The 57,671-nt window shown below is 38.7% G+C and carries 49 protein-coding genes, 1 tRNA gene and 1 pseudogene (1 of these 51 running past the window's edge); 17 read left to right on the forward strand and 34 right to left on the reverse strand.

Annotated elements, in window-relative coordinates; all coding sequences use genetic code 11:
* The first annotated feature begins 168 nt into the window (after window positions 1-168).
* The 3 genes from RCZ04_RS09245 (at window position 169) to queA (ending at window position 3,323) form a co-directional block, all read left to right on the forward strand.
* Window positions 169-1,872: a bifunctional alpha/beta hydrolase/class I SAM-dependent methyltransferase gene (locus tag RCZ04_RS09245; RefSeq protein ID WP_460485754.1), complete on the forward strand. Its 1,704-nt coding sequence runs from the start codon at window positions 169-171 to the stop codon at window positions 1,870-1,872.
* Between the two features lie 106 nt (window positions 1,873-1,978).
* A tRNA-Pro gene (locus RCZ04_RS09250) sits at window positions 1,979-2,051 on the forward strand.
* Between the two features lie 222 nt (window positions 2,052-2,273).
* Entirely contained in the window at window positions 2,274-3,323 is a 1,050-nt protein-coding gene (gene queA, locus RCZ04_RS09255) for an S-adenosylmethionine:tRNA ribosyltransferase-isomerase (RefSeq protein ID WP_460485755.1), read from the forward strand.
* 331 nt (window positions 3,324-3,654) lie between these two features.
* Here the strand turns inward: queA and RCZ04_RS09260 are convergent.
* The 29 genes and pseudogenes from RCZ04_RS09260 to RCZ04_RS09400 form a co-directional block, all read right to left on the reverse strand.
* Window positions 3,655-4,316 (reverse strand): annotated as a pseudogene (locus tag RCZ04_RS09260) (SanA/YdcF family protein).
* A gap of 38 nt (window positions 4,317-4,354) precedes the next feature.
* Window positions 4,355-5,518, reverse strand: a complete 1,164-nt coding sequence (locus tag RCZ04_RS09265) for a sigma-54-dependent transcriptional regulator (RefSeq protein WP_203083715.1) — start codon at window positions 5,516-5,518, stop codon at window positions 4,355-4,357.
* A 138-nt stretch (window positions 5,519-5,656) separates the two neighbouring features.
* Entirely contained in the window at window positions 5,657-6,208 is a 552-nt protein-coding gene (locus RCZ04_RS09270) for a thioredoxin family protein (protein WP_460485756.1), read from the reverse strand.
* Window positions 6,209-6,238: 30 nt separating this feature from the next.
* On the reverse strand, window positions 6,239-7,240 hold the full coding sequence (lpxK, locus tag RCZ04_RS09275; protein ID WP_460485757.1) for a tetraacyldisaccharide 4'-kinase: 1,002 nt from the start codon (window positions 7,238-7,240) through the stop codon (window positions 6,239-6,241).
* 33 nt (window positions 7,241-7,273) lie between these two features.
* Window positions 7,274-8,941: an ATP-dependent nuclease gene (locus RCZ04_RS09280; protein WP_460485758.1), complete on the reverse strand. Its 1,668-nt coding sequence runs from the start codon at window positions 8,939-8,941 to the stop codon at window positions 7,274-7,276.
* A 3-nt stretch (window positions 8,942-8,944) separates the two neighbouring features.
* Complete coding sequence (locus tag RCZ04_RS09285) at window positions 8,945-10,279, reverse strand: restriction endonuclease subunit S (protein ID WP_460485759.1); 1,335 nt, start codon at window positions 10,277-10,279, stop codon at window positions 8,945-8,947.
* Window positions 10,266-12,542, reverse strand: coding sequence for an N-6 DNA methylase (locus tag RCZ04_RS09290; RefSeq protein ID WP_460485760.1), 2,277 nt, complete (start codon window positions 12,540-12,542; stop codon window positions 10,266-10,268). The genes RCZ04_RS09285 and RCZ04_RS09290 overlap by 14 nt, the downstream gene beginning before the upstream one ends.
* Before the next feature lie 9 nt (window positions 12,543-12,551).
* Window positions 12,552-13,229 (reverse strand): DUF2459 domain-containing protein, encoded by a 678-nt coding sequence (locus tag RCZ04_RS09295; RefSeq protein WP_460485761.1) that lies wholly within the window; start codon window positions 13,227-13,229, stop codon window positions 12,552-12,554.
* A 76-nt stretch (window positions 13,230-13,305) separates the two neighbouring features.
* The gene (locus RCZ04_RS09300) at window positions 13,306-14,319 is read right to left on the reverse strand and encodes a Rossmann-fold NAD(P)-binding domain-containing protein (RefSeq protein ID WP_460485762.1); all 1,014 of its coding nucleotides are present in this window, start codon (window positions 14,317-14,319) and stop codon (window positions 13,306-13,308) included.
* Window positions 14,319-14,849: a ferritin gene (locus RCZ04_RS09305; protein ID WP_460485763.1), complete on the reverse strand. Its 531-nt coding sequence runs from the start codon at window positions 14,847-14,849 to the stop codon at window positions 14,319-14,321. The genes RCZ04_RS09300 and RCZ04_RS09305 overlap by 1 nt, the downstream gene beginning before the upstream one ends.
* A 269-nt stretch (window positions 14,850-15,118) precedes the next feature.
* Window positions 15,119-15,979, reverse strand: coding sequence for a glycosyltransferase family 2 protein (locus tag RCZ04_RS09310; protein WP_460485764.1), 861 nt, complete (start codon window positions 15,977-15,979; stop codon window positions 15,119-15,121).
* Window positions 15,980-16,660: an ABC transporter ATP-binding protein gene (locus RCZ04_RS09315; RefSeq protein WP_460485765.1), complete on the reverse strand. Its 681-nt coding sequence runs from the start codon at window positions 16,658-16,660 to the stop codon at window positions 15,980-15,982.
* Window positions 16,657-17,247, reverse strand: coding sequence for a Maf family protein (locus RCZ04_RS09320; protein WP_460485766.1), 591 nt, complete (start codon window positions 17,245-17,247; stop codon window positions 16,657-16,659). The genes RCZ04_RS09315 and RCZ04_RS09320 overlap by 4 nt, the downstream gene beginning before the upstream one ends.
* A gap of 70 nt (window positions 17,248-17,317) precedes the next feature.
* Complete coding sequence (locus RCZ04_RS09325) at window positions 17,318-19,150, reverse strand: DUF349 domain-containing protein (protein WP_460485767.1); 1,833 nt, start codon at window positions 19,148-19,150, stop codon at window positions 17,318-17,320.
* Window positions 19,151-19,277: 127 nt separating this feature from the next.
* Entirely contained in the window at window positions 19,278-20,432 is a 1,155-nt protein-coding gene (locus RCZ04_RS09330) for a cysteine desulfurase family protein (RefSeq protein ID WP_460485768.1), read from the reverse strand.
* 21 nt (window positions 20,433-20,453) lie between these two features.
* On the reverse strand, window positions 20,454-20,717 hold the full coding sequence (locus tag RCZ04_RS09335) for a DUF6722 family protein (RefSeq protein WP_460485769.1): 264 nt from the start codon (window positions 20,715-20,717) through the stop codon (window positions 20,454-20,456).
* Window positions 20,718-20,754: 37 nt separating this feature from the next.
* Complete coding sequence (locus RCZ04_RS09340; protein ID WP_460485770.1) at window positions 20,755-22,614, reverse strand: SLC13 family permease; 1,860 nt, start codon at window positions 22,612-22,614, stop codon at window positions 20,755-20,757.
* A gap of 38 nt (window positions 22,615-22,652) precedes the next feature.
* On the reverse strand, window positions 22,653-23,147 hold the full coding sequence (locus RCZ04_RS09345) for a phosphoribosyltransferase family protein (protein WP_002676355.1): 495 nt from the start codon (window positions 23,145-23,147) through the stop codon (window positions 22,653-22,655).
* An 81-nt stretch (window positions 23,148-23,228) separates the two neighbouring features.
* The gene (locus tag RCZ04_RS09350; protein ID WP_460485771.1) at window positions 23,229-24,416 is read right to left on the reverse strand and encodes a leucine-rich repeat domain-containing protein; all 1,188 of its coding nucleotides are present in this window, start codon (window positions 24,414-24,416) and stop codon (window positions 23,229-23,231) included.
* A 333-nt stretch (window positions 24,417-24,749) separates the two neighbouring features.
* Window positions 24,750-26,618, reverse strand: a complete 1,869-nt coding sequence (yidC, locus tag RCZ04_RS09355) for a membrane protein insertase YidC (protein WP_460485772.1) — start codon at window positions 26,616-26,618, stop codon at window positions 24,750-24,752.
* Window positions 26,619-26,639: 21 nt separating this feature from the next.
* The gene (locus RCZ04_RS09360; protein ID WP_460485773.1) at window positions 26,640-28,259 is read right to left on the reverse strand and encodes a CTP synthase; all 1,620 of its coding nucleotides are present in this window, start codon (window positions 28,257-28,259) and stop codon (window positions 26,640-26,642) included.
* A gap of 889 nt (window positions 28,260-29,148) precedes the next feature.
* A complete protein-coding gene (locus tag RCZ04_RS09365) occupies window positions 29,149-30,885 on the reverse strand; it encodes a MutS-related protein (RefSeq protein WP_460485774.1) in 1,737 nt (578 codons plus the stop codon).
* A gap of 38 nt (window positions 30,886-30,923) precedes the next feature.
* Window positions 30,924-32,213: a rod shape-determining protein RodA gene (rodA, locus tag RCZ04_RS09370; protein ID WP_460485775.1), complete on the reverse strand. Its 1,290-nt coding sequence runs from the start codon at window positions 32,211-32,213 to the stop codon at window positions 30,924-30,926.
* Between the two features lie 17 nt (window positions 32,214-32,230).
* Window positions 32,231-32,473, reverse strand: coding sequence for a DUF6327 family protein (locus RCZ04_RS09375; RefSeq protein ID WP_460485776.1), 243 nt, complete (start codon window positions 32,471-32,473; stop codon window positions 32,231-32,233).
* Window positions 32,460-32,828 (reverse strand): phage holin family protein, encoded by a 369-nt coding sequence (locus RCZ04_RS09380; protein WP_460485777.1) that lies wholly within the window; start codon window positions 32,826-32,828, stop codon window positions 32,460-32,462. Before RCZ04_RS09380 ends, RCZ04_RS09375 begins: the two co-directional genes overlap by 14 nt.
* A gap of 6 nt (window positions 32,829-32,834) precedes the next feature.
* Entirely contained in the window at window positions 32,835-33,161 is a 327-nt protein-coding gene (locus tag RCZ04_RS09385) for a YtxH domain-containing protein (RefSeq protein ID WP_460485778.1), read from the reverse strand.
* A 111-nt stretch (window positions 33,162-33,272) separates the two neighbouring features.
* A complete protein-coding gene (locus RCZ04_RS09390) occupies window positions 33,273-33,500 on the reverse strand; it encodes a hypothetical protein (protein WP_012796932.1) in 228 nt (75 codons plus the stop codon).
* A gap of 2 nt (window positions 33,501-33,502) precedes the next feature.
* On the reverse strand, window positions 33,503-34,837 hold the full coding sequence (locus RCZ04_RS09395; RefSeq protein ID WP_460485779.1) for an MFS transporter: 1,335 nt from the start codon (window positions 34,835-34,837) through the stop codon (window positions 33,503-33,505).
* Window position 34,838: 1 nt separating this feature from the next.
* The gene (locus tag RCZ04_RS09400) at window positions 34,839-35,774 is read right to left on the reverse strand and encodes a DUF368 domain-containing protein (protein WP_460485780.1); all 936 of its coding nucleotides are present in this window, start codon (window positions 35,772-35,774) and stop codon (window positions 34,839-34,841) included.
* A 598-nt stretch (window positions 35,775-36,372) separates the two neighbouring features.
* On the opposite strand from RCZ04_RS09400, the gene RCZ04_RS09405 reads away from it, so the two are divergent.
* The 13 genes from RCZ04_RS09405 to RCZ04_RS09465 all read left to right on the forward strand — a co-directional run bounded on the left by RCZ04_RS09405 (window position 36,373) and on the right by RCZ04_RS09465 (window position 51,817).
* Complete coding sequence (locus RCZ04_RS09405) at window positions 36,373-37,431, forward strand: NAD(P)/FAD-dependent oxidoreductase (RefSeq protein ID WP_460485781.1); 1,059 nt, start codon at window positions 36,373-36,375, stop codon at window positions 37,429-37,431.
* 45 nt (window positions 37,432-37,476) lie between these two features.
* Entirely contained in the window at window positions 37,477-38,589 is a 1,113-nt protein-coding gene (locus tag RCZ04_RS09410) for a sugar-binding protein (RefSeq protein ID WP_460485782.1), read from the forward strand.
* Window positions 38,590-38,925: a 2Fe-2S iron-sulfur cluster-binding family protein gene (locus RCZ04_RS09415; RefSeq protein ID WP_460485783.1), complete on the forward strand. Its 336-nt coding sequence runs from the start codon at window positions 38,590-38,592 to the stop codon at window positions 38,923-38,925.
* An 84-nt stretch (window positions 38,926-39,009) separates the two neighbouring features.
* A complete protein-coding gene (locus RCZ04_RS09420) occupies window positions 39,010-41,937 on the forward strand; it encodes a M16 family metallopeptidase (protein ID WP_460485784.1) in 2,928 nt (975 codons plus the stop codon).
* 180 nt (window positions 41,938-42,117) lie between these two features.
* The gene (locus tag RCZ04_RS09425; protein WP_460485785.1) at window positions 42,118-42,744 is read left to right on the forward strand and encodes a hypothetical protein; all 627 of its coding nucleotides are present in this window, start codon (window positions 42,118-42,120) and stop codon (window positions 42,742-42,744) included.
* 2 nt (window positions 42,745-42,746) lie between these two features.
* Entirely contained in the window at window positions 42,747-43,499 is a 753-nt protein-coding gene (locus RCZ04_RS09430; protein WP_460485820.1) for a hypothetical protein, read from the forward strand.
* An 11-nt stretch (window positions 43,500-43,510) separates the two neighbouring features.
* Window positions 43,511-43,951: a YqhG/Tai3 family protein gene (locus tag RCZ04_RS09435; RefSeq protein ID WP_460485786.1), complete on the forward strand. Its 441-nt coding sequence runs from the start codon at window positions 43,511-43,513 to the stop codon at window positions 43,949-43,951.
* 50 nt (window positions 43,952-44,001) lie between these two features.
* Complete coding sequence (locus RCZ04_RS09440; RefSeq protein WP_460485787.1) at window positions 44,002-44,304, forward strand: winged helix-turn-helix domain-containing protein; 303 nt, start codon at window positions 44,002-44,004, stop codon at window positions 44,302-44,304.
* Window positions 44,305-44,527: 223 nt separating this feature from the next.
* The gene (gene creD, locus RCZ04_RS09445) at window positions 44,528-45,874 is read left to right on the forward strand and encodes a cell envelope integrity protein CreD (protein ID WP_460485788.1); all 1,347 of its coding nucleotides are present in this window, start codon (window positions 44,528-44,530) and stop codon (window positions 45,872-45,874) included.
* 818 nt (window positions 45,875-46,692) lie between these two features.
* Entirely contained in the window at window positions 46,693-47,049 is a 357-nt protein-coding gene (locus RCZ04_RS09450) for a 4Fe-4S dicluster domain-containing protein (protein ID WP_460485789.1), read from the forward strand.
* Window positions 47,050-47,101: 52 nt separating this feature from the next.
* Complete coding sequence (locus tag RCZ04_RS09455; protein WP_460485790.1) at window positions 47,102-48,355, forward strand: NAD(P)/FAD-dependent oxidoreductase; 1,254 nt, start codon at window positions 47,102-47,104, stop codon at window positions 48,353-48,355.
* Between the two features lie 90 nt (window positions 48,356-48,445).
* Complete coding sequence (locus RCZ04_RS09460) at window positions 48,446-50,449, forward strand: hypothetical protein (RefSeq protein WP_460485791.1); 2,004 nt, start codon at window positions 48,446-48,448, stop codon at window positions 50,447-50,449.
* 57 nt (window positions 50,450-50,506) lie between these two features.
* Window positions 50,507-51,817, forward strand: coding sequence for a phenylacetate--CoA ligase family protein (locus RCZ04_RS09465; RefSeq protein WP_460485792.1), 1,311 nt, complete (start codon window positions 50,507-50,509; stop codon window positions 51,815-51,817).
* Between the two features lie 46 nt (window positions 51,818-51,863).
* Here RCZ04_RS09465 and RCZ04_RS09470 read toward each other — a convergent pair whose 3' ends face one another.
* From RCZ04_RS09470 to RCZ04_RS09485, 4 genes are all read right to left on the reverse strand, one after another.
* Window positions 51,864-52,445 (reverse strand): hypothetical protein, encoded by a 582-nt coding sequence (locus RCZ04_RS09470; protein WP_460485793.1) that lies wholly within the window; start codon window positions 52,443-52,445, stop codon window positions 51,864-51,866.
* On the reverse strand, window positions 52,442-53,095 hold the full coding sequence (locus tag RCZ04_RS09475) for a hypothetical protein (protein WP_460485794.1): 654 nt from the start codon (window positions 53,093-53,095) through the stop codon (window positions 52,442-52,444). Before RCZ04_RS09475 ends, RCZ04_RS09470 begins: the two co-directional genes overlap by 4 nt.
* Before the next feature lie 75 nt (window positions 53,096-53,170).
* Window positions 53,171-53,614, reverse strand: coding sequence for an acyl-CoA thioesterase (locus RCZ04_RS09480; protein WP_460485795.1), 444 nt, complete (start codon window positions 53,612-53,614; stop codon window positions 53,171-53,173).
* A complete protein-coding gene (locus tag RCZ04_RS09485) occupies window positions 53,589-54,845 on the reverse strand; it encodes an ABC transporter permease (protein ID WP_460485796.1) in 1,257 nt (418 codons plus the stop codon). The genes RCZ04_RS09480 and RCZ04_RS09485 overlap by 26 nt, the downstream gene beginning before the upstream one ends.
* Window positions 54,846-55,001: 156 nt before the next feature.
* Here RCZ04_RS09485 and typA point away from each other — a divergent pair, with 156 nt between their 5' ends.
* Window positions 55,002-56,807 carry a GTP-binding protein TypA/BipA gene (gene typA, locus RCZ04_RS09490; protein WP_460485797.1) on the forward strand — a complete coding sequence of 602 codons (1,806 nt, stop codon included), beginning with the start codon at window positions 55,002-55,004 and terminating at the stop codon, window positions 56,805-56,807.
* 133 nt (window positions 56,808-56,940) lie between these two features.
* On the opposite strand, the gene rpsA is transcribed toward typA, so the two are convergent.
* Window positions 56,941-57,671, reverse strand: partial view of a 30S ribosomal protein S1 gene (rpsA, locus tag RCZ04_RS09495; protein ID WP_460485798.1) — the final stretch only. 1,030 nt of this gene lie beyond the right edge of the window; the window shows 731 of its 1,761 coding nt (coding positions 1,031-1,761); the start codon falls outside the window, past its right edge; the stop codon is at window positions 56,941-56,943.

A 57,671-nucleotide genomic window follows, 5' to 3' on the forward strand; every position in this document is an offset into this window, starting at 1 on the left:
AGTCCCGCTCCGAGTACGATCTTCAATCACTACTTACGAAGAGAGGTAGTGATTTTTTGTTGTTATATACTTCTTAAATATTAATTTTAACAATACAATTATTCATCGCTTTTATTGTTTTTATCATTAAAATGCGTACCTTTGCCTGCACAATAAAATAACAAAACAATGAATACAGGTTTTTTCAAGAGTTATCAAGGAGCAGAGCTATATTTCTACGAATGGAATTACAAGCCTCAACAAAAAACACTTATTGTAATACATCGCGGTCACGAGTACGGTGAGCGTTTGCAGGAATTTGCTACGCACCCGCTATTTGCGTCGTACAATATTTTTGCTTTTGATATGCGTGGACACGGACATACTAAAGCTGCGGTGTCGCCTGCTTTTATGGATTCGGTAAGAGATTTAGACGCTTTTGCTAAGTTTTTGCATCAAGAGTACGATGTGCGGGAAGAGGATATTTTTATGGTAGCCAACAGTATAGGAGGGGTAATTGTATCGGCTTGGGTACACGATTTTGCACCTCGTATTGCTGGAATGGCTCTTTTAGCTCCTGCTTTTGAAATTAACCTGATAGTACCTTTAGCAAAGCAAGCTATAAAATTGGCATTAAAAGTAAATCCTAAGCTTGTTGTAAAGAGCTATGTAAAGTCGAAAATGCTTACTCGCGACCCTGAGCAACAACGCGCCTACGATACCGATAGGTTTATCACGCGGTCTATCAATGGAAAGTTGCTTATAGATTTAGCGAATGCAGGTAAGCGTTTGGTAGAAGATGCAGCTGCTATTAATGTTCCTACGCTATTGCTTTCAGCTGAAAAAGATTTTGTGGTAATTAACAAACAGCAAAAGCAATTTTATGTAAATCTATCTTCTGAAATAAAAGAGTTTATTACTTTAGAGGGTTTCCACCACGGAATTCTATTTGAACAGGGCAGAGAAGAAGTGTATAAACTACTTGAGCAGTTTATCAGCAGAGCTTTTGAAACACCTGTTTTGCCTTACTCTTTACAACCAGATACTTTTACTCAGAAAGAGTACGAGACGATGCAATATGAACTCATACCTAATAGAGAAAGATACTACTACCAATTTCAGAAATGGGCACTTAGTAAATTGGGATACCTTAGTGGCGGAATGACAGTGGGCTTGGAGTATGGTTTTGACTCAGGAGCTTCAATGGACTACGTCTATAAAAATACTCCTCAAGGGAAATGGGCTATAGGGAAACTAATGGACAAGAGCTATCTCAATGCTATAGGGTGGCGAGGTGTTCGCATACGCAAAACACACTTGTTAGAGCAGGTAGATAAGGCGATACAAGCTCTGCAAGCAGAAGGAAAGAAAGTGAAGATATTAGACATCGCTGGTGGTGTAGGCAATTATTTATTTGATATCAAAGAGAGACATCCAGAGGTAGAGATTGTTATCAATGAGTTTTTGCTTGCTAATATAGAGAAAGGCGAACAAATCATCAAAGAAAAAGGTTTCCAAGATATACGATTTACGAATTACAGTTGTTTTGATGCCAATACCTACAATAAGTTAGACTATAGTCCTAATATTACTATCATATCTGGTATTTTTGAGCTTTTTGGCGACAATAAGTTAGCTAATGAGGCGGTAAAAGGAGTTGTTTCAATTTCAGAAAATGGTGGTTGTCTTATTTACACGGGGCAGCCGTGGCACCCACAGCTCAAAACAATAGCTTTCGTACTTAAAAGTCATCAGGAGAAAGATTGGGTAATGCGTCGCCGAAGTCAGCGAGAGTTAGATGGCATTTTTGCTCTCAATGGTGTAGAGAAGCAAAATATGTTGATAGACGATTTTGGTATCTTTACGGTTTCATTAGGGAGGATAGAGAAATAACACCTTTCAGTATATCAAACAAATAGCTATTGTTATAAAATATTTTGTTCTATTTATTTGGTAGTTTCTGTAAAAGGTAGTAGTTTTGCGCTCTGAAAATAAAAATCGGGATGTGGCGCAGTTGGTAGCGTACACGTATGGGGTGCGTGTGGTCGCTGGTTCGAGTCCAGTCATCCCGACTTTTTTTATTTTATACATAGCTATTTTACAAAGAAATAAATAAGGTTAATCTTCCTTTTTTGTGTCTCTATTTTATCCTTCTTTAGAGCCTTATTTCTTAAATGTACATCTGCAGTTAGATATTTATTTAATGATGGAGAGCAATACAGATTGTTTAATTCAACATAAGAGTTAAGACATCATTTATAGACCGATGTGATGATTATTATATTAGAAAATATATGAAACTTTCAAACTTTAACTTTGAACTTCCCAAAGAGTTATTAGCTGAATATCCCAGTGAAAACCGCGATGAAGCACGCCTAATGGTGATACATCGCAAAACAGGAGAAATTGAACACAAGTTGTTCAAAGATGTAATTGACTATTTTGACGATGGAGATGTGTTTGTACTCAACAATACTAAAGTATTTCCTGCTCGTTTATACGGTAATAAGGAAAAGACCAAAGCTAAGATTGAGGTATTTTTATTGCGAGAGCTCAGTGCTGAACAACGCTTATGGGACGTATTAGTAGACCCTGCGCGTAAAATACGCATAGGTAATAAACTTTATTTTGGCAAGAATGCTGAATTGGTAGCTGAGGTGATAGATAATACCACCTCTCGCGGTCGTACCCTTCGTTTCTTGTATGATGGTACTTATGAAGAGTTCCGTCAGCATCTTACAGAATTAGGACAGACTCCCCTTCCTAAATATATCTCTCGTCCTGTAGAACCAGAAGATGAAGAGCGTTACCAAACTATCTATGCTAAATACGAAGGGGCTGTAGCCGCTCCTACTGCTGGTTTGCACTTTTCTAAACACTTGATGAAGCGTTTGGAAATAAAAGGTATTACCTTTGCTGAGGTAACTTTACACGTAGGGTTAGGAACATTTAATCCTGTAGAGGTAGAAGATCTTTCTAAGCATAAAATGGATAGCGAGGAGATACATATTCCTGAAAGTCAAACAAAGATTATCAACACTGCCAAAGAAAATAAAAAACGCGTATGTGCTGTAGGAACTACTGTAATGCGAGTGTTGGAAAGCTCAGTATCGTCTGATGGTTTTCTTAATCCGTTTGATGGGTGGACGAATAAGTTTATTTTTCCGCCATATGATTTTAGTATAGCCAATGCAATGATTACTAATTTTCATACACCTAAATCTACTTTGTTGATGATGGTATCTGCTTTTACGGGGCACGATCTTATTATGCGAGCTTATAAAGAAGCTGTAGAACAGAAATATAAATTCTATTCTTATGGAGATGCTATGCTTATTCTATAAGAAAATTATTTTATATAAAAAGGCGACTGAGACAGTTTCTGTCTCAGTCGCCTTTTTTATCTTAGATAATATCAGTTTGATATAATAAAATATTATTTTTTATTACTCGTGAGATCTGCACTTATCCTGCAGTGTTACGACTATTTAGTTTCGTATAACGCCATCATTCCTTGAAGTATACACCCAATATAAATTACTATAAATAAAGTATGTATACACCTTTTGTATAACAATCGTCCAAGATTCGTATAAGCTTCCTATAAGCTTTGTATAAGCTAAAGATAAGATTTTTTCAACTAAAAAAACACTTTCCCACTTGTGTATAATTTCTTTAATCAATCTTTTCACCTAAAAATTTGGGTTGTACTTCAAACCACAAATCGAGGAAGAGTTTAGTACGTGCTAAATACTCTCGCAGGCGAGTTTTCAGTCCGTAGTAGGCGGTAACATCTTGAGCATTAAAGCCTATCGCCTCTATGCCGTTATGGCGTGCTAACCTAAGGCACGCTCGTTGTGAAAACGCTGTGATATGACAATAAACAACTCATTGCCAAATACTTCTTTGGCTCGTACGACTGAGTCTAAAGTTCTAAAGCCTGCATAGTCTAAGATAATGTGTTCTTCGGGGATTCCTCTTGCCATTAAGGCTTGTTTCATTTCTTCGGGTTCGTTGTAGTCATTTCTATGATTGTCGCCACTCACTAAAATATATTCAATTTTTCCTGCCTCATATAGCTGCACGGCAGCCTCTATTCTATAAAGAAAATACTTATTGGGCGCCCCACTTTTTAAATAAGGATTGGTTCCTAAGAGCAAACCTACTTTATGTGCAGGCACCTCAGCAACTTGAGTGTACAACAAGTTTTTAGTCTCTTTAGTTACCTGCACGTTACAAGCAATGATTACTAAGAGCAACCACAGTGATAGTAGGACTGTAACTTTCCAAAAGCGTTTGGTTTTTAAGGGTTTTAGAAAAGATTTTATTTTGTTCATTCTGTTTAGGTAAGAAGTAAGAGGTAAGAGGTAAAAGGTTACTTACCTGCAAAGGCTTTGACATCATCTTCTGAGATTTCCTTACCTCCTAAGATAATGAGTCGTTCTACTACATTACGCAATTCGCGAATATTACCTGTCCAATCTTGCTTTTGGAGAAGTTCTACCGCTTTTTTGCTAAATTTCTTGGGACTAATACCTTGTTCTTCGGCTATTTTTACTGAAAAATAATCAATAAGCAACGGAATATCATCTCTTCTTTCATTGAGTGAAGGTACACGAATAAGAATTACTGCCAAACGATGGTACAAATCCTCGCGGAAACGACCTTCGGCTATTTCTTTTTTCAAATCCTTATTGGTTGCGGCTATCACTCGCACATCTACATTGATATCTTTATCGCTACCTACACGGGTAATCTTATTTTCTTGCAAAGCACGCAATACTTTGGCTTGTGCAGAGAGACTCATATCACCTATCTCATCTAAGAAAATCGTACCATTATTAGCAGCTTCAAACTTACCTGCACGATCTTTAACTGCTGAAGTAAATGCCCCTTTGATATGCCCAAAGAGTTCACTTTCTATCAGTTCTGAAGGGATAGCAGCACAGTTCACCTCTATCATAGGGGCTTCACTGCGCTCACTCTGGTAGTGGATAGCGTGAGCTACCAACTCTTTACCTGTACCATTAGAACCCGTGATGAGTACACGAGCTTCGGTAGGCGCCACTTTTTCTATCATCTGACGGATTTGTTGCAAAGGAGCACTTTCTCCTATCATCTCATAGCTCTTGCTCACCTTCTTTTTGAGGTGTTTATTCTCTGCTACTAACTTCTTCTTATCGAGAGCATTGCGTACTGTATTGAGCAAGCGATTCAAATCGGGTGGTTTTGAGATATAGTCATAAGCCCCAAGACGCATTGCATTTACAGCGGTCTCAAGGTCGCCGTGACCAGAAATCATTACAAAAGGGATTTCAGGTTTCACTTTTTTAATCTCGGTGAGTACCTCCATACCGTCCATTTTAGGCATTTTGATGTCGCAAAGCACCAAATCGTAGTCCTCTTTTTTGAGTTTTTCTACACCTTCGATGCCATCAACCGCCTCCTCTACTTCGTACTCTTTGCTTTCTTCTACTAATATTTTGCTGAGCACACGGCGAATAGCCGATTCGTCTTCTATGATAAGTATTTTTGCCATAATTCTAATTTGCCAATTTGGTGCGAGTCGCACGGGCGATTAATTTGCCAATTTATGTGGCAAAGATAATAAAAAAATAAAAAACTCTTGACATTTTGCCAAGAGTTTTTCGCGTGTGTTTATGAAAAAGTGTATTTATTAGTTTTTGAATGTAGGTTTGAACTTTGACTGATATACTTGGAACTCTTGTTGGTTAGTAATGTTTTTATGTTCGTCATTTTTGAACATTTTCAAGTAGAGTTCTAATTGGGTAGGTGACATATAGCCAGTGATACCTGTAATCAAATCGTTTTTCTCGTCTAAGAACACCATTGTAGGGTATGCTTGCACTTGCAAGTAATTAGTGAGCGGGTGGAGTGAGTTGCGCGATTGAGCTCTTGCAGGATCATAATCCTTATTCTCAAACTTTTGACCTTTGTAATTTACTACTTCGTTACCTTCACCATTGAATTTCACAGCGTAGTAGTTATCATTTACATAGTTCACTAAGTCTTTGTTCTTAAAGGTGTTATTAGCTAACATTTTGCAAGGACCACACCAATTAGTGTATACATCTATAAATATTTTTTTAGGTTTTTTCTTTTGAGCAGCAATAGCTTGATCAAAAGTCATCCATTTAATTTCCTGAGCTTGAAGGGTAGCAGTTGTTGCTAAAACAAAAGCTACAATAGCGATGAGTTTTTTTGTCATAGTTGATAAAAGTTTGAAATTATTTCGTGTTTACAGATTTTCAAAAACCGTGCCAAATGTATGTTCATCGGCGGGAGTGAGGAATTGCATTGCAATAGGTAGATAGTACAAGTTTTGCAAATGAGGTTGCAGGCGCACATAGTCTTTTTCGGTAGTGAGAATACATTTGTCTTGCAATTGCTGTATTTCTTCTGAACTAAAATGGTGATGATCGGGGAAGTTTAAGTGCTGAAAATCTGCTCCTTGTTCTTTTAAATACACTAATAGAGGTTGCGGATTAGCAATACCTGTTACCAGCGTAAAAGGTTTTTTGATAAAGTTTGACAAAGAGATAGCTTCATCTTGTTTGAACACTTGTTCATCATAAGCTATAGTAGCAAAAACTATAGGGCAATGAGTCTTTTTTTGCAACTGTCTTTCAATAAAGGAACGTTCACTTTGAGACAAGGATGTAGGACATTTGGTTACTACCACTATATCAGCTTGTTGCACTCGACTTACTACATCACGGAGTCGCCCCATTGGCAGTAGCCAATCGTTAGTAAATAACTGTTTATAAGCTGTAAGTACTATATTGATTTTTGCTTTTACGGGACGATGCTGGAAAGCATCGTCTAAAATGATTACTTCGGGAGGCTCTGGTAGCGCAAGCATCTGCTCTATTCCTTCCACTCTATTACCACATACAGCTAATATAATATTATCTTTAAATTTCTTCCAGAACTGAAAAGGTTCATCGCCTAAATCGTATACTGTACTATTTCCAGTAGCTAGTACAAAACCTTTAGATTTGCGTTTATACCCTCTGCTCAAAACCCCTACTCTACACTTAGTAATCCACTGCCTAATAAGATATTCTACCATTGGACTTTTACCTGTCCCTCCTACCGCTACATTGCCCACGCAAATAGTAGGCACCACAAAAGTATGTACTTTAAAAATACCAACGTTATAGCACCAATGGCGCAGACGAACGATTGACCCATAGAGCAGTGCAAAGGGGAAAAGAACTATTTTAACAATTAGTTTCATTATCAATCCTTTTTAGCATTTCATATAACATTTTTAATTAGAGGATATAATTTTATTTAACTCAGTTAATAAAACTTTAAATCCTTCCATACTTTGCTTTGTACAATCATTACTTTCACAAAATTTAGGCAATAAATCTCCCTTTAATATTTCACGTATTGTTGGAAATTCCTTAAAGGATTTAGAAGTTTTTATATATTGTTGTTTGAGACACTCTATTGATAATTCTTGTATATCATCCTTACTAAAATAATCTTCTATAACAAAGTTTTTGTCATTATTATTATCTCTACAAGGAAGCATAAGAAAATGAATATTATCCCTATATTTTTCAGTTAAAACATCTTTTCTTTCTCTACTACTATTGCTAAATATCTTTTTATACACCTTATATCCAGCATCGTCTCTATCAACTAAGACAATTATTTTCTGTTCATCTTTAAGAGTTATGATATCAATTAAGTTTTTAATATTTTCGTCATCAGTTCCCCCAACCCGTAATATCTGAAAATCTAAATTAGGAAACTCATCTTTGTATAACTCTATTGCCTTTTTTATATATTTATCATCTGTTTTTCCTTCTACTATTAATATATTTGATTTAGAAAACAACAATTTATATATATCTCCTTGATCAGCTAAGTACTTGGTAACTTCTACTATGTCTTTGAACTCTTTAACTTTACCTTTTTCTAAGCAATAGATACCTTCTTTTGGAATAGCTTTAGTCAATGTAGGTGAATGGGTAGTGATGATTACTTGTCTATTTTGTTCATACTCTTCTAACACTTTTTTGATTTGAATTTTATTACTAAGATGTATATGAGCATCAGGCTCATCAAGGATAAATAGGCTGTCCTCTTGTGCCGCAAACTCTAAAGCAGCTTTGATGAGTATCATTTTCTTTTCACCCTCACTAAAATCTTCTATTTTTAAATTATCATTGTATTCAATGATAATATTTTCTAGTATTTTTATATCTTTTGGAGTAAAGGCAATGTATAGATATTTAAACACCTCATTTATATCATAGTTTTTTATCACTTCTTGTAATTCATCTAAAGTGTATTTATCTTTAGCATCTATAGTAGATATAAACTGTAATACATTATTGCTTGGGTAACCCTGATAGTTTTTTTTAAATTCAAATTTTACAGAATGTACATTATTAATTCCTAAAATCTCTTCACAGAATTTATCCTCAGGGTTATTAAACTGATTGAGTAGCAAACACAATAGAGAAATGTGCCAATAAAATTTATTCAGATAAAGCATTTTAGGAAACTCTTCTTGAAAACTTTTGCTTATTTTGGATATAAAATCGTCATATATTGGCTTATAATATTCTCTCCATAGTCTATCTTCTTCGCCACTATAGATAGCTACAATTTGTTTAGGTAGGAAACTATAAAGGTCTGAATTTTCTTGATTATCTATTTTAGTAGTAACTGATAACTCATTTTTAGTAATCTCAACAGTTCTCCCATTAAAGGTAGTATATACTAATGAAAAATTAAAGGGAATATCCTTTTGCTTTTTGTCATACAAATGCTTAAAAATAGCACTTATAGCTTCTAACAAATTACTTTTCCCACTGCCATTGTTTCCTATAAAAGCCATTACCCCTGAAGTATTGTTCTCTAATGAAACATCAAGGTTTTTAAAGGCTTTATTGGCTATTTTAATTTCTTTGATTCTCATAATTTAGCTGAATATAGTTTGTTCAAATTCTTGTTCTGCTTGTTGTTTTAGGAGTGTTGCTCGTTCTCGTAAGATTTTTATTTCATTTTTATAAGTGTCTATTTGGGTTATAATAGCTTGTTGAGTTTCTTTAGGAGGAATGGGAATTAATATATTCATTATTTTCTCCTGATTTACTATAGGAAGGGTTGCTTTTGTTTGTTCCTTAGTTGTTACATTCTTAAAATAAGTGAAGTAATAATAAACATATTCTGTTAATAACATATTCTCATCAACATTAAATCCTGTAATTTGTTGATTGCTTGTTGCAAATTCATTACCTATTATACCTACTTTCCCAACAGTTGAACCTATGCCTACAAATAATAAAGTGTTTTTCTTAAACACTCTTACTTTCTTATCTTTAACGGCTAAGAGCGATACTTTTCTATCAGCATTCAATAAAATCTTATTGTTAATATCTGAAGGAGTATAAAAATTGATATCTCCTCTAAAATATTCTTTTCTACTTGTAGGAGGAGTTGTTCCTGTTGCAATTTCTACAATGTATTCTCCCATTCTATGAATAGAATATTTTGATTTCAAAGAACTTTCTCCCATTAAAAAAGGTATATCCCAACGTTCCATTCTTTTTGACTCTATAATATTTAAGCCTATTTTTTTTCTTTTATCTAATTCTTCTATTCCTAAACTCTCAAACAGATAGGTTTCAATGTTTTTTTCTAAAGTTTCAGCTTGTTGCTCATAAGTTGTAGCTTGAGTTATTTTATCGTAATAGTTTTTTACAATAGCTTCTTGCTCGGATATTGAAGGAAGGGGTATAGAAAAATTTAAAAAAGATTCTTCTTGTAAATAGTTTCTATTTGTCGTGCCAACACTTGCGGATTGGCTTAAGTCTTGAAATTGTTTTGTTTTCGTGATTAATTGTAAAAAGTATGGATTGATTACATTATAATTAACATCAAAAGTCCAAAAATTACCTGTTATCACACCACCTTCAAGTTCTTCAGGCACAACCCCAAAAGCCCCATTTCTAGCATCAATTTTTGACAACAAAAATTGTCCTTTTTTAATAAGGAATTGACTTTTAGTACCTATTTTCTCCCCTTTAACCTTATCTCTTAAAGAAATACCAGCGCCATTTATTCTAATAGTAGGACGCTTATAATAATTGTTATCTTCAATTTTTATAGAAGTTTTATTTCTTGAAAGGAAAGTTTTTATCTTTACTAATTTGTATTTATTTGAGAATCTTAATCTTTTTTCTAAGATACTATAAGCACTCCAACTTTCTATATTGCTAAATCCTACAAATTTTAATTTCTTATAAGTTTTCATACTTGCTTTTTTGATAGAAAATTTCGGGTTCTCCAACTTCTTTATCTGCTATTTGAATGCGATATACAAACTCATCTTTTACATCGTACTGAATGCTTTCGGTAAGTTTTCCCCACAGATGATTTTCAGAAGTATATTTTTTAAATTCTTTAGCCAAGGGTTCTAATTCGTTTTCTATGACAGCTCCTGTCGTACTAATACCTGCTTTTTCTACTTCGGCAATAGGAATAGTATAGTTGAACTCTTCTTTAACAATAGCTTTTATTTCTTGTTCTTTTTTAGCTTCAATATTTTTCAATTCGGCTCTCAGTTGTTTTTTCTCTTCTGTAGGTAATGCTTCTTTGCCTTTTTTAGCTAATTTCTGTTGGATATTTGCTACTTCCTCAGCATATTTAGCTTCTATTGTGATAGTTGCTTTACTCTTAATAATTGCATATTGTAGCGCTTCTTCTTCTGTAAATTTTTTAAAAAACAACAAACTAGGTTTTACCGTAGCGCCGCTTGCTATAAACACATCTTGAGGAATAGATACGATTAGCAATATTTTTGCTTTGCTTTCTACATAATCTCGTACTTTTTGCAAATTACTATTGTTAAGCACACCTTCAGGAAGTACTATCCCCATTCTACCTCCTGGTTTGAGCAGGTTCAAGCATCGCTCTATAAAAAGCACTTCAGTAAGGGTACTCATTGCCCCCATTTTATAGAGGCTCACGAGAGGTTTCCCTATATTGTTATTCACTTGCTTTAATGCTTTATTATACTCATCACCATATCGTTTTTGGTATTTTTTGATACGTTCTTCATCAGTATATTTATCAGCTTCTGTAATTTTCAGTGATTTCTCTACACGTGCTCCAAAAGGAGGATTGGTAAGAATCACATCAAATCGGTTTTCAAAAATGCCGTTTACATTTAGTAACCCATCATTGTGGTGTACACCTCCGTGACCATCACCGTGCATTATCATATTCATTTTGGCGGTACGGCTCATTCTAGGGTTGGCATCGGTTCCAAAAATACAATCATAACTCAATGTTCTAATTCGGCTTTTGTCATTGTTGATATTGAGTTCTTCATTTAACTGGGAGAAGAATTTATTTACTTTGTCGTCTATTTTTTCTTTTTCGGCATCTGATAGTTTTTCGTAGGTTTCAGTGTAATATTCTTGTTTGATGAGTTCTTTTTTTTGTTGGACTTTAGCTTCTATTTCTGCACGGACATACTCGAAGGCTTTTATTAAGAAACCACCTGAACCACAACAAGGGTCACAAATAGTTTCTGTTTCTTGAGGATCTAAGACTTCCACCATAAAATCCACAATAGTCCGAGGGGTGAAAAACTGTCCTAATTCTCCTCTGAATGTTTTTCCTAAGAACTGTTCAAAGGCGATTCCTTTTACATCATCGGAAGTAGTGGAAAGATTGTATATTTCCAATTCTTTTACAATAGCTTCAAAGCTATTTTCTCGTATTCTAATGATTTCAGTAGGTTCAAAAAGGTCATCATCTCTAAAATCTTCTTTAGTTTTCTCAAACAAAAGTTGATAAAAATCTTTATCTCCCTTAGATTTATATTTGTCATAACTTTCTTTATCAGCTCTGAAAGCTTCTAATGAAAATATTTGATTTTCGGAATTTGTTCTTTCATATCTAATTTTTATAAATAGTATCTTACTAATTTCATCAAAAGCAGCTTCAGGTGAAAGTTTATCATTATTCCTAATTATATTATGGCATTTAAAAAGTAGTTTAGAAAACTCATCTCGAGTAAACGCTTTGGTCTGTTTTAAGAGCTCGTTTATTTTTTTTTCGCTCTTCATTTCTTCAGCAGTAGGGATATTGACTACTTCCTCAAGTTTTTTAGGGATATGCCCTTTGATAACCTTAAATATGCGTGTTTCTTTTAGATTGGTTGTTACAAAAAAATCAGCACCTGCCCACGAAGCATAGTTGTAACCTTGAAAGTAATCCTCTTCGCGAATTGTAATATGTTCAGCTTTACATTCTACTACAATCACGGGACTTTTGGAGGCTATTTTATCAGCTTCGCTTTTATAGACATTAATATCAGCTCTTGCTCTTCCTTGCCCTCTTTGAGAGTTAGTAACTCCTACTTCTTGCTCCATTTGTTTCAGATCAAAACCATAGGAATTAACCAAACGGCAAATGTATTCTTGTCGTACTTTTTCTTCAGGTTTCAATACCAACCATTTATCCTTTAATGGTGCAAAAATTTTATTATCTTTTATTTGAACTTCCATTTTAAAAAATTAATGTTTATAATGCCTAAATATTCCTGAATCGGTGGCAGTCCAGAGGGCGTATTTTTGTCCGGCAGCGCGAAGCCCATAGTCTGCCCAAGTGTTGCAGGTATAGAGAAAGTTGTAAGTACTTTTGGCTTCGTAGAAAGCATCAGTATTGCCGTAAACGGCATTGGTGGGTATAGGTATATATTTACCTTGTGCATCTTTGTCGAACTGCTGGTCGATATAGCTTATCAAACGCTTGTATTGTGCAGCTGTAAGAGTTAGTTGTGCTACTTTTTCATATCCTTCGGCACCTCCTAAATAGGTGGTGTGCATAGCCGAATCACTCATCCAAAAAGCAGCTTTTACTGCTGTAGAGAACTTTAAATCAGCCCAAGTAGGGGTATTGAGGTAAAAGCCTTTGTCGCCCCAACCAAAAGCCAACCAATCGCCTCTCTTTTTTCCTTTGGTATCCTTTGGCGATACTTTGGTCGTCCAATCAATATACTCGTTTTGGGTAGGGAGTACCAAATCAGTGTGGGCACCATTGGAGAGGAGGTAAATGGTGATAGTTTTAGGGTCTGCTGTCTTTTCGGCTGAGATGGGAATCAGCGGTAAAACAAGGCAGAACAGCACGTATAATATTACAAAGCCTACTACGAAGAGTAGGAATTTGAGGAGGTATTTTAGGAGTTTTTTCATATTTTTTATCTCGCACGGATTTTTATTTTATAATACACTTTGCTAAAGTCGCAAGACTTTGACAAAGCGTAGGACACTAAAGTGATTTTTTATCTCTTATTTTGTTACAGATGTTTTGAATGACTTCGTCGATCTTGCTATATTGAAAATTGATGTATTGCTTTATTTTATTGCCGTTGTAGGTGGTGATCGTTCCTAAAGCATCGGCTGATGAGAGGGTGAGGGTGCATTTTTTGAGTGCAAAAAAGCTCAAAAAACCGTCTAAACGCGCTAAAAAGCGCAAGGTTTTGTGTGAAATCTTTTTAGAAGGAGCTTTTACGCCTAAATTTTGGGCTATTTTTTCAAAAATTGATTGATAGGTGAGGTTGGCCGTATTCAGCACAAAGCGTTCACCTGTTACTTCAGAGAATTGCAAGGCGATCATTGCGCGCACCACGTCATCTACGGTCACAAAGCCCGTACCCCCAGTGGGGTAATAATTGAGTCCGTTAGCCACTTTTTTGAACAACAAGCCTGAACCAGAGTCGTAAAAACCAGCTCCTAATACTACCGATGGATTGACTACCACCACAGGCAATCCCTCTTGAGAGCCCCGCCATACTTCCATCTCACCACCATTTTTGCTAATGGCATAGTCGGTATTATTTTCTTCGCTATTCCAATCGTTTTCCTCATCAATAGGCGTATGTGGTAAGGAAGAAAGGGTAGCTACGGAACTCACGTAGCAAAGTTTTTTCACCTTAAAATCAATACAGAGGTTCACAATATTGGCGGTACCTTCCACATTCACTTTGAGGAGTTCGGGGAAATCTTTAGGTTGAAACGAAATCAAACCCGCGCAGTGAAAAACAAAAGTAACACCCGCAAACGCTTGTTCGAGCGCTGGAATGTTACTTAAGTCGGCTTTTACCCACTCGATAGAGCGGAATTGTTCCGCTCCATCGGGGGACTGTGCTGTGAACAGTTGTTGTATTTTGTCTAACGAATGGGCATTGCGATAGATAGCCCTTACTTTATGCGCCTTGTTTTGAGTGAGGTAAAAAAGCAAGCGGCTACCAATGAGCCCTGTTCCGCCAGTTACTAAGATCATTATTTTTCGTCTAAAGGAATACGTTCGTCGATGAGTTTGAGGGCGATAGGAGAATCGTTCTCGTTGTAGAACTCGAACAAATCGAGGATAGAGTGTACCAAACGCTCTTCTTCCAACTGTTCTTGAACGAACCATTGCAAGAAGTTTTCGGAAGCGTAATCATCTACTTGGCGTGCTTTTTTGAAGATCGCAAAGATAGATTGGGTTACTTTGATTTCGTGCTCTAAAGTCTTTTCATACACTTCTTTAAGAGATTCAAACTCTTGTTGTACTTCGCCTACTTTAGGAGCAAAAGCGCGAGCGCCATTCTCGTTGAGGAAGCGGAAGATTTTCATCATATGGTCTCTTTCTTCCACAGCGTGGTCATAGAAAAACTCGGCACTGCGAGAGTAGCCATTGATTTCAGCCCAAGAGGCCATTGCCAAATAGAGAGAGCTCGCTTCAGCTTCTTTGCTCACTTGGTCGTTGAGGAGGTTAATAATTTCAGGGTGCAAACTGGTTTGCGTTCTGGTGTACTTGTGTTTTGTCATTTTTAAAATTTGCTTTCAAGTTTCTTAGTTGGGGGCAAAGGTACAAATAATTTAATATATAAAAATATTTTGCTTTCAGAATTATTTCGTTCTATCTCTATCTTGGCTTCACTTTGGGTTCGCGTTACCTTCGTCTTTTGTTCGTCTTTTGTTCGTCTTTTGTTCGTCTTTTGTTCGTCTTTTGTTCGTCTTTTGTTCGTTCATTTATTATCTGCGTGTCGTGCTACGACTGCCCGTGTAGCTTAAACCCTTATTTTGGTATTACTTTTTCATCTTTTGATTTTCACTACTCTACTGAAAATCCCCTTCCAGCGGTATTGTCTCACCCATTTACCTTCTTCAGGGGTGAGTAAATAAGGCTGTTTTTCTCGTTGGGCTTTGAAAAAACCTTTCCAGTAATCTATGAAGAGTTTAGCACTGTGTTTTCTTATGGCTAATTTCATTGCTGCCAATAAAGTAAGGATAATACCATATCTCAGACGATAGAACACACTTCCTTGTAGGTAACGAGCATTGCTTTTATAGCCAGCGCCTGTAGGGCGCAAGTGTTTTACGTGAAGTGTTTCGTCAGTTTGTACTGTCCAACCGTGATAGCGAGCCAATAGTTCATCAGCGGTGTCCCAGCCCATTGCTATTTTGAGTCCACCTATAGCTTGAAAACACTCTTTCCTATACGATTTTACAGCACCTCTTAGGTGGTCTTTATTAGTAAGATTTTCAAGTACCCACGATCCGTCTTTTTTAATATAGCAAAAACCTCCAAACATTCCCAATTGAGGATTGTTATTATATTGCTGTTGCATTGTCTCAAGATAGTTGTTAGGAAAAATGAGGTCGGCATCAAATTTGCAAATCACCTCTATAGCTTCTTTTAGGTAAGGAAGTCCATAGTTGAAGGTCTGCACTACTTTAGCCCCAGGTAAATGTTCGCCTTTTTCACCGCGTTGTACCAATTGCACTGCGGGATATTGAGAGGCGATACGGCTCACCACTTCGGGGGTAGCGTCGGTGGAGCCATCGTCTACTACTACAATTTGATAAGGAAGGTAAGTTTGATTGAGCAGTGATAGGAGAGTAAGCTCTATACTTTCTGCCTCATTATAAGCCGGTATTACAATTCCTATATTCATTTAGTGAGCGCTATCAGTTTCTATAAGTCCGTCCTTCAAGCGGATAATGCGTTTGGCATAACGAGCAATGTCTTCTTCATGAGTTACCAAGATAACGGTATTCCCTTTTTGGTAGATTTCGTCAAAAAGGTTCATTATTTCGTAGGAAGTTTTAGAGTCGAGATTTCCTGTAGGTTCATCGGCTAAGATGATAGAGGGGTGATTTACCAAAGCACGTGCTACAGCTACCCTTTGGCGCTGTCCTCCTGATAGTTCATTGGGTTTGTGAAGCATACGGTCGTCTAAACCTACTAATTTTAGTACTTCTTTAGCGCGCTCGTGTCGTTTTTCTTTTTTAATCCCTGCATATACCATTGGCAAAGCTACGTTGTCCAAAGCCGTAGTGCGTGGCATTAGGTTGAAGGTTTGAAATACGAAGCCTATCTCTTTGTTGCGGATATCAGCCAATTCGGAGTCGGTCATTTTACTCACGTCTTTGCCATTGAGAATATATTCGCCTGAGGTAGGTGTATCCAAACAACCTAAGATGTTCATCAAGGTAGATTTACCCGATCCTGAAGATCCCATTAAGGCAACGTATTCCCCTTTCTCAATAGAAAGATTGATTCCTTTGAGCACGTGCAGTATTTCAGACCCTAATCTAAAATCGCGCTTGATATTTTTAATCTCTAATAAACTCATTTTCTTTGCTGAATCTTTTGATTTAAAAAATGTAGTAGTTTTTCAAAAGCTTTTCCACGATGACTGATGCAGTTCTTTTCCTCTTGGGTAAGTTCAGCAAAAGTTTTGTTTAAGCCTTTAGGGATAAAAATAGGATCATAGCCAAAGCTATTGGTGCCTATAGGAGTTGTGCCAATATGTCCTTCAGCAATTCCTTCAAAAGTGTATACACCATTGCCTAAACACAAAGCAATCACTGTTTTGAAGTGTGCCTCTCTATGCGATGTGCCTTCCATATTTTTGAGTAGTAACTGCATATTATCCTTGTCGTTCTTCTGCTCGCCCGCGTATCGTGCCGAATATACCCCAGGAGCATTGTTCAGAGCTTGAACTTCCAATCCTGTATCATCAGCGAAGACATTGCAATGATAGTGTTCTTTGATGTATTGCGCTTTTAACAGAGCATTGCCCTCAATAGTAGCAGCAGTTTCGGGGATATCCTCATTGCAATTGATATCGCTTAAACTCAATAATTCAATGTTTTTGGGCAAAAGAGCTTGTATTTCGTTTAATTTATGGGGATTATGTGTAGCAAATACTAATTTCATACCTATATAAAACTTGAAAAGAGGTTACTTAGTTAGCAAACCTCTTCTCAAACTATGAAAACAATTAAAATTATTCTTTTTCTTCAGTGTTTTCTTCTGAGGCTTCAGCTAATTGAGTTTTTTGCAAATGCTTTAGCTCTCGAAGTTTATTCTCCCACGTTTTAAGGTTTTCTTTTTGGTTATTGATATTCTTAATCACATCGCGTACCAAAGCGTTCTTTTCATCAATATTGCCAAAGAAAGCTAAGTTATTTTCTAACTGTAGTATCTCTGATTTAAGTTCCTCAATACGTCTTCTTACAAAAATCACTTCATTATTGAGAGAGTTCTCATTGTCGTCGTTGATGAGTCGCTCTAACTTGTTGTTGTACTTGATAAGCTCTATTTCTTGTTTATCAAAGTTCAATTTCTTGTACAACGCATCAATAATCTTGTGGAACTTAATATCAATAGTTTTTTTAGAATGATGGGTAGCTCCTAATGCGTTCCATTCATTTACAAAGTTTTGCAGGGTAGCTATTTCCTTATCTCTATCTGTGCCTAATTGGTATTCTTTGAGTTTATCCAAGAGGGCTTTCTTTTTTTCAAGGGTATCAGACTCCTTGTTTTTAGAATGTTGAATAGTTTCAGCAAACCTACTAAAATAGGTATCGCACGCTTTCTTGAACTCTTTCCAGATCTTCTCTGTATTTCTAAGCGGTACACTTCCTATTTCTTTCCACTCTCTTTGAATGTTCTTCATCAGTTCGGTAGTAGCTTCCCAATCGGTACTATTTTGGTTAGTTTTTGCTATCTCTAATAAAGCTAATTTCTTAGTAAGGTTCTCTTGTTGCTCCTTTTTAAGGAGTTTGTAGAACTGGTTTTTCTTCTTGTTAAAGGTGCGCAAGGCTACATTAAAAGCTTTCCACACTTCATCAGCTTGTTGCAAAGGCACTTTCCCTACATTCAGGAACGACTGGCGTAACTCTTCTACTTGCTTTGAGAGTTGTTTCCAAGCGCTGTGAGTAGAGGCTTCTTTCTCACCGAGCTTCTTAATGCGCTCAATAATATGCTGTTTCTTCACCGCATTTTCCTCGTATATCTTGTCTAAGTTCTTGAGGTAATATTGGCGTTTGTCGTGTATTTTCTTCGTCAGTTCACTGAAGCGTTGCCATATACTTTCGCGGTGTTCTTTGTCTACAGGCCCTATCTCCTCTTTCCACACACGGTGTAACACTTGTAGCTCACGAGAGGCAATAAGCGCATCTACATCGTCTTGAGCTAATACTTCAGCTCGCTCAATAATTTTTAACTTTTCTTCTAAATTGCGTTTGAAGTCGATATCGCGTAAATCTTTACTGAGGTGTATATAGTCATAGAAGTTCTCTACGTGATGGTGGTAGGTATTCCATAAGTCCTCGTAGTCGGCATTAGATACTGCACCCGCCTTGCGCCAACGTTCTTGTAATTGCTGGAATTGCTTGAAAGTAGTCCCTAAATGCTCTTCGGCATTGAGAAGGTTTTTGAGTTCTTCAATGATTTCTCGACGTTTGGCAAGGTTTTCTTTATGAGTCTTTTCAATCTCTTTATAGTATTGATTGCGCTTTTTGCGGTAATCGTTAAAGGCAGTATAGAACTCTCTATAAATAGGGATTTCGTAAGAAAAGTTATACAATTCTCCTCCATCGGCTATGAACTCTTCTTTTTTCTCTTCTACGAGAGCGTCGTATTTTTTATCGAACTCATAACGGATAGCATCTACTTGCTTTTTGATAGCTTGGGTTTTCTCAGTTTGGAGTAGTTCTTTTAGTTCTTTCGTTAGTTCACTAAGAGACATTGCCTCATAGTTTACTAATGAAGCTTCTTCTAAACGATTGTCCTCGCGGTTATCCTCTATGGCTAATGTGTTTTTTTCCTCTGACATATCTAAGATTTAAATGCAACTATTGTTTAAAAACGCTACTAAATTACAACAATATTTTGAATTACCTACTATTTTTATGTAAATATTTTTTTGATTTATGTCTAATGTAAATGTAAGTAATTTATTATCAGTGATTATTATAAGTGACTTCTTTAAGACTTTGAATGAGAAAATCGACCTCTTCTATAGTATTAAAGACTGAAAACGAAAAGCGCAACGAGGGATATTGTATTGCTTCCTCAGGCAAAAAAGCCGATAATACGTGTGAGGTTTCCACACTGCCACTTTGGCAAGCACTCGCTTTGGAACAAGCAATGCCTTTTAAGTCTAATTGAAAAAACAGAGTACTATTTTGGGATTTCAATTGAGGAAATCCTACATTTACAATGGCATAACTGCTTTCTTCTAAGTTCTCTGATGTTCCATTGAATACTGCATCAGGGAAATGTTCTTTTACCTGCTTTATAAAATAACGCTTTAAACCTTTAAGTCTTTCAGTATTTTCATTCAATTTATTATACGACAGACTAAAAGCTACTTCCATACCAGCTATGTTATGTACAGATTCAGTCCCCGCGCGCAAGCCTTTTTCTTGCTCTCCTCCCGTAATAATCCCGTGCAAAGGAATGCCTTTCCTGATAAAAGCAAAGCCAACTCCCTTTGGTCCGTGAAATTTATGAGCTGAAGCTGTGATAAAATCAACAGGAATTTCTTGCAAATTGATAGGGTAGTGCCCCACCGATTGCACTGTATCCGAGTGAAAATAAGCGTTGTATTGCTTACAGAGAGTTGCGACTTCTTTCAGTGGCAAAATATTCCCTATCTCGTTGTTTATATGCATTAAGCTCACTAATACCTTTTCTTCAGTATACTGCTGTAGCAAACGCTCTAAATGAGCGAGGTCTACTTGCCCTTTTTCTGTAAGGTTTACATAAACTATCTGTACAGGATATTCTTTAGCTAATACCTCTAAGGTATGCAACACAGCGTGGTGCTCTATTACTGAAGAAATGACAATTTGTACGCCTAAATCACGCACACAACTGCGTAAAATAAGATTATTAGCTTCAGTACCCCCTGAAGTGAATATAATTTCAGAGGGTGAAGCATTTAGTTGTTTTGCAATTTGCTTCCGACTATATTCAATAAGCGACTTGGCACTGCGCCCTAAAGCGTGCGTAGATGACGGATTGCCATAAGTATCCCTCAATACCTCCGTCATTTTTTGTATGACTTCTGGGTAGATAGGGGTAGTAGCCGCATTATCAAAATAGACTTTCATAGTTTTGAGAGGAAGAAATAGCTATGCTCTGTTGGTAGCCGTATTATTTCTGTTATTATTGTTCTTTCGGTAGTTTTTGTTACGGTTGTTATTGTTTTTATTCACCGCTCCTTTTTTCTGTTTAGAGAGGAAAAGTCCTACGATAAGCGCTATAAGTGCAACTGTAAGAGCATACCAATAAGCATCGTTGCACGCAAAAGTTGAATTAATAAGTGGAGCGATTAATAAACCCGCAAATACGTATTTAGATACGTCTAACAAAAAATCTGAAATTCTTTTTTTCATTCTTTACTTTTAAAATTTTCGGCAAAGATACAACTTTTTATTGAAATGGAAACAATAACGGTAAAACAAACACCATTACTATCCCCATAATAATTTGCAACGGTAAGCCTACTTTCACGTAATCAGTAAAAGTATAACGCCCTGCTGACATCACCAAAGCATTGGGAGGAGTCGAAAAAGGAGAGGCAAAACACATACTCGCCCCAACGGCTACCGCAAACATAAAAGCGTGAGGTTGTAAGCCTAACGATAAAGCTGTCTTCATCGCAATTGGTGCCAACAATACGGCTGTGGCGGTATTGCTGATGAACATTGTCATCAGTGAAGTGGTGAAATACACACCAGCCAAAAGTATATATGGACTTTTATCGCCTAAACTACCTACTAATGCATTGGATACTAAGGCAGATACCCCTGTCTTCTCCAAGGCTAATGCCATAGGCAACATACCCGCAATGAGCACGATGCTTTCCCAGTTAATAGTTTTATAAGCAGCTTCGATATTGCGCAATGCTCCTGAAATTACCATCAGTAAAGAGGCTATAAGTACCGCAGTAACAGGTGCTATAGGGATAAAATCGAACATCATTGCTACTACCATCCCTACCATTATCAAGGCAGCAATAGGAGCTTTGTGAGTGAGCGTTACCTTCGATGCCTCGGCAAGAGGTTGCCCCAATACTACCAACTGACTCCTTTCTGCGTCCATCTTAGCGATGTGCTCCCAAGTGCCTTGCACCAGTAGTATATCACCAGCGTGCATCTTCTCATCTTTAAGATTTTGCAAGATATAGTTATCTTTGCGCTGAATACCCAAAATATTAAGTCCGAAGTGTTCGCGCAATTTACTATCACTAATGCGGGTGTTTACCAATTTAGAGGCGGGCATTATCAATACTTCTGCAATTCCTATATCGTGGAAGTGCAACTCGTTGGGTAAACGTTGTTCAGGGTGGTGAGTATCGAGGAAGTTCAGATGATTTTCGGCGTTCATCTGCTCAATAGCTTCAAAATCACCACGCAAGTAAAGAATATCTCCTTCATAAATAACGGTATCAGCATTTACTACCTCTTGATTACCTGTTTTGAAGAAAGGATTGTTAGAAGTAGGTTTACGTCTAATTTCTAGTACAGAAATGTGATAACGTTGCGAAAGGTTGATTTCTTTGAGCGTTTTACCTATAAATAAAGTGTTTCCTTCTACTAATACGCGGTATAAGTTGTTAGAGAGTTGATATTCACGTACCAAATCGGTAAGTGATTTGCCATTTCGGTTCCCTTCTTGCTTAGAATCACCTTTTTTAGAAAGAAAAAACTTACTGGTGGGAATTAAAACTAACAGTCCTATTGCCAAACACACCAATCCCACTGGAGTAAAGGAAAAGAAAGTGAGTTTATCGTAGCCGTTTTTCACTAACTCTCCATCGATTACCAAGTTAGGAGGCGTACCGATGAGCGTCATCATACCGCCCATACTACTGGCAAAAGCCATAGGCATCAGCAGGCGACTACTGTTGATGTTACCACTCATTGCCATACTCACCACTATGGGCATCATCAAGGCTACCGTACCTGTATTGCTTACAAAAGCCCCAATAAAAGCCGTAACGAGCATTACCAAGATAAGGAGTTTTACCTCGCTATCGCCTGCCAAGCGTAAGATTTTACTGCTCATCATCTTTGCTAATCCCGTTTGGAAGATAGCGCCTCCTACCACAAAGAGCCCTATCATCATCACTACTACCTTGTCCGAAAAGCCCGATAAAGCTTGCTCAGGGGTTAATATGCCAAAGAGCACCAAGAGCACTAAAGCACACATAGCTACCAAATCGGAGCGCACCTTCCCGCTCATAAAAAACAAAGCCGATATAAAAAGAATGATAAGAGTGGTATACATAACAAATTAGTTAATTAGCAAATGAACAGATTAGCTTATTAATTTGATAAATCAACACTATACTTACTTGTGTCGAATGTTACCGAAACGTGTTCTTGCAGTGAAGTAGATAGTGATATGCCTTTAAAATCAGCTTTTACAGGATAATCCTTGTGATTACGATTCACCAGTACGGCGGTAGTAAGTCGCTTTAAAGGTACTTCTAAAAAGTGCTTCACCCCATAGATAAGTGTACGTCCCGAATTAAGCACATCGTCTACTACTATTACAGCCTTATTTGTGTATTGTTCTGCAGGAATAGAAGTAGCAGTGCCTGCCAAAGGGTTCTTCTTATCCATTATAATTTGGCATAAAACTACTTTCAGAGGGGCTATACTTGCAAGTGCTACTGCAAGTTTCTCAGCAAACACATAGCCATTGCCATTAATGCCTGCCAGCACAATCTCCTCTTCATTGAGGTGTGTTTCGTAAATCTGATAAGCAATCCGTCTTATCTTATGTTCAATATCCGTATGATTTAATATCTGTGTCATTGTATGCTTTTTATATGATGCGCCAAAGGTACAAAATATATTGTTAAAAAGCAAGAAAAAATAGGTTATCTATCAGATAACCTATTTTATAGCTTGTATTTTATCGGCAAATTTTTTCCAACCTTCAGCCTTTTTATAGGTCTCTACACTATTAGAAGGCACATAAATAGCGTCTAGCTTAGTATCACTAAAAGTACCAGGCCAACTCTCGATGTTTATAGTAGGAGGAGTACTCCCTTTTAAAGTAACTGACTTTAATGCATTACAGGAGCTAAAAGCATTATCTCCTATCCTTTTTACGGTGTTAGGAATAGTAATAGAGGTCAATCCTGCTCCTAAAAAGGTATCATTTCCAATGTTGGTAATACTATTATTATCAGGAAAAGTAAACGACTTTAATGCTGAGCATCCGCTAAAAGCACCATCTCCTATACTTTTTACAGTATTAGGAATAGCGATAGAAGGTAAAGATTTACAATATCCAAAGGCACTGCTACCTATGCTTGTTACAGTATTAGGGATAGTAACCGAGGTTAAAGCTTCACAATTTATAAAAGTTGAATCATCAATTTTGGTAATACCCTTAGGAATCACCATAGAAGTTAAACCACTGCATTTTCTAAAAGCACCCTCTCCTATGCTTGTAACAGTAGCAGGAATAACTAACGAAGTGAGCTTCTCACATTCAGAAAAAGCCTCTTTCCCTATACTTGTTACTGTAGTAGGAATAGTAAACGATTTTAAGGCAGGGCACGAAAAAGCGCGCTCTCCTATGATTACTAAACCTTTGTCAGGAATAGTAATTTTGGCTAAATTCTTACACTCGGAGAAAGCCGCATATCCTACGTTTGTAACACTGCCCGGGATAGTAACCGAAGTTAAGGCTTCACACCACGCAAAAGTACCCTCTTCTATGCTTGTTATCCCCTCAGGAATAACAATCGAAGTTAATTTTGAACAGCTCTTAAAAGCACATTTCCCCATTTTCTTTAAGCCTTTGGGCAAAGTCACTGAGGTTATTTCTCGGTGTTCTGCAAAAGCATAATCTGAGATAGCAGTTACTTTGCTCAGCATCTCGTCTGCTGCCATATCAATGGTAGTTTCTTCATTAGTAAGCCATTTCACTAATGTTGAGCCATCTTCAGTAATTTCAAAATTCTCGTAAATCTTAGTTTTTGGCTTCTCAGGAGTGTCATCGCCCCCTTTTTTACAATTGCTAACAGTCAGTGCTCCCAGCACTGCCACTGCTATAAGAATAACTTTTCTCATCGTTTTTTTATTATTAAAATGTTCTTTTCTTACTTCTCTTAGAGTCTTCTTTTAGATATTTCCAATAACTTACAGAGCACTCCAACCCCTCATATAAGAGATTGGAGTACCTCTGTGTAATTACAATTATTTATTCTCTTAGGTTATATATAAATCAAAAAGAAAAATAATTATCACTGACAGTGCATTGTCGCTTTTTTGTCACATCTCCCCCCTTGAGGGAAGTCCGCGAAAGCGGAGTATGTGAGAGGGGGATGTTTGTAATCAAATAGTTAATTCAACCCTTGATTGGTATTATTAGCAATGAGCATCCTAATACCTAATGCCTAAAACCTAACGCCTATTCTGTTGTGCTTTGCGTTGGGCTTCAGCTTGTTCCATCATTTCGCGCATCTTAGCTTGGAATTTGCTTTCCTTCTTAGGTTTCTTTTTGTTTTCTTGTATTTGTGCGTGAATCTTCTTCTCGTCAATAATCCAATACTTGATAGCCAACATAATGCCTATAGTCAATAGGTTAGATATAAAGTAGTACAAACTGAGTCCGCTAGCGTAGTTGTTAAAGAAGAACAACATCATCACGGGTGATAAGTAGATGAGGAACTTCATATTAGGCATACCAGGTTGTTGGGGCTGTGCAGTTTGTGCCATCGTCATCAGTGAGTAAATGAGAATAGCTACTGACGCTAAGAATGGAAACAAACTCACGTGACTTCCGTAGAATGGTATGGTGAATGGCAATTCTAACACCGCATCGTATGACGATAAGTCGTGAGCCCATAAAAAGCTCTTTTGTCTCAAACCAAATTCGGTAGGGAAGAAGTTAAAGAGTGCCAAGAACACAGGCAACTGCAAGAGCGCAGGAATACAACCACTGAGTGGGTTCACGCCTGCTTTGTTGTAGAGTGCCATTGTTTCTTGTTGGCGTTTCATAGGCTCCTCGTATTTCTTGTTGATTTCTTCAATTTCAGGGCGCAATACCTTCATCTTAGCTTGCGATACGTACGATTTGTAAACAATAGGTGAAAGCAACAAACGCACGATAATAGTCATCAAGATAATTACTAATCCTACCGAAAAATAATCAGAGAGGAAGTTGTAAAGCGGGATAAACAGCCATTTGTTCAGCCAACCAAAGATACCCCAACCGAGAGGAATGAGTTCAGTGAGTTCGTATTTCTTGTCATATTGCTTGAGCACGTTGTAATCACTCGGTCCAAAATAAAAGTGTAACGATTCGCTCAATTCTCCTCCTTTGGCTTTAACGGGCAGAGAAGTAAGAAAATTCTTGGTGTATTTCACGTCTTTTCCTTCACTTACTGCGATGTTGTGAGAGGTAAAATCTCCTTTATCAAACGGATTGTCCGAAATAAGTACCGATGTAAACAAGTGTTGTTTGTAAGCCACCCAGTTCACTTTCTCTTCTTTTTGCTCGTCATTCCCCCCTTGACTCAAGCGGTTGATGCGGTCGCCGTCATACTGTACAGTTGCTTGTGTATAACGGTTTTCATAAGTTACGCTCTTCTCCATACGGCGTGCCTGTAACTTCCAGTCGATGTTCATAGGCTTAGAGCTGTTCACCGCTCCCGATAATCCTTGTGAACGCACCGTTACGTCCAGCATATACCCTTCTTTAGGCAAGGTGTACACGTATTCCAAATAAGCATTTTCAGATGTTTTGAGCTTCATCGAAAGCACTTTATTACCGTTGTTTTCAGTGAGTGTAGGCTCAAAGTACAAATCTTTGGTGCTCAAACTTTGGTTCTGAGCGGTAGTAAAGTTGAGGCTGAAAGTAGCATTCCAATCTTTCACTAAGTAAACAGGCAAAGAATCATAGGTCTTAAATTCTTTTAGCCAAACCTCTTTGAATTGCCCACCACGGTTGCTGATAGTGAGTTTGAGGTCTTTGTTTTCCAATACAGTTACCCCGTCTTTAGCCGAGGGCAAAGTAGCCGAATAGGCAAAAGCGCCTAAACTGGCTTTATACTTTTCCAAAGCCACCGAGTCAGTTGGAATGCCTTGAAAAGCAACGGTATTGGTTTCTTTTTGGGCGTTAGTAGCTTGATTAGCTTGTTGTTCTTGTTGGGCTTTGCGTTTCGCTAATTCTTCTTCACTTGGCTTAGTATTGTTCATATACCATATCAAAAGTATAAAAATCAGCGTAAAACCTATAATGTTCTTTACATCGAATTTTCTTTCGTCCATATAAGTGTTTTTATCTATTGTTTAGTTCTTTTTTAGTTTATTGTTTAAGGCTGCTTTCACAAAAGCTACGAATAGAGGGTGCGGATTCGCAACGGTGCTCTTGTATTCGGGGTGATACTGTACGCCCACGAACCAAGGGTGATGAGGTAGTTCTATCACTTCCACCAAACCTGTATCAGGGTTGATGCCTGTGCACTGCAAGCCTGCTTTTTCAAGTTGTTCTTTATAGTCGTTGTTAAACTCATAGCGGTGGCGGTGGCGTTCCGAAATCTCTTTCTTGCCATAGGCTTCGTATATCTTGCTACCTTTGGTAAGCTCACAAGCCCAAGCCCCGAGTCGCATTGTGCCTCCTTTGTGAGTAATTTCCTTTTGGCTCTCCATCAAGCTAATCACTGGGTAAGGTGTTTGCTCGTTCATCTCGGTAGAATTAGCCCCTTTAAGTCCTGCTACGTGACGGGCAAATTCAATCACTGCCATCTGCATCCCAAGGCAAATGCCCAAAAACGGAATGCGGTGCTCACGCACGTATTCTATGGCTTTTATCTTGCCCTCAATACCCCGTCCGCCAAATCCTGGAGCTACGAGCACAGCGTCTAAATGACCTAATTTCGCTTCTATATTTTCTTCATTGAGGTGTTCAGAGTGAATACTCTCCACATCCACGCGCACTTCGTTCGCCGCTCCTGCGTGTATAAAGGCTTCTAAAATCGACTTGTAAGCGTCCTGTAACTCTACGTATTTGCCCACTAACCCCACTTTGATGCGGTGTTTCGGGTTCTTGTAGCGTTGCAAAAAGGTATTCCACTGGGTGAGGTCGGGTTCGTTCTTGCTCGGCAGGTCTAACTTCTTAAGTGCCACTTTGTCTAATCCTTCTAAAAGCATCATATTGGGCACATCGTAAATTGTAGGCACATCAATTGACTGAATCACCGCCTCTCGCTTCACATTGCAGAAGAGCGCCAGCTTATAACGAAGGTCGTCCGAAAGCTCGTGTTCGGTACGACAAACTAATATATCCGCCTGAATACCGCTCTCCATCAGGGTTTTTACACTGTGTTGGGTAGGTTTGGTTTTTAGTTCACCTGCTGCTGCCAAATAAGGCACTAAGGTAAGGTGTATTACAATGCCGTTGTGTTCGCCTAAATCCCACAAAAGCTGCCTTACCGATTCAATATAAGGCAACGACTCAATATCGCCCACCGTGCCCCCAATTTCAGTAATTACAATGTCGTATTCGCCTGTCTTACCGAGTATCTGTATACGTTCCTTAATCTCGTTGGTGATGTGAGGAATCACTTGCACCGTTTTACCCAAAAACTCACCGCGACGTTCTTTCTCGATGACGCTTTGGTAAACACGTCCTGTGGTCACGTTATTGGCTTGTGAAGTGTACACGTTTAGGAAACGTTCGTAATGTCCTAAGTCGAGGTCAGTTTCTGCACCGTCTTCAGTCACGAAGCATTCGCCGTGTTCATAAGGGTTGAGCGTACCAGGATCAACATTGATGTAAGGGTCAAACTTTTGAATAGTAACCCTATAGCCACGAGCCTGCAAGAGCTTAGCAAGCGAAGCTGCAATGATGCCCTTCCCCAAAGAAGAGGTTACCCCTCCTGTTACAAATATATATTTAGTATTTGCCATTTCCGTTGAATTTGAGTGCAAAGATAATGAATAATTACCAACTAACAATATTTAATGTGTAAAATATTAGTTTAAAGGCATAAAAAATAGAAGAACCTTGCCTTACACATTCAAGTTTTCTTCTTTTTAAAACTAACTTAGCTATACCCTTCCTTTGTCTTTGCGTAGCTATAGTTCCCTCTTTGGAGATAGCCAGCGAGGGCTCACAGTTGGGTATGTGCACAACGCGATAGCGCAGTAAGTGAATAGGGGGGATATATCTCTCACTTTTCCGTCACTAATTCCCCCTCTCCGAGGTAGTCTGCGAGAGCAGAGTATGTGAATAGGGGGAGGTTACCTTCATTTTACCCTCATCTTACTTCACCTTTCCGTCACTACACTCCCCCTTTGAAGGGGGGTAGGGGGGATGTTTTGTTCGCCTTTTGTTCCTCATTTGTGTGGCTCATACCAAATTTTCTCATTTCCAAATTTGCTAATTCTCTAATTTCCTCCCTGCCTGCGCGGCTCGCACTTCCTCTTTCTTTCGTCTCGAAACCCTATTTTTAGTATTATTGGTATTATTGTATTACATTATGAATCAATTATTTATACACCCTTTGTATAACAATCGTCCAAGATTCGTATAAGGTTCCTATAAGCTTTGTATAAGCTAACCATACCCTTCTCACAGCTCATCTTTTACCTTTTACCTAAAAAACCTCTTCTGAATTCCTTCGTTTCCTTCCGAAACTGCTAATATGTCACTTTTAGCGATACACACTTTTCCAAAGTTTTTAATCGCTCGTCGTGCTACGACCTCGCATTGCCCGTGCGGCTCGCACTGCCCGTCGTGCTACGACCTTTGGCAAAGTTCATTATCAGTATTATCGGTATTATCGGTATTGTGGTATTAATTAATGATTCCCAATTTCTCCATCAAGAAAGTAGCGTTTTTGTTTTGGCAAACACCCCCTCTTAGTTTGTAGTCAAAAGTGAGTTCCCCATTTTCAATTACTGATTCAAAACATTTATTTTGAAGTTGATGAGGATATTGCTCAGTAAGTTTACACACCTCAATATCGTGAGTTGCCAATACGCCTAAGGCACGTAAAGAGAGTAGCCGTTCCACAATTTTGATAGTGCCGTACTGTTTGTCTTCTGAATTAGTGCCTCGTAGCACTTCATCTAAAAGTACAAAGCAACGTTCGTCCTTTAAGGTCTCCATTATCTGCTGTATACGGTTAATTTCAGCAAAGAAATACGATTGTCCATCGTTTAGCGAATCAGCAAGGCGCATAGAGACGAGCAAACGCAAAGGGTGTATGTTGGCTTTGCGTGCACAAACCGGCAACCCAACAAGGGTAAGCAACATATTAACCCCCAAAGTACGTAAAAAAGTACTCTTACCCGACATATTAGAGCCTGTGAGTAACACAAAAGCCTGCTCGTTCAAGGTAATATCATTGGTGATGCGCTTTTCAGCAGGAATAAGTGGGTGTCCTACACCTTCAAAAGTGATTTGGTAATCATTGTTGAGAGTAGGATATACAAACTCAGGATTGTTATAACTAAAGTTAGCAAAGCTGCACAACACTTCCACCTCCGCCACCGATTGCAACCATTCTTCAATACAGCTTGCATACTTTTCTTTCCACTGTAAAAGTTGCTGATACCGATGTACGTGATAGAAAGTAAAAGCATTTAGGGGAATAGATACCAATATGTTGCTTACGCTGTCCAAATCGTCTAACAAGCGGGAAAGTTGAGCTATTTTGCTGCTCGCTTTTGTGTTTTTTTCGGCAAAACGTGCTTCTACTTGCGCAATACATTCCTTGAAAGCATACAGCATTGTGTAAGTTCGCTCAAACCCAAGTTTCTCTTTGGTCATTTTTCCTATGAAAGAGAAAAATATTACCAAATTTACTGTAAGTAGTAACTTTGCAATGCTTTTCAGAAGTTCATTATCCCCTCCATACCCTATCAATAAACTTACAATGAGCAATATCGGTAAAGTAATAAGTGTATAACGCATTGTTTTGCTCAATAGTTTCACAGGACTCTTTGCCCACGTGTGCAGTTTGGTATAAAAATCTTCACTGTCATCTATCTGCTCAGCATAAGCTGTAAAGGTTTGTCGCCAATTAAGGTCAGGAGTAAGTGCTTTAATCTCCTCTTGCGCACTAAGGATATGCTTGGAGGAAGGAAAGAGAAGCCGTTCAGCTAAAAGTTTTCGTCCTAAGAAAGTATGCGTGCGGTTCAGGTAATGATAAAGCGAACGCTCGCCCAAGATATCTAAATCATAAGCATAAGGGTGATTTTCTTGTTGAAACTCTTTACCGTTATCATTGAAGAAAGTGTGATGCTCTAAAAAAGCAATTTCCTGCTCGTTCAGGCGTATTTTGGTTTGCGCAATAGTGCGCAATGCACTAATCTTCTTGTGCTTTACAATTAGCAAAAAAAAGACGATAATAGTCAATGCACAAAAGAGCCCCATCTCTATTGAAGGGGCTTTTATAAGTTGATGTATCGTCCAAATAATCAAAAGCATTTCAGCCAATCTAAGTAAACTAATGCGGTTGTATTGCTTATTGAGTTGTTGGTACTGCTCAGTCGCTTCTGTAAGTTTTTCTTTATATAATTTTATCATTTAATAATTCGTAATTTGTCATTTGTAACTCGTCATTATTACCGTATCCAATCGTTGAGTCGGTTAGCGTCTAATCGTAAGAAGATAAAGAGCAAAATAGTAAATGCCCAAAGTCCAGAACCTCCATAGCTAAAGAAAGGCAACGGAATTCCAATAGTAGGAATCAAACTAATCACCATCCCGATATTAATGCAGAAGTGCACAAAGAGTATGGATACCACACAATACCCATATACTCTGTTAAACTTAGATTTCTGTCGCTCAGCGAGTATTACCAGTCGCAATAGTAAAAATGAAAAGAGTATCACCACTAAGGCAGTACCCATAAAGCCCCATTCTTCGCCTATGGTTGTAAAAATGTAGTCAGTGTGTTGTTCAGGAATAAAGCTACCTTTGGTGCGTGTGCCTTCCAAAAAGCCTTTCCCAAAAGTACCTCCTGAGGTTATCGCCGATTCAGCCATATTGGTATTATATGCAAAGTCGCGTTTCATTGCAGCAATCTTCTGAGGGTCGGTTTCAAGACGTAGCCATAAACTTAACCGGTTGCGGTGGTGTTGTTTGAGTACGTTATCGTATACTGGGTGCGTAACAAATGCTGTAAGCAAGCATATAACCGATAAAATAAATATATTTTGAAACGGAATGCGTTTTGTTTTTCTCTTATGCCAAAAGCCATAGAAGCCAATACAAGCTGCACAGGCAAACAAAGTGAACAGCGTTCCAAACTTTAGTGTGGAAACAAATACTACTCCTGAAAGAAATAGATAGAAGAGTAGGGCAGAAGGCATTCCTTCACGGAAAAGAACAAAGGCTAATGAAAAAAATACCAATAAGCTCCCTACGTCAGGTTGTAATAAAATAAGGAAAGCAGGAACACAAATGATAGCAATAGCTCGCAAAAGGTCAGGAGTGCGTCTTATATCAGTGTGGATATCGCTTACATAACGCGAAAAAGCAAGAGCTGTAGCTACTTTAGCAAACTCACTGGGCTGTACTGTAATAGAGCCAAAAGCATACCAAGCTTTAGCTCCATTCGTCTCTTTACCAAAAATGAAGAGTCCTATTAATAGTATAATCGAAAAGATGTAGAATATAACAGAAAAGTTGATATAAAATCTGCTATCTATCGCTAAGATAAAAATAATAAGCAAAAAACTAAGCCCAATGAAAAGCAATTGCTTTCCATAAAACTGATTGAGGTCAAAGATAGAAGTAACATTTAGGTCGCTATAAGTGGTAGAAAAGATAGCTATCCAGCCACACATTACCAGTAGCAAGTATAGTATTACTGAAGTCCAATCGAGGTTCTTTACAAGGCTATGTCTCATTGTAAGTTATAAAGAGGTTATTTGTGTTTTCGTCTGAAGAGAAAAAACAGAGCGTATTCAATAGCTAAGTTAAGCCATCTTCTTTCGTTAAATAAAAAAGATAGCCACGTGTGAGCAAGTAGGTTTTTAGGTGTTAAACTCTCAGCCACTGCCGATACTTGATTGGTAAGAGACAGTCGGTCTATTTCCTTTTCTAAGCGCAGTAATTTAAGGTCGTTGTCAATCTCTTCAAAAGAGCTATAGATTTTATTCTTCGTCATCGGGTTCAGCTTTAAAATAGATTTCAGAGAGTTTTTCTAAGAGAGGTCTCTCTATAAGTTTTTTGCGGAAAGCCAATACAATTACGGCAATCAATATATAGAAAGCTCCTACAATAACAAAACCTAAGGCATTACTACCAAGCGCTTCACCAATAGCATATGCTCCGGCAAACGATAGGAAAAACAATACCAACAAACTCGTAAAAGCTACTATAAAGAAAGTAATTAGTCCGTAGGACGATTTACCTATAAACCTAAAAAGGAATAGTTTATAGTAAGCTACTTGCGAATTGAGAGCGGTACTTGCTTTTGTAGGAACTTCCTCAAAAGTTTCTTTGATAGAGTGAATAGACATACGCGCTTATTTCTGTAATTTGGCGTTAGTTGCTTTTAATGCGGCTAATTTCTTTTCTAAGAAAGTAATTACGTCTTCAGCTTTATAGCTTGATTTGGAAAGCAGGGTATCTACTTTTTCCTCTAAAGAACCCTTTAGCTCAGCTGATTTTTCTTTTACACTCTCAGTTAAGCGGTCAAGTTGTTCTTTTAGCTTTTCAGCTTTGTCACTCACAGTATCTTTAATCTTTTCACGGGTGTTTTTACCCTTATCGGGAGCGAAAAGGATACCTAAGGTCACTCCAATAGCAGCACCTGCTGCCAATCCTAATAATATGTTTCCTGTTTTTGCCATAATATAATGAATTTTAGTTTTACTTACGATTAAAGTTATTAGTAGTTATGCTTTAAGAACGGACAAATATACAAAGTATTTTTGAAAGGTGCAAATTTAAGAAGAAAATAATTACAAATCAAATACGGAGGTGCGTTTAGCAAAGAATAAATCTTTAATTCTCAAAAGTGATGCTAAAAGCAAATATACACCAAACCAAGCGCCTAAAGTAGCAAAGGTGCCGTAAATAAAAACAATGCGAACGTCTTTAGCACGCATTCCTAACTTTTCGGCTAAACGCGATGATACTGCAAAACCATATTTCTCAAGGAAAAACCTAAATTCAGAAAATATTTTCATAATTATTCATCAGTAGTTAGACTACCTACTTTTCGCACTTTAAAAAGTAATAACATTCCTAAACCAAAGAACACTATTAGAGAAATGGTTGCATTACGCATATTATTGGTAATTTGGTCTATGATGCCATAGACTCCCATTCCTATGACTATACCCAATTTTTCAGTTACATCGTAAAAGCTGAAAAAGGAAGTAGTATCTTTGGTTTGAGGTAAATAAGCAGAGTAGGTAGAACGAGAGAGCGTTTGTATACCTCCCATTACAAGTCCTACTAAAATAGCTATTACATAAAATTCTACAGGTTTATATACTTTATATGAAAGCAAACAGATGCCTACCCATATAGCATTAAGCCCAATGAGCACTGCAATATTTCCCCATTTCCGCACAGCTAAGACCGTAAGATGAGCTCCCAGAATGGCTACCAATTGAATGATGAGTACACTTACAATAAGCCCCATAGTGCTTTCATCTGAGCTTGCCCATTGTATTTCTTGCTCTCCAAAATAAGTAGCTACCAGCATAACGGTTTGTACTCCCATACTATACACAAAGAAAGCTATAAGATACCACTTCAAGCGAGGGGAAGCCGATAGAGATTGCCATACTTTACGCAGCTCTTTAAAACCGTTGAAAAGGATACTTTTACTAAACTTACCTCTATCTTTTTGATAAGAAGGTAAATAATAAAAAGGGATACTACTAAAGCCTATCCACCATATTCCTACGGTAATAAACGAGATGCGCATAGTGGTGAGTGTAGTTTCAATATCGGTAGTGGCAAAGCCTACCCATTCGGGTTTCATTACCATTATAAGGTTAAAAATAAGCAACAGTACACTACCTGCATACCCTAAGCTATAGCCTTTGGCACTTACGGCATCATATTGTTCGGGGAGAGCGATATCAGGGAGGTAAGAATTGTAAAAGACGATACTCTCCCAAAAGCCTACTACCCCACAAAAGTAACACAAGAGTCCGAAGTAAATATGTTCTAAAGAAAACCAATATAGCCCCACACAAGAGATAGCTCCTAAGTAGCAGAAAAAGCGCATAAAACTCTTTTTATTTCCCAGATAATCGGCGATACCACTGAGGATAGGGGAGAGGACTACCACTACAGCAAAAGCCAAAGCGGTGACAAAAGCAATCACAGAAGTACTTTTAATCACCATTCCAAAGAGCTCAATGTGTGTAAGCCCTGCTGTTCGGAATAACAACCCGTAGAAAATGGGGAAGATAGTAGAGACGATAGTGAGAGAATAGACTGAGTTTGCCCAGTCGTAAAACGCCCACGCATTGAGTAGTTTTTTATGTCCTCGTTCTAATGGTTTCATATTACTGTTGAGAGCGTTTTGCACCTAACTTTTCAATAGAGTAAATTACACAAAAACCTACGATAGCCAATAAGATAGCGATCAGAATTTGCGGATTGGTATTAGTGATTGCTTGAAAAGCAGAAGGCGATACGCTTTTTTCCCATATTACGCTACCGTTAGCAGGGTCTGTTTCTAAAGTTTCTTTCCAAGGCCATACTTTGTTTAAAGAGCCGATAATGAAGCCTGTGAGTCCTGCAAAGGTAAGATTTCGGAATTTAGCAAATAGCCATTTTAAAGCTCTTGAAAAGCTGAGAATACCTGTGATAGCCCCAATGGCAAAAACGCCAATTACTTTAAAATTCCAAGAGCTAAGGGCGTCTAAAACAGTGTGGTAAGCTCCCAAAAGCACCAATATAAAAGCTCCTGATATGCCAGGGAGTATCATAGCGCAAATAGCTAAAGCGCCACAGAAAAAGATGAAAATAATACTTTGATTACTGCCATTTACTAAAGGCGGAATAACAGTGATAATATAGGCTATTACGCCTCCTACTATCATAGTTAAGATAGCAGCGAGATTCCAACGTTTTATTTCTTTTGTAAGGAAAAAGATACTGGCAATCATTAGTCCGAAGAAGAATGACCATACCATTATGGGCTGGTTGTCTAAGAGCCATTTCATACCTTTAGCAAGCGAAAGGATACTGATACCTATCCCTGTAAGCAATGCTACAAAAAAGTTGCCATTGATGTGTTTCCAAAAAGGGACTATACCTTTTGTGAAAAGGAGTTTGAATGCTTGTAAGTTTACTTTGCTGATAGAATTGACTAATTCTTCATAGATGCCTGATATAAAGGCGATAGTACCCCCCGAGACTCCAGGTACTACATCGGCAGCCCCCATAGCGAGCCCTTTGAGGGAAATAATTAAATAATCTAAAAATGTACGTTTCATAAAGAACGGTTATTGTTTCAATAATTGTACTTAGCGGGGGCAAAGGTAATAAATAATTATTCATTGACCAAAAAGGCAGCGGTTAATGGTGAATGATTAGTGGTTAATGGTGAATGAATAATAATGAAATTAGGGAAGGAATATATGATGAATGAATCTATATCGGCTCTATAATAGACGATAAACAAAGGAAGAGCGAAGGAATGACGGTGCGAGCTACACGGACAGTCGGTATCACGAAGGCAAGTAAATAAAGAATGAATGGGAAAAAGACGAACAAAAGATGAAGGAAACATCCCCCCCGCCCCCCTTCAAAGGGGGAGTGTAGCGACGCAAAAGGTGAAGGTAAGACGAAGGCAAGGCGAACAAAAAACGAAGAAAGAACGAACGAATGACGAACGAATGACAAATTCAAAATAGAGATATAACGGAGGTAAGAAAGAGACTATCAGTAGATTTTCAACTTTGCCAAAGTTTCAAACTTTGGCAAAGTTCATAGGAGCTATAGGGGTTAGATGACGAAAAAAACGCTTATTTTGCTATTTTACTTTTTGCTTTTCAGTTTTTTTAGTACTTTTGCACCCAAAAATAACAATGAATGAAAGAAACGGATATCATCATTATAGGGGCGGGACCTACGGGACTATTTGCTGTGTTTGAGGCGGGATTGCTTAGGTTAAAATGCCATTTGATAGATACGCTCCCTCAGGTGGGCGGTCAGCTTACGGAGTTGTACCCCAAGAAGCCTATTTTTGATATACCAGGATACCCAAGTGTGGGGGCTTCGGAATTAGTGGACAACTTAATGGAGCAAATCAAACAGTTCCAGCCTGAGTTTACGCTTGGAGAAACTGCAATGACACTTACTAAAAACGATGATGATACGTTTGTGGTTACTACGGATAAAGGCACCCAAATTAAAGGGAAAGCTGTGGCTATTGCAGGAGGATTAGGTACTTTTGAACCTCGCAAGCCTGAACTGCCGAACCTTGAGCAATATGAGGATAGGGGAGTGGCTTACTTTGTGAAACACCCTGAGAGTTACGCAGGTAAACACGTAGTGATAGCAGGAGGAGGTGACTCTGCACTCGATTGGAGTATTTATTTAGCCGAAAAAGTGGCAACGGCTTCGGTTACTTTAGTGCACCGCCGCAATGAGTTTCGCGGGGCATTGGATTCGGTTGAGAAGGTGAGAGCCCTGAAAGAAGCAGGAAAAATCAACTTGAAAACGCCTTATGAGGTGGTGGGATTAGAAGGAAACGGACGCTTAGAATCGGTAGTATTAGAGCAGGAAGGAGGCGAAAGAGAAACTCTTGTAGCCGATGCTTTTATACCTTTGTTTGGGCTTACGCCTAAATTAGGACCTATTGCTACGTGGGGTGTGGAGATTGAAAGAAATGCTGTGAAGGTGAACAACGCCTTGGATTACCAAACTTGTGTGGAAGGGGTATACGCCATAGGCGATGTGAATACTTATCCTGGGAAACTGAAACTGATACTTTGTGGCTTTCACGAGGCGACCTTGATGTGTCAAAGTGTGTACAACCGCATTTATCCTAATAAAAAATACGTGCTGAAATACACAACCGTAGTGGGAATAGATGGCTTTGATGGCTCTCGCAAGGAGGCTGAAAAGGCAGTGGTGAAAGCGATTTAAAAGGTAAAAGGGAAGAAGTAAAAATTACTAATAACTAAATATAAAATGAAGAGCATAAATGTACTATTAGCAAGTGTCTTTTTGGCAATTACTACTTCGCTACACGCCCAGATTGATACATTGGGTGTCAAAACTCTACAACTGAAAGGAAAAGTAAAGAAGGTAGAGGATTATTCATTTCTTCTGGAAGCGAGTCCAAGGGGGACTAAGACCTTTGACGGGAACACATATAATGTCTTTCCTTATACTGAAGACTGGAAGGTAGAGAAAGATGAAAAGAAGTATTCTAAGACGAATATTTCTTATCTGTTCGACAACGGAGGGCGCAATCTTGAAATTACGACTTACAACGCCGAAAACCAACCTTTTGGTGGGATGCGTTTCTTTTATGACAAGAAAGGTAAAATCAATAAAAGTCAGTCGGTGTTTACCTTAGGCGATGGTGAAATGACGGTAAACCGACAGTATTTTTACAATGAGAAAAATCAGCTGGTTAAGATAGATGAGAATGATGGAGCGACCAACGAGTGGCTTATCACTATCACTTTTAAATACGATGATTTAGGCAACTGTATTGAGAAGAATAAGGTAGCCAGCGTATCGGCATTAGAAAAAGATATCCAGCGTTATGAGCAGAAAAACCTTGTATTGGAACAGAAGATACGCCCAGAGTACACCAGAGAAAAGTCGTATAAATACAACAAGATGAACAAAGTGAGTGAGACGGAGGAAAAAGTGCTCAATAAGAATTTGTTTTTAAAGACGGAGAACGAATACGACAAGGATAAGAACTTAATAAAATCGACCTATATCAACCAAGCGGGGCAAGAGACTGTATGCCAGCATAAGTACAATAATATGAGACAACTCATACAGACCATTTGCACGGCTAATGATGACCCTAACTTTTACGTAGAGACGAATTATATGTTCAATAAATCGGGGGAGACGCAGGTTATTAAAACGCGTACAGAGGTAGCTTCTACTAAGGTATATGAAGAACACGGACTTCTGACAGCTTATACGACTCCTGATTTTAATTATAAATACCGCTATACTTTTGATAAAATGGGTAACTGGACACAGATATTAATGTTTGAGAACGACAAACTTATCTGTGCACGTATCAGAAAAATAGAGTACTTCCCTACAAAATAAATGAACGAGATACAACTTAAAATAACCGATCGTGAGGGGCTTCTATACGAAATAGAAGCCCCTACTGATATGAATATGAACCTTATGGAGGTAATGCGTGCTTATGAGATAGCCCAAGATGGTGAGATAGGCATCTGTGGAGGTATGGCAATGTGTGCTTCGTGCCAGTGTTATATTCAGAATGCAGAAGCAGTGACACTTCCTGAGGTGTCAGCAGAAGAAGAAGCAATGCTTTCGGAAGCTTTTTACGTGAAGCCTAACAGTAGGTTGGGTTGCCAAATACCGATTACACCTGAGATTGACGGTTTAGAAGTGGTATTAGCACCGCTTGCATAAGGAAAACAAAAAAATATCGAGAAGTATTTTGTAGTTGGGCATTAAATTACTACTTTTGCACTGTTTAATATTAATTCGCCAAATATGTTGAAAAGAAATCTATTCTTATGGCTCTTTACAGTAGCTATAACATTCGGTGCTTTCGCTCAAAACTATGAGTGGAAAGAAGCTCAGAGTGGCGGTTACACGTACAAGTATGTGACGCACGACCCCACTAATGCAAGGTTTTATACCTTGAAAAACGGACTCACTGTGATATTGAGTCCTACAAAGAAAGAACCCCGCATTCAGTGCTATATAGCGGTGAAAGCAGGAAGTAAGACTGACCCTGCTACACATACGGGGCTTGCGCACTACTTAGAGCATTTACTCTTCAAGGGGACAGACAAGTACGGTTCACTTGATTGGGCTAAAGAAAAGGTACAGCTTGACAAGATTGATGCCCTTTACGAAGAGTACAACCAGACGAAAGACCCTGCTAAGCGCAAGGCTATCTATAAACTGATAGACTCAGTTTCGGGGGTAGCGAGCAAGTTTGCTATTGCCAATGAGTACGACAAGATGATGACGGCAATGGGAGCACAAGGCACTAATGCCTTTACTTCGTTTGAAAAAACTGTGTATACTGACGATGTGCCAGCAAATGCACTGAACAAATATATCACTGTGCAAGCAGAGCGTTTCCGCAATCCTGTGTTGCGTATATTCCACACTGAGCTGGAAGCTGTATACGAAGAAAAGAACCGTTCGCTTGATAGCGATGGTAGCCTTGTGTTTGAAACGCTATTTGGAGAACTCTTCAAGAAGCACAATTATGGGCTACAAACCACTATTGGTACGGTAGAACACCTTAAAAATCCATCGCTTAAAGAAATTCGCAAGTATTTTCATACTTATTATGTACCTAACAATATGGCGGTAATCCTTTCGGGAGACTTCAATCCAGACACTGCCATTGCCGAAATAGACAAAGCTTTTAGCTATATGCAGCCTAAGCCCGTGCCTCAATACACTTTTGAGAAAGAAGCACCTATTACGTCGCCTATTACTAAAACTATTGTAGGTCCTGATGCTGAAAGCGTGGTTATAGCGTACAGATTGCCAGGAAACCAAGATAAAGATGTGCTTTTAGCTGACTTAGTAGGAGAAATACTTACTAACGGTAAAGCAGGGCTCATTGACTTGAACCTTGTGAAAAAGCAAAAACTACTTAGAGCAGGAGCATTTACTTATACACTTATTGACTACGGAGTGTTATACCTTTCAGGGTCTCCTTCACAAGGACAATCGTTAACGCAAGTAAAAGACCTTATTTTGGGTGAAATAGAAAACCTTAAAAAAGGTAATTTTGACGATGACCTTATTCCATCGATAGTGAATAATATGAAGAAATATATTATTCAAAGCTCAGAATCTTACAGCAATCGTGCTAATATGTTGATGTCGGCTTTCACTGATAACCGCGATTGGAAAGACCAAGTGGCTTATGTGAACGACTTATCAAAAGTAACTAAAGCAGATGTGGTAGCTTTTGCTAATAAATACTTGGGTAATAACTATGTGGTTATCAATAAAGAAAAAGGAACTCGCACTAATGTTGAGAAGATAGAAAAGCCAGCTATTACCCCTGTGGAAACAAACGCTGATAAACAATCGGCATTTGTGAAGATGGTGAACGAGATGCCAAGTACCCCTGTAAAACCTGTTTTCTTAGACTACAATAAAGATTTACAAAAGGGAAAATTAGGCAAAGCAGAAGTGCTTTACGTGCAAAATAAAGATAACGAATTGTATCATCTTACTTTCCGTTATAAGGTAGGTTCTCTTAACGATTTGAAGTTAGCAATGGCAACTAATTACAGTCAGTTTTTGGGAACCGATAAGAAATCGGCAGAACAACTTACCAAAGAGTTGTACAAGATAGCTTCAAGTTTTAGGATTTCAGCAGGAGAAGAATACACTACTGTAAGCATTGAAGGGCTACAAGAGAACTTTGAAGCAGCGGTGAAAATTTATGAAGATTTCATTCAGAATGTGAAAGTAGACGAAGAAGCCTTAAAAGCGTTGAAAGCACGAATTGCCAAATCGCGTGTTGATGCCAAAGCGAATCGTGGTGCTATTATGAATGCCTTAACAGGTTATGCTACTTATGGAGCTAAAAACCGATTTAATTACACTTTATCTAATACTGAAATATCAGCTATTACAGGGAAAGAATTGGTAGATAAGCTCAAAGGCGTAAACAATGTAGAGCAAACAGTTTTGTATTACGGACCTGCTACTCTTTCAAACCTTACTGCTAAATTAAAAACACTTCACAAAGTGCCTGCCAAGTTTGCTAAAGTAGCTCCTAAGAAGGAGTTCAAGAAGGTAGAACAAACTAAAAACCAAGTGTTTTTTGCCGATTACGATATGGTGCAAGCAGAAACCCGCTGGTTGCGCAATACAGTAACCTACAATCCTGCTGAAAGTACTGTTGTGAGTATATTCAACAATTACTTTGGTGGAGGAATGGGGTCATTAGTATTCCAAACCATTCGCGAAAGTAAAGCCTTAGCTTATAGCACTTTTGGTTATTACGGTACTCCAAGAAAGAAAGATGATAAATACACCTTTGTAGGTTATGTAGGGTCACAAGCTGATAAGTTCAAGGAAGCAGTAGAAGCGATGAACGAGCTACTTACTACTATGCCTGAATTGCCTGCGAATCTTGATTTAGCTAAAAAGCAAATCAAGCAAGAGATAGAAACACAGCGTATTACTCAAGGCGACATCATTGAGAGCTATTTAGATTCTAAAGAATTAGGCTTAAATTATGATATTAGAAAGAATATTTACGACAGTGTAGATAATATCACAATGAAAGATGTGAAGGCTTTCCACGACAAATATTTATCTAAGAAACCTTACACTTATGTAATATTAGCTTCAGAAAAGAATCTTTCAAAAGAAGAACTTCAGAAAATAGGAGAGTTTAAAAAGCTTTCTTTAGAGGAACTCTTTGGTTATTAGAATAAGAATTTCTCATTTATTTCGAATAATCAGTGCCAAAGTATTAGCACTTTGGCACTGATTATTTATATATAAGATACTCATTTACAGTATGTGTTTGAAATATTTGAGAAAAAAGTAGTAAAAATATTTGGCAGTTATGATTATTATCACTTACTTTGCGCCACAAAGTGCTTCGCTATGGAAGAGAATAAATATTTAAACGATTTATACGAGATACGCCAGATGATGCGTAAGTCTACCCTGTTTTTGTCGCTCAGCGGCCTCTCGGGGGTATTGGCTGGCGTGTATGCCCTCATAGGCGCGGCTGGGGTGTATATGTTATTGGAACATCATTATATCTATTATCCGTACGTGTATATTGAGAGCAGAACTTTTAAAGCTATTGTAGGAATTGCCTTAGCGGTATTACTCGCTTCGTTAGTAACAGCTTACTTGCTTTCGGCACGCAAAGCCAAACGCAATGGGGAGAGCTTAGTAACCCCCACCGCCAAACGCGCCTTGTACAACTTTGCTATCCCGTTGCTCACCGGCGGACTCCTAAGTGTGTTGCTCATCAAGAATGGCTACTACGGACTCTTGGCGCCTATGACGCTCATCTTCTACGGATTGGCCTGTGTGAATGTGAGTAAATACACCTTTGGCGATGTGCATTACTTGGGGATTACCGAGATTGTTTTAGGCTTGTTGGCTGTGTATTTCCCAGGTTACGGATTGCTGTTTTGGACTTTGGGTTTTGGCGTATGCCATATTCTCTACGGAGGGGTAATGCATTTCAAATACGAAAGGGCAAAAAATAAAGAATAATGATGACAGAACTCTTAAAACGTTATATCGATGCGTCTAATGCTTTTCGCAAAGCGGGAGGCTCACACGAAAGTGCCACAGGACTGTACGACTTGTTGTACGACCTGCAAACTAAAAGGGATCGCACTAAAGAAGAAGAGCGCATTCTCACCGATGTCTATACGCTATTGGAATACCATCTTTCGGCTTATGAAACTTTCCAGCGCATTGCCGACCCTGCTAACTATAAGGACAAGAGCAAATTGGTAGTCTTGGAGAGCAAAGCCAAATCACATAAAGACACTTTTTGCATCAAAGATATTCGCAAACTGAGGGTAAAACACAAGCAACAATCTTTTCAAATTAGTGATTTTGAGAAAGTAGAAGAAGAGTTTTCTTTGGAGGAGTTTAAGTATATTCTTTCGGATAAGAAAGTGGTTATCTTCAACAAAGAAGTAGAAGGCAAGAATTTTTCTTTCTTTGTTGATAAAACTCTTTCTATAGAAAGCTGTTTTAACAAAATAAAAGACTATTTACAATGGCTTTCGGATGCCAAGACAACGCTTATTGACTACTATAACGAACATTGTACTGAATATACCCCTAAGGCCGATGACAATTGGTATGACACTTTGGAAGTATACAGTGGCAGTATGTGGGTAGGGAAAGAAGGCATTGCAGCGCATATCTCAGGAGGCGATATTTACACGATTGACCATCTGATGGAAATAGATTTTGACGACAAACAAATTACCGACATTGGTTGGGACGGTTAATGTATATCACAATGAAAACAAGATTTTTTATAATAGGGCTTTTTTTAATAACTTATACTCAAGCCTCTGCACAAACTCAAAAAGCAATAACAACTTTAAAGGAGTTCTATACAGTAGTTTATGACGATGCTTTGGATAGCAAAGAGAACTTATTTCAGAAGTATGTATCCAAAGAATTACTTAATAACGTATTTCCTCCTTCACGCGAAGACGCTTCACCTGGCTATGATCCTTTTATACAAGCACAAGACTATGACGCAAAGTCTATTCATAGGAGTTTGAGCATTACCCCTTTAGGCGATGAGAAATATAGAGTATGTTTTTTGTTATCCAATTGGGAGAAAAAGAGGACTTGTGTGGAGTATCAATTAAAGAAAAATAGCCAAGGGAATTATATAATTGCAAATATCTTGAGCGATAAGAATTTCTATATCAAACCTAAAAAGAAATAGTTTTACTTACCTAACACCTAACACCTAACACCTGATACCTAACACCTAATTTGAAGACTTTTTTAGCACATATTAATAAAGCTTTTGACCACCGCATACGCTTAGCAATTATGTCGGTGCTGATGGTCAATGACAGTGCCGACTTTAATACCCTGAAGGAACTTTTGGGCGTAACCGACGGCAATCTGGCAAGCCATACCCGTGCCTTGGAGGCTGAAGAGTATATCACTATTGAAAAATCATTCGTGGGACGCAAAACTAATACCAACTATAAAGTAACGAAAAAAGGTAGGGAAGCGTTTCAAGAACACTTGAATGCGCTGGAAAAAATTATTGGGAAAATAGGAGATTAAGAAATTAAAGAATTTGAAAATTAGCAAATTAGAAAATTAGACTTTGTCAAAATCTTAGGAATTGACCTCCCCCTAGCCCCCTCCAAGAGGGGGAACTGTAGCGACGCAAAAGCGTCTTATTTTTTAGGAAGACACTTTGAAATACAAAGTGCTTTTAGTATTAATTATTAATTGTTAAATGTTAATTGTTTAATGTGAATTATTAATTATAAATTTAAATATTATGTTTCCAGAAAAACCATCAACAACATCTAATGTATGGCAATCAAACACGTTTCGTTTGGTGCTTATCGGGGCGCTTACTTTGGTATTGCTCATTCCGCTTTTATTGGTGCAAAACTTAGTGAGCGAACGCAAACAGCGTCAGCAGGAGGTTATCAATGAAATTGATAGCAAATGGGGACGCGAGGTCTTTTTCTATGGGCCTATTCTCAAAATCCCTTATAAGGTGTATACCGACAGGAATAAGAATGTTTTTGAGACTCAGTATGCTTATTTCTTCCCTGAAGAGCTCAAAAATACTTCCAATGTGAAGACTGAGGTGAAGAAGCGCAACAACTACGAATCGGTGGTGTTCAATGCGAGTATGGACTTTACAGGTCGCTATGTAGCCCCTGATTTTAGCGTCAAAGGGATTGCTAATGAGGATATCAGTTGGGATAAGGCTACAATTCTCATTCGCACTACCAACCTCGCGAGTATCAAGAACGGGGTGAGCATTAAGTTGGGAGGCAAGGAGTACACTTTTGAGCCTATCTATGAGAAGCGCGACAACGACAATTATTACTACAATGACGACGAAAGTAGCAGTAACGAGGTGGCTTCGCTTGAAACGAACTTTATCAACTATCAAGATTTTTTGGCGAACCCAGCGTTTAGCTTTACGGTGCAGTACGACGGCAGTAAAAAAATAGCCATTGTACCTATTGGGAAGACTACCGAGGGTACCCTCACTTCCAATTGGGCGAACCCCAGCTTTACAGGGAACTTTTTGCCTTACGACAAGCAGATAAACAGCAATGGGTTTAACGCTTCGTGGAAGGTGTTACACATCAACCGCCCGTTTGCACAACAGTCGTTTGGGAGTTTACCTAGCATTGCGCAATACACTTACGAGGTAGATTTTATCATTCCGGTAGACCAGTACCAGCAGAATGAACGTGCTGCTAAATACGGGTATTTGGTGATTTTTCTCACTTTCTTGATATTCTTCTTGATACAGAGCATTAGCAAGATCAAGATTCACATCTTCCAATACTCGATGATAGGCTTGGCATTGGTGTTGTTCTACACATTGCTCATCTCCATTACAGAGCACAGCAGTTTCTCATTTGCCTATTTCATCTCCTCGCTAATGACCATAGGACTTATCAGTTTGTACTCGGTTTCGATATTGAAAAACAAGAAGTTTCCTACCTTCATCGGACTTTCGCTCGCTGCAATTTACGGTTTTATCTACGTGATTATCCAGCTTGAAAGCTATGCTTTATTAGTAGGCAGTATTGGTTTATTCACCATTTTGGCTATCGTGATGTACGTATCGCGAAAAGTAGAATGGGAAAGCAAATAACAGGTAAAAGGTAAAGCCAGCGAGGGCTCACAGCTGGGTATGTGAGTAAAAGGTAAAAAGTGAAAGGACTGTTAGAGATTCTCTAGCAGTCCTTTTAATATATAATACCGATAATGATAAAAGTTAAAAGATAAAATAAAGGAATATATAAAAATAATTTTGGAATAAATCGAATTAATTCGGAAGTGTGGTTGAGATGGTATCATTGTATGGTTAGCTTATAGAAAGCTTATAGGAACCTTATACGAATGTTGGACGATTGTTATACAATAGCTATATAAAAGGTTGATAGTGAGTAGTTAAAAGTGAAGAGGGCGAGAGTTAAAAAATGTTAATTAGGTGAAGAGAGAAAAGAGTTAGCAACACGGGCAGTCGTAGCACGACAGGCAAGTAGGTAGAGAGTGAATGAAGGAAAGGCGAAGGAAACCTCCCCCTAGCCCCCTCCAAAGGGGGAATGTAGCGACAAAAGACGGTGCGAGCCGCACGGGCAGATAGTGTGAGCCACACAGGCATATAGAGAAATGAGGAAGGTAACCTCCCCCTATTCACTTACTCCGCTCTCGCGGACAACCTCCAAAGGGGGAATGTAGCGACAAAAGACGGTGCGAGCCACACAGGCAGATAGTGTGAGCCACACAGGCAGATAAAGAAGAGACGAAGGAAAGACGGAGAAATGATGAAGGATAAGGCTTGCAAAAAAGGAGGAATGGAGCCGTTTGTAGAAGGTGATTGTGAGGGATAGTTGAATAATAAAAATAAAAGTATTATCTTTGCACCCTTTTTAACTGATAATTCATAACTAAAAACATAAAACTCAAGTGGCTATAATAATAACTGACGATTGTATTAACTGTGGGGCTTGCGAGCCAGAATGTCCTAACAATGCTATCTATGAAGGTGCTGATAACTGGCGCTATAGTGATGGTACGACCTTAAAAGGGAGAGTGGTATTGCCCAGTGGCTTGGAAGTAGATGCCGACGAACCTCAGCAACCTATCAGTGATGATATTTACTTTATTGTGGCAGATAAGTGTACTGAATGTATTGGATTTCACGACGAACCTCAATGCGCTGCCGTATGTCCTGTGGATTGCTGTGTGCCCGATGACGACCATAAAGAAACAGAGGACGAACTTTGGGCTAAAAAACGTTTTATTCATAGCGAAGAGGCGTAGTTTCGCAAAAAAATACTATACTTGCCTCGTAACTCTTAAAAAAGCAGTATTAATGAAAAAAGAAGTAACAGAAGTATTGGTAATTGGCGCTGGACCTTCGGGTTGTGTATCAGCAGCTTATTTGCACAACAACGGCGTGAAGGTGCGCGTAGTTGAAAAAACTAAATTTCCGCGCTTGGTAGTAGGCGAAAGCCTTATCCCTCGCGTGATGGATCATTTTGATGAAGCGGGTTTTATGCCTGCTTTGCGAGCCCAAAAATACGAAGTGAAATGGGGTGCACGCTTTATCCGTGGCGAGCAAGTGTGTCAGTTCGATTTTAGCAAAAAGTACGGCAAGGGTTGGGATTGGACGTGGCAAGTGCCTCGTGCCGATTTTGACAATGTATTGGCGCAGGAGGTGATTCGCAAGGGTGTAAACCTCACCTTTGAAACTGAGGTTACCGATGTGCAATTCTTCCCCGACCATCAGGTAACTACTGTGAAAGATGCGAATGGCGAACTTACCGAAATTACGTCTAAATTTGTAATCGATGCCAGTGGTTATGGTCGCGTATTACCCCGCTTGTTAGACCTCAATTCACCTTCTAAATTAGACGATCATTCCTCTATCTTCACCCATATCAAAGAGGATAAGGTACGTCCAGCAGGCGAGGAAGGCACGCTCATTTCATTTGACGTATTGGAACGCGAAGTGTGGTTGTGGGTCATTCCGTTCTCGAATGGCAATACCAGCGTAGGCATCGTAGGTCCTACTCACTATATCAACAGTTTATCGGCTTCGGGCGATACCGAAGAAGCTTTGCGCAAAGCTATCAAAAGCTCTGATTTCTACCGCGAACGCTTTGAACATTCCGATTTTCTGTTCAAACCCAATAAAATACAAAGCTACTCTTGTTCCGTGAAAAAGCTCTTTGGTAACGGTTTTGTACTCACGGGTAACAGTACCGAGTTTCTCGACCCTGTGTTCTCTTCAGGGGTGGCTTTTGCTACCGAATCGGGGATGTTAGCAGCTAAACTCGTGAAACGCGAACTTTCAGGTGAAAAAGTAGATTGGCAAAAAGAGTACACCGACTATATGCAAAGAGGTATTGATGTGTTTACTTCTTATGTAAGAGAGTGGTATACAGGCAATTTGCAAACACTCTTTTTTCATCAGCCTGCCAATGAAGAGGTGAAGAAGAAGATATGTGCTGTGCTTGCAGGTTATGTGTGGGATACTACCAATCCGTTTGTTACGAAACACAAGCATATCATTGAGAATATGGCGTATGCGATTGATAACGGCTTGGGAATGAAAGAAGCATAAGGTTTTTTTGTTGAATAGCAAAAAAATATTATCTTTGCACCCAATTACGCAAGACAGCTAACGTTTAATTTAAAACTCTAAACTAACAAAGTGCAAACAGAAGAAAAAGAACTATACCGCTTTACTGAAGCAGGTGATTGGACAAGCTCCCTTTCGGACAGCGAAATGGAAAAACTTTTAGTAGAAACTGACTTCTCTCGCGAACAAACCGACGAGGGGCGCGATTACTGCTATTTCTTACATAAATACAGCAGAGTAGACGACGATAGCACGTCCGACTATACCTTGATGGCTTATACCCTCACTCAGCCTGAGAACTTGGAACGCGCCTCAATGTACGATATGATCCTTGAGGAAAACGAATACTTCACTATCCATCGCATCAGTGTGTATCGCAATGGTCAGTTGATTGATAAAACAGCCGATACTACTATCAAAGTGTTAGACAACGAAGGTCAAAGTGGACGCGGGATCATCAGCAGTTCTAAAAAGCTGAACTTCTCTATCAAAGACCTTCACTTGGACGATATTCTCATTTTGGAAGACACTAAAACCAAAGTGTTTACCGAGAAAGAGTTCTTGCGTCGTGACTTTATGAAGTACGTGTATGTAACGCCTGATACCTATTGGGCATATGGTAAATACCACTTTAAGCTGATTAACAATCGCAACAAACGTGTAGCTTATAAAGATGTGTTCTTCCGCGATGAACAAGGTAATGTAATCCCAAGTCAAGTGAAGTATTTAGCACAAGGCGAAGCCTTTGAAGTACTGCAAGAGAACTACATTAATCCGGTAGACCCTAATCGCGAAATCTTTCCTTTTATTGATTTTGCTACTGATAGCACTTGGAAAGAGTTATCTAACTATATTTATCCGCTTTATGAAGAGGTGTTCAATGCCAAACCCGCTGATTTTGCTCCTGATTTGGTGGAGAAACTCAACGGTATGGCTACGCTCGACGAGAAATTACAGTATGCTATTGAGTTTGTACAGAACAACATTTACTACGTGTACAACGCCGATGAGATGAACGGTCACAAACCGCAAGCTCCTGCGCTTACCTATCAAAATAAGCAAGGCGACTGTAAAGCGAAGTGTGTGCTACTCAAGTCTATACTCAACTATCTTGGGGTAGAGGCTTCTGTGGTATTGGTGAACTACAATTCCGATTATTACTTGCAGTTCTACCTCCCATCCTTGCTTTCGTTCAACCACGTGGTAGTGAAAATCAACTACAAAGGCAAAGAATATTTTATAGATGCCACTGCTCGTAATGAGTTTGGCAAATTGGAAAAACGCGCTGTGATTTCTTTCTGCCACTATATGGAAATCTTACCTAACCAAGAGCTACAAGTGCGCAAACCTACTCGTTTTGACGACTTTTGTATCGATGAACGCATCAGCTTAGACGCCAAAGGCAACACAGGCAAAATCCAGTTGCTCACTACTTATCGCTACAACCGTGCCAACGCGATGCGTGGTTACTTCAAATCGAGCAACAAGAACGAGCGTTTGGATAGCTGGAACAACTCGCTCTTCTATGCGCTCAACTACGTGAACGACCGCAAAGGCAAGGATTTCCGCGAGATTTTCAAAGATGCGACTTTGCAAATTGTGAAGGACGATAAAGTGGAAAACGAATTTGTAGTGAAGTATGAGGCGACTATTGAGCAACCTTACTTTGTGGATACCGAAGGTCGCCGTTTCTTGATGTACTACGATGGTAGCGTGCTCAAAAACAGTATTCGCGAACACCAGCACAGCGATGCGAGTTTCTGGCATAACTTCGATAGCGAACGTTACGAAATTGAGCTCAAAACCGATGAAAATATTGATACGAAAGAGAAATACACTGTACAAGAGTGCGATATCAAGAACGACTACTTTACTCACAAAACCCAAAAGTTCATCACTAAGAACTCTGGTAAAGTGATTGTTGAGTACAATCCTCTCACTAATATTGAGTTGCCACTGAACAAGTTAGAACCTATTCGCGAAGACTATCACACTATGGCCGATAGCAATTTTGGTATTGGCATAGACGTAGTAGAAAAGGGATTTTTTAACTCTTTAAAACGACTTTTTAAATAAAATACTTTGTCAAAGTCCTTGCCCCAAGCGAGGACTTTGACAAAGTTTATAAAAACAATGAACACACTGATTCCAACCATAGAAACCCAATCAAAGGCTGAAATTGTAGCTTTTCAAGAAGCTAAATTGCGCGAACTACTGCAATACCTCAATGAAAAATCAGCTTTTTACCAAAAGCTCTTCCGCAAACATCGTATTAATGTTGATGAAATCCGTACCCTTGCCGATTTACAACAAATTCCCACCACTCATAAGGACGACCTCCAGCGTGAGAACGACGCTTTCCTTTGCGTGCCCAAAAGCGCTATCGTCGATTATGCTTCTACCTCTGGCACTTTAGGCACCCCCGTTACTTTTGGACTTACGGATAAGGATTTGAACCGCTTGGCTTACAACGAAGCGATTTCGCTGGCTTGTGCAGGCATTCAAAAAGGCGATGTTGTCCAACTGATGACTACTATCGACCGCCGTTTTATGGCGGGACTGGCTTATTTCTTAGGTATACGTGAGATGGGCGCGAGCATTATTAGGGTAGGAGCGGGTATCCCTGAATTGCAATGGGATTCTATCCGCTTGTACGAGCCTAAATATCTCATTGCGGTGCCTTCGTTTGTGCTGAAGATGATTGAATTTGCCGAGAAAAATAACATTGATTATCGCGCCTCATCGGTGAAGGGGGTAGTGTGTATAGGCGAAGCCTTGCGCAATCAGGATTTTACACCTACGCTTTTGGCTCAGAAGATTACCGAAAAATGGCCGGGATTGCAGTTGTATTCTACGTATGCGTCTACTGAAATGAGCACGACTTTTACCGAATGTGAGTACCAGCAAGGTGGGCATCACCACCCTGAACTCATCATCACCGAAGTATTAGACGATGAGGGGTATCCCGTCCCCGATGGAGAGAGTGGCGAACTCACGATCACTACTTTAGGGGTTGAAGGAATGCCACTGTTGCGATTCCGTACAGGCGATATTGTAGCAATGCACACTTCAGAATGCAGTTGCGGCCGACATACAGCGCGAGTGAGTCCGGTATTAGGACGCAAACAACAGATGATTAAGTATAAAGGAACGACTCTCTATCCCCCTGCTTTGATGGATTTGCTCACTAACTTTGAGGCGATAGAGAACTACATCATTGAAATCAATACGAACGACATCCTCACCGATGAAATTCTCATCAAGATAGGCACCAAAACGCCTTCTGAAACCTTGCGCGAACAGATTAGTAATCACTTCCGCGCCAAGCTGAGGGTAGTGCCTAAGATTGAGTTCTGCGATATTGCCCAAATTGAACAACAACTCTATCCTTTAGGCAGTCGCAAACCGATGAAATTTGTAGATAAACGCAAACCGTTAAATTAATTACATACTTTGTCAAAACTTCAAACTTTGACAAAGTTTTTTTGTTTTACTTTTTTGTTTTAGCTTTTATTTTTCGATACTTCTCTCTCTTTTCAGCTATAGCATCTTCTAAACTTATCATTTTTGAATCTAAATAGATTCGGTTGAAAGCGAAAAGTCCTTTTTCTATTTCTCGAGCTGTTTTGCCATATTGCTTAGCAAGGTTTCTAATTTTAGTTAAATACTTATCCCAATTTTCAATGGTAATGTCTACCCAATCGATTTCACCAAGGTCTTCTAAAGCACATACACAACGAACATCAATAATAGGATAGTTATTATCTCTATCTGTTACACTTAAAATTGCAGAAGCGACCGGAATTCTTACACCTTTGAGTTCTGTAAGCTTCTCTATTTTTTTCTTTTCGTCACTTTCTGCAAAGGCTTCTTGGGTGATTTTCTTTACAAGAGTTGCATCGTTGGAATCATATCTTTTTTTAGCACGGCGTGATTTCCACAAGCAAATTTGCATAAATTGTTCTTTTTTGAGATAGCCTTTTTTACGCCATTTTTTTCCACGTTTGTAAAGTTCTTTTTCTACATCGTAAGACTCTATGTAGAAGTCTAATTTTTTAATAAATTCTTTCATTTTAATTCTTTTAGGACTTTATTTTTTAAAAGTAAAAATTTCTCATAAGAGTTGTAAGGAGCTCCTTCTTTAACTCTTTCACTATATGTATCGAATAATTTTTTTAGTTCTTCATTAGATATGTTTGCCATTTTGCCTACAAAGTAGAAAAAAAGACATTGGTCATAAAGGTAAGGTTTAGTCTCTATATTTTCTTGAACTACCCAATTGTATACTTTTTTGATGTCATAACATTCATTGAGAAAAGGTATCATAATAGTTTTATAATATTCTTCCCATTCTTCAAAAAGTTCCTCAGGCTCTTTATAGCGTATCATAGTGTGTTTTCTAAGTTCCTCAGGTGTCAAACGTCTACCAAAAGAATATTTGTCTGGGATCTCAGAAAAAGTACACCCTATTAATTCACTGTGAAAAGGGCTAATACCCAATGCTTTCAACTGCTCTAAAACTAAGAGATTCCGATAGTTTACGTAGGTTGTGAACCTATTTCTCGTAAAGCGAAGTCCAATTTCAAACTGATGCTCTCCCTCTGTTTTGACAAAAAACATAAAACTTATACAACTTCTTTTTGCATCTATATCAAACCCTTCATTGGTTAATTTTTCATAGACCTTTTTTACAAATACTTCTGTATATATAACACCTCTCATTGTGCTTAGAAATTTTTGCAAAAGTAAGAAAAATAACCTTCAAAAACAAGAAAAAAGCTGTTTTTTTGATAATTGTCAATTATCAATTGTTTTCGCCCATTCTTCAAAAAACTTAGGCTTATACAGCGACAAACTATTGTCTTCTAAAGAAGTAAATACCTGTACAGTTTCTCCTGTACACACTAATTCATCAGCTTCGTTGTAGATAAAATACTGAAAGATGAGTTTTGCTACATTTGTGGGGATATAGTGTGTTTCAATGCGCAAGCGTTCGCCGTAGCGCACCATCTTCTTGTGTTCGCATACGCTCTTCACAATGGGCGTGGCATAGCCTTCGCGTTCTACATCAAGGTACGAAATGCCGTATTTTCTACCAAAAGCTTCTCGTCCGTCTTCAAAATATTTGATATAGTTGCCGTGCCACACAATGCCCAGTGGATCGGTTTCGCTAAAGCGCACAGTAATAGTAAGGCTTTCTGATAATTTGGTGGATTTATACGTTTCTTTTAGCTTTGTCATAACAAATAGAAATAAGAATACAAGTGATAAAAAAGAGCAGCAAAGCGCCCATTTTGGGGAGCAAACTACCCCAAGCGCCGTCTCTCAGCAGTACGTCGTAAAAGGCTTGTAAGCCCCAGTTCATAGGGGAAATATTGGAGAGCAGTTGCATCAAGTGAGGCATTGCAAAGGTGGGGATCCACACGCCTCCTATAGCTGCAAAAAGTACGGTAAGGGTAGCTCCTAAGGGTGCCGATTGTTCTTGCGTTTTGGCGAGTGTGCCTAAGAGTACCCCTAAGCCAATAGCCGAAAGCCCCGAGCAAATCGCTACCGCCAAGAGCCCTAAGAGCTTGCCACTCACTTCTAAGATAGGTAAACCCAAGTAGGGGAATACGAATACGCCCATCACCACCATCAAACCGAATTGCAATAAGCTAATCATCAAAAAGACAATTACTTTAGCGGTGAGCAAAGCCGAGTAGGGTAGGGGGGAGGTGAAGAGTCTTAAGCCTGTACCTTGTGTTTTTTCCTTTACAATACTCGCCGATAGTGGGATAGTAATGAAGAAGATAGCAAACAGTGCCCACGCTGGAACATTGTGCTGGGTAGCATTTGGGATTGCTGTGGTAGCCGTATTGGGGTTGATTTCGCGAAAACTCACCAAAGCTTCGGTTTTAGGTAGGGTCATCCCTTCGTCTAACTCGCGTTCAAAAGCTTGGTATATAAACTGGTTTTCAATTTGGTATAACAATTTATCAATACCGCTCTTCACGCTTTCTTTAAAGGAAGTTTGCAAAGTAGGGTCGAAGTAGAGGCGTATTTCCTTAGCCGTATAAGCAATTGCCTGAGGGGCAGCCTCTTCCCCCGCAAAGGCGTTGATAATTGTGCTTACTTCTGCTTGTACTTTGTTTTGCAAATCAGAGGAAAGTTGCGAGGGGATCACAATGGCCAATAGGTAGTTGCCCTTGAGCACTTCTTCGCGTGCCACCGCCTCACTGATAGGCTTTCCGTTTAAGGTTTTCACCATTTGGAACGCACTGCCTTCTAAGTTTTTACTGATATTTTGGGCAATCTCGCCACCGTCGTTATCTACTAATAGTACGGCTGTTTTCTGTTCGCTGATATTCTTAAAAGCGCCATCCTGCAACAGCGTGATAGTCACCACCAACAGCAAAGGCATCGCAAAGAGGATCACCAATGCCCCCACATCGCGCAACAGCAATAAAGCTTCTTTTTTGATAGATTGAAACATAATGTTTTTAAATAGAGGGCAAAGATAGTAAATTAATACAAAAATACACTAAGTAATATCAGAAATGACAATGACTGTCGATTTACGGATTTGCTAATTTGCTAATTACTTCGTACTTTTGCACCCTCAAATTTTTTAAAACACAAATTAATATCTATGACCGCTATTAGAAATATAGCTATTATTGCCCACGTCGATCACGGCAAAACTACTTTAGTAGACAAGATTTTACACCACTGCGCTCTCTTCCGCGACAATCAAGATTCAGGTGAACTGATATTAGATAACAACGACCTCGAACGCGAACGAGGGATTACTATCCTCTCTAAAAATGTATCTGTAGTTTACAAAGATATCAAAATTAACATCATTGATACCCCTGGCCACGCCGACTTTGGTGGTGAAGTAGAACGAGTGCTCAATATGGCCGATGGCGTGCTCTTGCTCGTCGATGCCTTTGAGGGACCAATGCCACAAACGCGCTTTGTACTTCAAAAGGCTATCGAAATGAAGTTGAAACCTATCGTGGTAATCAACAAAGTTGATAAAGAAAATTGTACTCCTGATGAGGTGCACGAGGCTGTATTTGACTTGATGTTTGAACTCGGTGCTGAAGATTGGCAACTCGATTTTCCTACTGTATATGGCTCAGCTAAACAAAACTGGATGTCAGAAGATTGGCATAAGAAGACCGATAGCATCGCTCCGTTGCTTGATATGGTGGTTGAACATATTCCTGCTCCTCAAATAGAAGAAGGTAGTTTGCAAATGCTCATCACTTCATTGGACTACTCTACTTTTACAGGACGTATCGCTATCGGTCGTTTGCACCGCGGTACACTAAAAGCGGGTATGAATATCTCCCTGATGAAGCGCGATGGAATAATTGTGAAATCTAAAATCAAAGAATTGCACTTGTTCGATGGTTTAGGGCGTAAGAAAGTTGACGAAGTACAAGCAGGCGATATCTGTGCGATTGCAGGCTTAGAAGGCTTTGAAATCGGCGATACTATTGCCGATTATGAAAATCCTGAAGCACTCCCTACCATCGCTATCGATGAGCCTACTATGAGTATGCTCTTCACTATCAACGACTCTCCTTTCTTTGGCAAAGACGGCAAGTTTGTAACCTCCCGCCACATCAAAGAACGTTTGGAGCGCGAATTGGAGAAAAACCTCGCTTTACGCGTAGAACCTACCGATAGTGCCGATAAGTTCATCGTTTATGGTCGTGGGGTATTGCACCTTTCTGTACTCATCGAAACAATGCGCCGTGAGGGTTATGAATTGCAAATTGGGCAACCTCAAGTAATCATTAAAGAAATCGACGGTGTCAAATGTGAGCCTGTAGAAGAGCTTACTATCGACTTGCCTGAGAATGTAAGTGGTAAAGCGGTAGATTTAGTTACTTTGCGCAAGGGTGAAATGTTAAGTATGGAGCCCAAAGGCGAACGTATGATTATTAAATTTATCATCCCGTCACGTGGTATTATAGGCTTGCGCAACCAATTGCTCACTGCTACAGCTGGCGAGGCAATTATCCACCACCGCTTCTTGGAGTTCCAACCTTTCAAGGGTGAAATTGCAGGGCGTATCAATGGTTCGCTCATCTCTATGGAACAAGGTACTGCCATTCCCTACTCTCTTGATAAACTGCAAGACCGCGGTAAGTTCTTTATCTTCCCTGGTGAAGAGATTTATACAGGTCAGGTAATAGGCGAAAACTCTCGTAGTGGAGATATCGTTGTAAACGTTACAAAGACTAAAAAACTTACCAATGTGCGTGCTGCAGGTTCTGATGAGAAAGTAAAATTAGCACCTCCTATTAAGTTTTCATTGGAAGAAGCCTTGGAATATATCCAAAAAGATGAATATGTGGAAGTAACTCCTAAAAATATGCGTTTACGCAAAATCTACTTAGACGAGAACGAACGCAAACGCCACGAAAAAGAGTTTAAGTAAGATTTAATATCTAATTGATAAGCCTCAGTAATTTTAGTACTGAGGTTTTTTTGTGTTTGATAAATAAAAAAAGTCGTCACTTCCCAGCAACGACTTTTCCTCATTAAAACAAAAAATTATGAAAAAAACTAAATTACTTCTCTTTTTCCATCTTGTCTTTCAACTCTTGTAACGCTTCAAGGTCACCAAGTGTTGATTTTTCGACTGTAGATGAGCTGGTATTTACAGCAGCTTCTTTAGCTATTTTCTCTTCTTCTTCTTTAAAGATAGCTGTGTGAGAAGCTACTACACGTTTAAATTCTTTGTTAAATTCAATTACTTTGAACTCAGCAGTGTCTCCTTTACCCAATTTCTTGCCGTCTTCTTTTTCTAAGTGGCGAGAAGGTACAAAAGCTAAAATGTCTTCGTTGAAAGGAACGGTTGCACCTTTGTCTACCATTTTAGAAATAGTACCTTTGTGAACTGTACCTACGGCAAATTCAGTTTCGTATTTGTCCCAAGGGTTAGGGGTTGTCTGTTTATGTCCTAATGACAATTTGTGTCCTTCAGCATCTAATTCAAGTACTACTACTTCAATCTTATCACCAGAGTTTACAAATTCTGATGGGTGTTTAATTTTCTTAGTCCAAGAAAGGTCGGTAATGTGGATAAGACCATCAATACCTTCTTCCAATTCTACGAATACACCAAAGTTAGTGAAGTTACGAACAGTACCGGTATGTTTAGAACCTACAGGATATTTTTCAGTGATGTTAATCCAAGGGTCTGGAGTGAGTTGTTTGATACCCAATGACATCTTGCGCTCGTTGCGGTCGAGAGTCAAGACAACAGCCTCTACTTCGTCTCCAAGTTTTACAAAGTCTT

Source organism: Capnocytophaga sp. HP1101, assembly GCF_054772415.1.

Excerpts from the sequence above, each read along its gene's own strand:
- RCZ04_RS09280 (WP_460485758.1), bottom strand. The coding sequence starts at position 8,941 with ATGAGAATCAAAGAAATTAAAATAGCCAATAAAGCCTTTAAAAACCTT.
- RCZ04_RS09295 (WP_460485761.1), bottom strand. The coding sequence starts at position 13,229 with ATGAAAAAACTCCTAAAATACCTCCTCAAATTCCTACTCTTCGTAGTA.
- RCZ04_RS09360 (WP_460485773.1), bottom strand. The coding sequence starts at position 28,259 with ATGGCAAATACTAAATATATATTTGTAACAGGAGGGGTAACCTCTTCT.
- RCZ04_RS09410 (WP_460485782.1), top strand. The coding sequence starts at position 37,477 with ATGAAGAGCATAAATGTACTATTAGCAAGTGTCTTTTTGGCAATTACT.
- RCZ04_RS09395 (WP_460485779.1), bottom strand. The coding sequence starts at position 34,837 with ATGAAACCATTAGAACGAGGACATAAAAAACTACTCAATGCGTGGGCG.
- RCZ04_RS09480 (WP_460485795.1), bottom strand. The coding sequence starts at position 53,614 with ATGACAAAGCTAAAAGAAACGTATAAATCCACCAAATTATCAGAAAGC.
- RCZ04_RS09320 (WP_460485766.1), bottom strand. The coding sequence starts at position 17,247 with ATGAAATTAGTATTTGCTACACATAATCCCCATAAATTAAACGAAATA.
- RCZ04_RS09470 (WP_460485793.1), bottom strand. The coding sequence starts at position 52,445 with ATGAAAGAATTTATTAAAAAATTAGACTTCTACATAGAGTCTTACGAT.
- RCZ04_RS09330 (WP_460485768.1), bottom strand. The coding sequence starts at position 20,432 with ATGAAAGTCTATTTTGATAATGCGGCTACTACCCCTATCTACCCAGAA.
- yidC (WP_460485772.1), bottom strand. The coding sequence starts at position 26,618 with ATGGACGAAAGAAAATTCGATGTAAAGAACATTATAGGTTTTACGCTG.
- RCZ04_RS09485 (WP_460485796.1), bottom strand. The coding sequence starts at position 54,845 with ATGTTTCAATCTATCAAAAAAGAAGCTTTATTGCTGTTGCGCGATGTG.
- RCZ04_RS09315 (WP_460485765.1), bottom strand. The coding sequence starts at position 16,660 with ATGAGTTTATTAGAGATTAAAAATATCAAGCGCGATTTTAGATTAGGG.
- RCZ04_RS09435 (WP_460485786.1), top strand. The coding sequence starts at position 43,511 with ATGAAAACAAGATTTTTTATAATAGGGCTTTTTTTAATAACTTATACT.
- RCZ04_RS09405 (WP_460485781.1), top strand. The coding sequence starts at position 36,373 with ATGAAAGAAACGGATATCATCATTATAGGGGCGGGACCTACGGGACTA.
- RCZ04_RS09375 (WP_460485776.1), bottom strand. The coding sequence starts at position 32,473 with ATGACGAAGAATAAAATCTATAGCTCTTTTGAAGAGATTGACAACGAC.
- RCZ04_RS09350 (WP_460485771.1), bottom strand. The coding sequence starts at position 24,416 with ATGAGAAAAGTTATTCTTATAGCAGTGGCAGTGCTGGGAGCACTGACT.
- RCZ04_RS09340 (WP_460485770.1), bottom strand. The coding sequence starts at position 22,614 with ATGTATACCACTCTTATCATTCTTTTTATATCGGCTTTGTTTTTTATG.
- RCZ04_RS09465 (WP_460485792.1), top strand. The coding sequence starts at position 50,507 with ATGAACACACTGATTCCAACCATAGAAACCCAATCAAAGGCTGAAATT.
- rodA (WP_460485775.1), bottom strand. The coding sequence starts at position 32,213 with ATGAGACATAGCCTTGTAAAGAACCTCGATTGGACTTCAGTAATACTA.
- RCZ04_RS09380 (WP_460485777.1), bottom strand. The coding sequence starts at position 32,828 with ATGTCTATTCACTCTATCAAAGAAACTTTTGAGGAAGTTCCTACAAAA.
- RCZ04_RS09385 (WP_460485778.1), bottom strand. The coding sequence starts at position 33,161 with ATGGCAAAAACAGGAAACATATTATTAGGATTGGCAGCAGGTGCTGCT.
- typA (WP_460485797.1), top strand. The coding sequence starts at position 55,002 with ATGACCGCTATTAGAAATATAGCTATTATTGCCCACGTCGATCACGGC.
- RCZ04_RS09415 (WP_460485783.1), top strand. The coding sequence starts at position 38,590 with ATGAACGAGATACAACTTAAAATAACCGATCGTGAGGGGCTTCTATAC.
- RCZ04_RS09310 (WP_460485764.1), bottom strand. The coding sequence starts at position 15,979 with ATGAATATAGGAATTGTAATACCGGCTTATAATGAGGCAGAAAGTATA.
- RCZ04_RS09345 (WP_002676355.1), bottom strand. The coding sequence starts at position 23,147 with ATGACACAGATATTAAATCATACGGATATTGAACATAAGATAAGACGG.
- RCZ04_RS09390 (WP_012796932.1), bottom strand. The coding sequence starts at position 33,500 with ATGAAAATATTTTCTGAATTTAGGTTTTTCCTTGAGAAATATGGTTTT.
- RCZ04_RS09425 (WP_460485785.1), top strand. The coding sequence starts at position 42,118 with ATGGAAGAGAATAAATATTTAAACGATTTATACGAGATACGCCAGATG.
- RCZ04_RS09305 (WP_460485763.1), bottom strand. The coding sequence starts at position 14,849 with ATGACAAAACACAAGTACACCAGAACGCAAACCAGTTTGCACCCTGAA.
- creD (WP_460485788.1), top strand. The coding sequence starts at position 44,528 with ATGTTTCCAGAAAAACCATCAACAACATCTAATGTATGGCAATCAAAC.
- RCZ04_RS09475 (WP_460485794.1), bottom strand. The coding sequence starts at position 53,095 with ATGAGAGGTGTTATATATACAGAAGTATTTGTAAAAAAGGTCTATGAA.
- RCZ04_RS09325 (WP_460485767.1), bottom strand. The coding sequence starts at position 19,150 with ATGTCAGAGGAAAAAAACACATTAGCCATAGAGGATAACCGCGAGGAC.
- lpxK (WP_460485757.1), bottom strand. The coding sequence starts at position 7,240 with ATGAAACTAATTGTTAAAATAGTTCTTTTCCCCTTTGCACTGCTCTAT.
- RCZ04_RS09300 (WP_460485762.1), bottom strand. The coding sequence starts at position 14,319 with ATGATCTTAGTAACTGGCGGAACAGGGCTCATTGGTAGCCGCTTGCTT.
- RCZ04_RS09430 (WP_460485820.1), top strand. The coding sequence starts at position 42,747 with ATGACAGAACTCTTAAAACGTTATATCGATGCGTCTAATGCTTTTCGC.
- RCZ04_RS09265 (WP_203083715.1), bottom strand. The coding sequence starts at position 5,518 with ATGGCAAAAATACTTATCATAGAAGACGAATCGGCTATTCGCCGTGTG.
- RCZ04_RS09455 (WP_460485790.1), top strand. The coding sequence starts at position 47,102 with ATGAAAAAAGAAGTAACAGAAGTATTGGTAATTGGCGCTGGACCTTCG.
- RCZ04_RS09245 (WP_460485754.1), top strand. The coding sequence starts at position 169 with ATGAATACAGGTTTTTTCAAGAGTTATCAAGGAGCAGAGCTATATTTC.
- RCZ04_RS09290 (WP_460485760.1), bottom strand. The coding sequence starts at position 12,542 with ATGGAAGTTCAAATAAAAGATAATAAAATTTTTGCACCATTAAAGGAT.
- RCZ04_RS09270 (WP_460485756.1), bottom strand. The coding sequence starts at position 6,208 with ATGACAAAAAAACTCATCGCTATTGTAGCTTTTGTTTTAGCAACAACT.
- RCZ04_RS09365 (WP_460485774.1), bottom strand. The coding sequence starts at position 30,885 with ATGATAAAATTATATAAAGAAAAACTTACAGAAGCGACTGAGCAGTAC.
- RCZ04_RS09285 (WP_460485759.1), bottom strand. The coding sequence starts at position 10,279 with ATGAAAACTTATAAGAAATTAAAATTTGTAGGATTTAGCAATATAGAA.
- queA (WP_460485755.1), top strand. The coding sequence starts at position 2,274 with ATGAAACTTTCAAACTTTAACTTTGAACTTCCCAAAGAGTTATTAGCT.
- RCZ04_RS09400 (WP_460485780.1), bottom strand. The coding sequence starts at position 35,774 with ATGAAACGTACATTTTTAGATTATTTAATTATTTCCCTCAAAGGGCTC.
- RCZ04_RS09420 (WP_460485784.1), top strand. The coding sequence starts at position 39,010 with ATGTTGAAAAGAAATCTATTCTTATGGCTCTTTACAGTAGCTATAACA.
- RCZ04_RS09335 (WP_460485769.1), bottom strand. The coding sequence starts at position 20,717 with ATGAAAAAAAGAATTTCAGATTTTTTGTTAGACGTATCTAAATACGTA.